This window comes from Halomonas sp. Mc5H-6, assembly GCF_024124705.1.
In the GTDB taxonomy this organism is placed as follows: domain Bacteria; phylum Pseudomonadota; class Gammaproteobacteria; order Pseudomonadales; family Halomonadaceae; genus Vreelandella; species Vreelandella subterranea.
Genome location: NZ_JAMXSI010000017.1, coordinates 1 through 57168, shown reverse-complemented (window position 1 = coordinate 57168; position 57168 = coordinate 1). Strand labels below are relative to the sequence as shown.

The window sequence follows — 57168 nt, the reverse complement described above, 5'->3', positions numbered from 1 at the left end:
CCTTGCCGAACTCAGCAGTGAAACCGCTTCGCGCCGATGGTAGTGTGGGGTCTCCCCATGCGAGAGTAGGTCATCGTCAGGCACCTATACCGCAGAAAACCCAGCCAACCGGCTGGGTTTTTTGTTTGCGTGGAAGAAAAGCCGCTATTAAAAAGGCGGCTTGCGCCGCCCTTGAAAAGCGATGCTAGTCATTAACCGCAGATCACTTCCAGCGCTTCAATCAAGCTGTCCATCTCGTCATCGGTGCCGATGGTGATGCGCAGGAAGTTGTTGAGTTCCAGGGTATTGAAGTGACGGACCAGGATGCCGCGTTCACGTAAGCCAGCAAATATCTGAGCCCCTTCATAATCAGGGTGCTGGGCAAGCACAAAGTTAGCCTTGGAGGGCAATACCTCAAATCCCAGCGCTTCAAGGCGCTGACGGGTACGCTCACGGGTGGTAATCACATGCTCGCGACAGGCTTCAAAATGCTCGACGTCTTTCAGTGCGGCAATGCCCACCAGGCTTGCCAGGCTATCCACGGGATAAGAGTTAAAGGAGTCCTTTACCCGCAGCAGGCCATCAATCAATTCCTCCGAACCCACTGCATAGCCCAAGCGCAGACCTGCCAGGCTGCGGGATTTGGAGAATGTCCCCGTAACGAGCAGGTTGGGGTAGCGGTCAATCAACGCTACAGCGCTCTCAGCGCCGAAGTCGACATACGCCTCATCCACAAGCACCACACGATCTGTGACGCGTGTGAGCAGCGACTCAATCGCCTCTAGCGAGTGCGCATGGCCGGTCGGTGCATTCGGGTTGGCAAAGATAACGCCGCTTCGGCTAGTTTCCGCCGTAAGCGCATCAATATCGACTTCCCACTGCTTGTTGAGCGGGTGCTTACGCAACCCAACGCCATAAAGATTGGCGTAAACGGGATAGAAGCTGTAGGTAATCGAGGGAACGTCTAGCGGCGCGCCATGGCGGAAAAATGCCTGAAAGGCAAGGGCGAGCACTTCATCGGACCCATTGCCGACAAACACCTGGCTACTGGCTACCTGAAACGTCTCCGCGAGCGCTCCACGCAGCGCTGAAGAGGTGGGGTCCGGGTAGAGGCGTAGGTGGTCGATCGCGTAATCACGCAGTGCTTCGCCGACGCCAGGGGCAGGCGGGTAAGGGTTTTCATTGGTATTGAGCTTTACAAGCTGCTCGCGTGGCTGCTCACCGGGCACGTATGGCGTAAGTTCGCGAACGGCCGGACTCCAGTATTGGCTCATGGGGGTAACCTGATTATCCTTGCAAGATAGCCCATGGTCGCTTGAAGGCTATCTTAGCGCAAGCATTCAGCTCACAGGGGTGGGCGTTGCACCTTGTAGGCGTTATGCTGTCACAAGTGCGCGTAACAAAGAAAATGCCCAACACGATAAGGAGAGACCCAATGCAACTCAGGAGTTTGCTAGCCGGTTCGGCTATGTTGGCACTTCTAGCTGGCTGCGCGAGCGGCCCAATGGAACAGCCGCAAGAAGAGGAAGCGACCGCACAGACAAGCTATCAGGGCTCACTGCCTTGCCGCAACTGCGACGGTATCGATCTGGATGTCACCATGATGGGGGAAGAAACGAGTGCTGCCGAAGAGCGCACCTTCACGCTGAACGCCTCTTATCGCAACCATCCGCAAAATCCGCCGGATGAAAACTATGAAGGTAATTGGGAAGTTCTCAGTGGAACACCATCGAATCCCGATGCCACTGTTTACGAGCTGACGCCGAATGGCGATGGCCAGATCTATTACTTTTTACGCATCGATGAAAGCACCTTGGAGCTGATCGACCCCGAGCGTCGTCGCTTTGAAAACGGTGAAACGCTGCAGCTTACCCGCCAGTAACGGCACATGTTGCACATGTAAAGGCGGCCACTGGCCGCCTTTTGTGTATGTAATGAATGAAATGGAGGCTCACTGCGGTGGCAAAAGCCAAAAGCGCTTTCGTTTGCACCGAATGCGGTGCGGAATACCGAAAATGGCAGGGGCAATGTTCCAGTTGCCAGGAATGGAACACGTTAAGCGAGGTGCGCCTGGCCAGCGCCCGCCCCGGGAGTGGAACTGCTGGTTCTGGGCGGGCAGGCTATGCGGGGGATCACTCTCGACAGATTGTAGACCTTGGCCAGGTTGATCTCAGCGAAGTGCCGCGACTCACGTCGACCTTTGCCGAATTTGACCGCGTGCTGGGCGGTGGGTTGGTGCCAGGCTCTGCGGTGCTATTGGGCGGTAACCCGGGAGCTGGCAAGTCGACGCTATTGCTGCAAACCGCCTGCAAGCTGGCCCAGCAACGGCGCATCGTGTACGTGACAGGTGAGGAGTCGCTTTCCCAGGTGGCCATGCGTGCCCATCGGCTGCAGCTACCCACACAAGGCTTGAAGATGCTGGCGGAAACCAGTGTGGAGACCATTCTGGCGGTAGCCGAACGGGAAAATCCCGAGATTCTGGTGATCGATTCGATTCAAACCATGCACCTTGAGGATATCGCCTCGGCACCGGGCGGGGTTGCCCAGGTACGTGAGTCGGCCGCGGCTCTCACGCGTTTTGCCAAGCAAACGAATACCGTTCTGCTATTGGTGGGGCATGTCACCAAAGATGGCACACTGGCAGGGCCGAAAGTACTTGAGCATATGATTGATGCCTCGCTGTTACTTGAGGGTGGGGCCGACTCCCGTTTTCGTACCCTGCGCGGCCAGAAAAACCGCTTTGGCGCTGTCAACGAACTGGGCGTGTTCGCCATGCTCGAGCAGGGCTTGAAAGAGGTCAAAAATCCCAGTGCGATTTTCTTGTCCCGGCAGGAAGAACAAGCGCCGGGCAGCCTGGTGATGGTGGTCTGGGAAGGCACGCGACCTATATTGGTAGAAGTGCAGGCGCTGGTGGATGAGTCGGCGTTGGGTAATCCACGGCGGGTGGCGGTGGGCGTGGATCAGAACCGCCTCGCCATGTTACTGGCCGTTCTTAACCGCCATGGCGGTTTGTTTACCGGCGACCAGGACGTGTTTTTAAACGTTGTGGGGGGCGTCAAGGTACTCGAAACCAGCGCGGACCTGGCCGTACTTTTGGCGGTCGTTTCCAGCCTGCAGAACCGTGCGCTTCCCCGCGAGTTGGTGGTGTTTGGTGAGGTCGGCCTGTCGGGCGAAATACGCCCGGTGCCGAGCGGTCAGGAGCGGATTACCGAAGCGGCCAAACATGGCTTTCAGCGTGCCATCGTGCCACGTGCCAACGCCCCGAAACAGCCGCCAAAGGGGATGGAAGTCATCGCCGTGGATAAATTGAGCGATGCGCTCGATGCCCTCTAACAAGGTGCGGTTGGGGTACACTTAGATGATATCAATGAGCCAAGGAGAGACACCATGAGTTCCATCCGATTAACGCAATACAGTCATGGTGCTGGCTGTGGCTGCAAAATTGCGCCCGATGTCTTGGATCATATTCTTGCCAAGGCAGGCCCCGCGGCCAAGAATAAACGACTGATCGTCGGTAATCAGGGGCGTGAAGACGCGGCTGTTTATGACCTGGGTGACGGCCGCGGCATGATTGCCACCACGGATTTCTTTATGCCCATCGTCGACGACCCGTTTGATTTTGGGCGTATTGCCGCCACCAATGCGATCAGCGACGTCTACGCCATGGGCGGCACGCCGGTCATGGCGTTGGGGATTCTGGGCTGGCCGCTGGATAAATTAAGTGCCGACGTCGCCGGTGATGTGGTGGCCGGTGCCCAGGCCGTCTGTCGTGAACTCGGCGTTTCTCTGGCGGGAGGCCACTCCATCGACGCGCCCGAGCCGATATTTGGGCTGTCGGTGAATGGCTTGGTAGAGCTCGATAAATTGAAGCTTAATTCCCATGCCAAGCCCGGTGACCTGCTGTTCCTTACCAAGCCGATTGGTATTGGCATGCTCACGACGGCGGAAAAACGTGGCCTGCTAGCCGCGGGCCATCATGGGTTGGCACGCGAAACCATGCTGCAATCGAACCGTATCGGGGTGCCGCTTGCTGAGATAAAAGGCGTGAATGCCATGACGGATGTCACCGGCTTCGGCTTGGCTGGCCATTTGTCCGAGATGTGTCGAGCCAGTGATGTCATGGCGCAGATTGATTTTCGTCGCTTGCCGCGACTGGCTGAAGCGGAGAGCTATCGTCGGCAAGGGGCAGTGCCTGGTGGCACGCAACGCAATCGCGATGCGCTGGGCAGTGCGCTCCCCGATATGGATGAAGCCCACTGGCAATGGCTGTGTGATCCACAAACGTCAGGTGGCTTGCTGCTGGCGGTCGATCCGGCGTGGGAAGACGATGTCGAGCGCATTGGACGTACTTTCGGACTGACGCTGCAACCGTTTGGGAAGCTCAAAAAGCCCCAGGGTGAGTCGCTGATTGAGGTTATCGGGTGATATTGCCAACCGTGTATGCCGATCCTCAGCTTATTCGCCAGGGCCACCCATTGATTGATGTGCGTGCGCCTGTCGAGTTTGCCAAGGGGGCCTTGCCCGGGGCTGTCAACTTGCCACTGATGGACGATGAGGAACGCCGCCGCGTCGGCATTGCGTACAAGGAACAGGGTCAGCAGGCGGCGATTGCGCTGGGCAACGAGCTGGTCAGCGGGGCCGTCAAGGAGGCCCGTATGGCAGCTTGGCGGGATTATTTGACCCCCCACCCCGAAGCCGTGATTTACTGCTTCCGAGGGGGATTGCGCTCGCAAATTGTCCAGCAGTGGCTTGCCGAGTCAGGTGTGGTCAGACCACGTATCGAGGGGGGCTGGAAAGCGCTGCGCCAACGCCTGCTCGCTCATATAGACGGGGCGGCTCAACAGCCACTGCTGGTGGTGGGCGGTTTGACGGGCTGCGCTAAAACGGTGCTGATCAATCGTTTAGCCAATGGCGTTGACCTGGAAGGCTTTGCCAAGCACAAAGGCTCCGCCTTTGGTCGTTCGCCTGAGCCACCGCCTTGCCAGATCGACTTTGAGCACCGGTTGTCAAAGCGTTTGCTTGAACTACCAGGTCCTTTGGTGGTTGAAGACGAGTCTCGGCAAATAGGTGAGGTGAACGTGCCATTAAGCTTTTGGGGGGCCATGGAACGCGCGCCTCGCTTGCGCGTCGAGATGCCGCTGGACTGGCGTCTGGAGCAGCTGCGGCGCGACTATATCCTCGATCTCGAGCACGCCTATCAGCTCCGTTACGGGCCTGAAGAAGGCTGGCAACGGATGTGTCAGCAGCTGAGTAACGCCTTGCTGCGCTTGAAGAAGCGGCTGGGCAGCTCGAGGTTGCAGCGGCTGCAGCGGTTGCAAGAATTGGCCTTTGCGGCGCATGAGCAGGGCAATACACAAGCACACGAAGCCTGGCTGGCCCCGCTGCTCACGGAATATTACGACCCCATGTATCGCTATCATCTGGAACGCCAGCGTGACGCTGGCGTACCTGAATACCACGTGGGGGACTGGGAAAGCTGCCTGGCGGCGGCCCGCCAATGGAGCCGCGATCAAACAGTGACTCGCTAAGCGGTAGCGGTGGCTAGAGCGATGCCGGGCGAAGCCACTGACTCAGCAAGCGGTCAAGCAGTGCCGCCAAGGCATCAAAGCGCTTGGGGCTCTGGCGTATATCCGCCTCGGTCTGCAGGAAATCGCGGCGTTCTGCCTCGAGAGAATGACGCGCCAATAACGGCTCGATGCTTTGTTGGGTGACTTCAAGGTGGCATAGCAGCCCGACCACGCGGCCTGCGTCCCAGCTGAAACCCTGAAGCGGTGCCGCTTCGCTTCCCCCGCAGGGTAAGGCATCGTCGGGCAGACTGAAGACATAGCGATGCCACATGAAGGCATCGAACTGTTCGGGCAGGTCGATGGGACTTTCCGGTGCCAGGTGGATGGTGTGCCAGCCTGTTTCGGGGTAGGTGCCGAGGGCGACCACGCTGCCGAGCGCGTCGGCGATCCATAGCGCTCCCAGGCCAATGCCCAGTAATGGCTTCTGGCCATCCAGATAGCGATTGATCAGCTTGTTTTCGGCCTTGAACCAGGCCGGTGGCTGTTCGATGAAGCGGTCTGGCCCATCCAGTACGATAAGGGCGTCACTATCGCTGACGCTGGGGGTTAATTCCTGGTCATAAAGATGAAAAATGGTAAAGCTGTGCCCCATACTGGTTAGCCAGTCGGTTAATCGGGCGGGTCCATGGTCTGGGCCGTGCTGTAGCAGATGAATATGCATGGTAATCTCCTCGCCGGCCTTGCGGCAATTTGCCGATAGAGGCTGCCGACACGATGGCGACGATAACGTATTGTCCGATGTTCACCAATAACTTGAGTCACTCAATCCAGGAATAGCGTATGGCGTCCACCAATCCCCCGGGATTCTATCAACGGCTACAGCAGTTGCCGCTAGCCGCTCAGCAAGCGTTCATGGCCGCACTCTGCGAGCGACTACTGCCCAACTATGCGCTTTATGAACAGACCACCGGGCATGGCGACGGGCATACGCTGCGGGCGGTGCTCAACCTGGTCTGGGAGCGCCTCAGCGTGCCCGGCGCGAGCATCGATTTTGCCCGCCAGGCAGAAAAACTGGCCGAATGCGAGCCGCCCGAAGGCGACGAAAGCTTTGGCGCACGTCGTGCTCTGGATGCGGTCGTGTCGATATCGGCATTGCTGGATACGCTGCAGGGCGAGTCGCCGGAGGCCGTGCTGGATGTCAGCCGCACTTCCCGTGCCGGGGTACGCGCCTTTATCGAGCTGACCGAAGGCGAAGAAGACGCCAACGCGCTGGCGCTCCTCATCCGTGACCATCCGTTGACGGAAGACGAGAATAACTTTCAGGACGCTGTTTTAGAAGAAGTATCGCAGCCGCTGACCAAGGATACCCTGAAAGGCATTCGCCAGCTTGGTCGTAATGGCGGCGTCAGTAACCTGGGCTTATCGCTGGACGAAGCATAACGGCAGGCTGCTGCCGGAAAGGTCGACGGCTGTGAGCGGTTCACAAACGCATGTCGATACCGCGTTCGGCCATGTAACGCTTCGCTTCAGGAATGGTGTATTCACCGAAGTGGAAGATGCTGGCGGCCAAGACGGCGTCAGCACCGCCTTTCAGTACCCCGTCGACGAGATGGTCCAGATTGCCCACTCCCCCCGAGGCAATCACCGGCACGCTGACCGCTTCTGAGATCGCGTGGGTCACCCCCAGGTCAAAGCCTGACTTGGTGCCGTCGCGGTCCATGCTGGTGAGGAGTAGCTCGCCTGCACCGAGGTCCACCATCTTTTTTGCCCACTCGATGGCATCCAGCCCTGTCGGGCGGCGTCCGCCGTGGGTGAAAATCTCCCAGCGTGGCGGTTCACCCTCGCCGGATACCTTCTTGGCATCAATGGCCACCACAATGCATTGGCTGCCGAAGCGCTCAGCCGCCTCAAAGACGAAATCGGGGTTGGTGACCGCTGCCGTGTTGATGGAGACTTTATCGGCGCCGGCATTCAGCATGGTGCGAATGTCGTCGCAGCTGCGGATACCGCCGCCCACGGTAAGCGGAATAAACACCTCGCCCGCAATACGCTCCACCATATCAACCGTGGTGGCGCGGTCTTCATGGCTCGCGGTGATATCCAGAAAGGTGATCTCATCGGCGCCCTGCTGGTTGTAGCGCTTGGCGATTTCCACCGGGTCACCGGCATCGCGGATACCCACGAAATTGACGCCTTTGACCACCCTGCCTGCATCGACATCCAGGCAGGGAATAATGCGTTTGGCGAGACTCATTTACGGCCTCCCGTCAGTTGATCGCTCAGGCGCTGGGCATCGGCAAGGTCCAGGCTGCCTTCATAAATAGCACGCCCGGTGATGGCGCCCAGGATACCGCTGTCAGCGACCTTGCAAAGGGCGTTGATATCGTCAAGGTTAGTCACTCCGCCCGAGGCGATGACAGGCAGGCCGCCTTCACGGGCAAGCTCCGCGGTCGCCTCGATATTGACGCCTTGCATCATGCCGTCACGGGCGATGTCGGTGTAAACAATGCTCGAAACACCGTCGTCGGCGAAGCGTTTGGCCAGATCGGTGGCCTTGAGCGTGGAGACCTCTGCCCAGCCGTCGGTGGCCACAAAACCTTCCTTGGCATCGAGTCCGACAATGATATGGCCGGGGAAAGCGCGGCACATATCAGTGACGAAATCCGGCTCTTTCACCGCTTTGGTGCCGATGATGACATAGGAAACGCCTGCCTCGAGGTAGTGCTCGATGGTCTCGGCCGAGCGGATGCCGCCGCCAATCTGAATGGGAAGGTCCGGGTAAGCCCGGGCAATGGCTGTCACCGCGTCGCCATTGACCGGCTTGCCTTCGAAAGCACCATTCAAATCCACTAGATGCAGGCGGCGCGCGCCCGCTTCCACCCAACGGGCTGCCATGGCAACGGGGTCATCGCCATAGGAGGTGGCGTCGTCCATTCGGCCTTGCTTCAAACGGACACACTGGCCGTCTTTGAGATCAATCGCGGGAATTACCAACATAACCAAACCTCTCAGGGCGTCCAGGTGACAAAGTTTTCCAGCAGGCGTAGACCCGCGCGGGCACTTTTCTCGGGGTGAAACTGCACGGCAAAGGTGCTGTCGCGGCCGATGGCGACATGGGCATTCACACTGCCATAGTCCGTTGTACCGAATACGTGAGCGTCATCCGCCGCTTCCACATAGTAGCTATGCACAAAGTAGAAATGTTCATGCTGCTCGATGCCTTCCCATAGCGGGTGCGGCTGACGCTGGTGTAACAAGTTCCAGCCCATATGCGGTACTTTCAAGCGCTGGTCGTGCTGGTCGCGCATGGTGGCGGGAAAACGCTTCACGTTGCCAGGGAAAAAGCCCAGACAGTCAACGCCGCCGTTTTCATCACTGCGTTCCAACAGCATCTGCTGCCCCACGCAGATACCCAGAAGCGGCTTGGCCTGGCGGGTGAGGATGTCGTCGACCAATCCGCGCAGTTCAGTCCGTTCCAGTTCGCCCACGCAATCGCGGATTGCCCCCTGGCCGGGCAACACCAGCCGGGTGGCCCCTAAAATACGTCGCGGGTCACGGGTAATGACCACGTTTTCATGGGTAACATGCTCGAGTGCCTTGGCGACCGAGTGCAGATTACCCATGCCATAGTCGATGACAGCGATGGTCATTAAGCGCTCCTTATAAGCTTCCCTTGGTCGAGGGCATTTGCCCCGCCATGCGCGGATCTTCGCTAACCGCCATGCGCAGTGCCCGGCCGAAGGCTTTGAAAATGGTCTCGACCTGATGGTGAGCGTTCAGGCCCTTCAGGTTGTCGATGTGCAACGTAACACGCGCATGATTGACGAAGCCTTGGAAAAACTCGGCCACCAGTTGGGTTTCGAAGCGACCGATGGTGTCGCGTGTAAAGTCGGCATTCATATATAGGCCGGGGCGGCCCGAGAAATCCACCACGACACGGGATAGTGCTTCATCCAGCGGGACATAGGCATGACCGTAGCGATAAATGCCGCGCTTGTCGCCCACGGCATCGGCAAATGCCTGGCCAAGCGTGATGCCCAAGTCCTCGACGGTGTGATGGTCATCGATGTGCAGGTCGCCCTTGGCATTGATGTCGAGGTCTATCATGCCATGCCGGGCTATCTGGTCGAGCATGTGATCGAGAAACGGTACGCCGGACTGGCCAGCCAGACGACCTTCACCGTCAAGGTTGACGCTGACGCTGATCTGCGTTTCGTTGGTGTCACGGCTTACCGTGGCGATTCGCGCTGACATCATGCAACTCCTGCGCTATTGCGCACTCTAGAAGAAAGCCGATGGCCCAAGTGAACATACCACCGAGCGAGAAGGATAAAGCCTTCTGCAAAGCGGCCATTATAGTGAATCGGTGCCCCCATCCGCTACAATGCTTAAAAGGTAACCGCCTTCCATTGTGAAGAAAAAGCAGCCTTGCTGCGTTGGTGAAGAGGAATGTTCCATGCCGGTGACACTGCACTACGTCGACCAGGCCCGATGGCAAGCCGATGAGCAAGTGCGCCTTGACTTGGTGCGCATCTATTATGATGCGCCAAAGGATCGAATGCCCACCCAAACCGTCGAGCCTTTTATCGAGCAGCATTTGCAGCAACACTTTTTCGGCTGCGCCCATTTCAATGACCGCTTGTTGGGGGCCGTCGCAATCAAACAGGCGGAAGACGGCGCCTGGTGGCTATCGGACTTGTGTGTTCGCAAGACAACCCGGCGCCGGGGCGTGGGGTCCCGTTTGATGGCGTTGCTCGGTGAAAAAGCCAAGCAGGATGGGCGTGTCTTGCGCATCGCCACGTCGTCGCTACCGTTGGCAGACCGCGTCTTGTTGTCAAAGCTGGGGTACCGGCCCGTCGCAAACGCTGAAAAGCCGTCTTTAGAGACCCCGGTGACCAGTGATTTTGTTGAATTAGACCCTCGTTGAATTCAACCCACAAGGAAAGGGTAATGAGACAATTATTACGTATTGTACTCGCTGCAATCGGTATTTTGGCGATTGTGGCCGTTGCGGCTGTCGTGTACGTCACGACATTTTTAGATCCAGAGGATTTTAAGCCTCGCCTCACTGCCGTGGTCGAAGAACAAACAGGGCTGAACCTGGACCTGGATGGACCGATTAACTGGTCGTTTTATCCGCGTATTGGCGTCAGCGTAGAGACAGCTAATGCAAGGCTTCCCAGTCAGGATGAGGAAGACACGGCATTTGCGGCGGTCGACCGTGCCGAGGTCAGCGTCGCGTTTGCGCCCTTGTTACGCGGTGAAATTGCCGTTGATGGCCTGACCCTGAACGGCGTGCGTTTAAACCTGCAGCGTAATGCCGACGGCGAGGGCAACTGGGAGCCGCTCCTGGACAGGCTTGTAGAGCAAAGTGAAGAAGCCGAAACCGTGCTGGCACCCGCGAGTGCGGGGCCCAACGTGGATGCTGGCAGCCTGGAAGTCGTGCTGAGTATTGCCAATGTCAATATTAGCGATGCCAATATTCGTTTCCGGGATGAGCAGTCCCAGGCGCTGTGGCATGTACAGGACCTGAATGTCTCCGGCAGTAACGTCAATCCCGTTCGTGCCTTTCCGCTTAAAGCCATGTTCACCTTGACCAAGCACAATAACCTGGACGCTGAGGCATTGGAGAGAGCGCCCAATATATCAAGCGATATCGGCCTGGAAACCCGCATGCAGCTTGGCTTGTCCGAGCAGAGGTTCGTGCTGGAAAACACCCAGCTTAGTACGCGTACACGGTTTGAGGCGGAAGGCGAACCGCAACAGCTGGACCTATCAGCGGCCGAAGCCACTGTCCGGCTCGCTGAACAGCAACTGAGCATTCGCGATGGAAAGCTGGAAACCACACTTCGCCATCCGGAAAACTGGGAAGGTGGGCTGGCGCTGGCGCTTGCGTTTGGTCTGGAAGGCGACTGGCAGGCGCAAACCGCCCGGTTAAAAGAACTACAGCTGACCGGACCTGATAACCTGCGCGTTAGCGGTCACCTTAATGTGGCGAAATTTCGCGATGCGCCGGAATACCAGGGGCAGTTAACCGTCGCGCCCTTAACCTTGCGCCCGTGGTTGGCTCGGGCGGGGGTGGCGCTTGAGACGGCCAGTGAAGCGGCACTCAGCGATGTTGCCATGACCAGCCCCATTGAAGGGGATTTGCAGAAAATATCGTTTCCCAGCCTCTCGCTGGTAGTGGATGACAGTACTTTTACTGGCAATATCGCGTCGCGACTGGACGGGTCGCGTGTCGAGTTCGATCTGCAAGGTGACGCGCTCAACCTGGACCTTTATCTGCCGCGCCAAGAAGCCGAACAGCAAGCGAGCCTGGGGGTTATCAAGGCCGCTGTTGCCGACGGCTCGGCTGAGCTTCTGCCTCAGGCATGGCTCGCGTCGTCAAGCGTGAATGGCAACCTAAGTATCGAGTCGCTGGAGCTTGCGGGCATGGCGTTCAGCGATACGCATCTCCAGTTGCAGGGCGATCAAGGCCTGCATCGGCTAAGCAATTTTGAAGCAGACTTTTACGAAGGCGAGTTGACCGCTAACGGGCGCATAGACGCCAGAGCGGAGGAACTGCAGTGGGCGCTCTCGCCCACGATACAGAATGTTCAGGTAGCGCCGCTTATCGAAACGCTCAGCGAGGGTGAAGAGGCCTCTCCGCTGAGGGGGCGACTTAATATGAGTGGTGATCTCACCTCGCGCGGTAATCAACGCGAGGCATTGCTGCGCCACCTGAATGGCGACCTGGAGGCCCGGTTAACGGAGGGCGCCATTCTTGACATCAATGTCTCTCAAGAGATGTGCGAGCTTGCGGCCCAGTTGGAGGGCGAAGAAGTCCAGCGTGACTGGTCAAGCGATACCGCCTTCGAAGAGTTTGCCGCCACGCTGCAGATTCGAGACGGCGTGGTGCAAAGCGACGATTTGCTGATTACCGTGCCGGGGATCGACGTAAAGGGCCAGGGCGAATACGACCTCACCAGCCAACGGTTTGATACCCAGGCCAATGCCAGGCTCGTGGATACCGCCGATGCCGCGTGCGATGTCAATCCTCGTCTTGAAGCGTTACCGTTGCCATTGCGTTGCGAGGGCCATATCAGCGATGCCCGGGGCGAGTGGTGCCGTTTTGATCGTGATGCCTTTCAGGGCGCTGTAGTCGAGCTCATTCAGAAAGAAGCCGGCGGGCAGGTAAGCAAAGCCCTTGAGGAGCGCCTGGGCGAATCCCTTGATTCACTTGACGAGCGTCTCGGTGAGGGCAGTGGTAATGCATTGCGTGAGGGGTTGCAGCGTTTATTTGATTAGTTGCCACCAGCCCGAACAGCGCCGGTGTTGAATCGGCGCTGTTTTTTTATATTAGCGCAATGCTTGATTAAGGAGTTTGCATGACGGACATGCCCGCGCCGCGGCTGGCCGCTGAGGTGTTTCAACAGCGCTTGCTGGACTGGTTTGATCGCTACGGTCGCCATGATCTGCCCTGGCAGTCGCCGAGAAGTGCCTATCGTGTCTGGGTCTCGGAAATCATGCTGCAACAGACCCAGGTAGCCACGGTCATTGCCTATTTCGAGCGCTTTATGGCGCGTTTTCCGACGTTGGAGGCGCTGGCCAAGGCCCCGCAGGACGAAGTGCTTCACTTATGGACCGGGCTTGGTTATTACGCCCGAGCGCGTAACCTGCATAAAGCCGCGCAAGTGGCGCTTGAGGATCACAATGGGGAGCTACCCACCGACAGCGTCGAGACGCTCATGGCGTTACCCGGCATCGGCCGCTCGACGGCGGGAGCGATTATCGCCCAGAGCACCGGGCGGCATGCTGCTATTCTGGATGGCAACGTCAAACGTTCGCTGACACGCTTGCATGCGGTAGCGGGCTGGCCGGGTAAGCCTGCCATAGAGCGCAAGTTGTGGGCACTTGCTGACTACTACACGCCCGACTCGCGCGTGGCGGATTACACCCAGGCCATGATGGATTTTGGCGCCACGCTATGTAAACGCAGCGCACCGCTTTGCGGGCATTGTCCTTTCAATGATGTGTGCCTGGCCTACGCGCGAGGCGAGACAAAGCGCTATCCCGAATCCAAGCCCAAGAAACCCTTGCCCACTCGGGAAACCATCATGTTGATGTTGTACGACCCTGACGGGCGGGTGTGGCTTGAACAACGCCCAGCAAGTGGGCTTTGGGGTGGGCTTTGGAGCCTGCCGCAGTTTGACAGCCAAAGCCAACTGGCCTCATGGTTGGATGACCATGTGCTGGCGCCTGAGCGTTTGCCGCCGTTGGCCCGTTTTCAGCACACCTTCAGCCATTTTCGCCTGGCGATTACCCCGCAGCCAGTCAGTTGCGATAGGCTGAAGGGCGTGCGCGAAGGAGGCGTCTGGTACGATCCCAGCCAACCCGCTGAGCTCGGCCTGGCCGCCCCCGTAAAGTCGCTGATCAATCAACTTACCCCTTTCACACTGACGTCGACGCCAGGACATGCGTGACCCTGAGTAACCGCCAGACCTAGGAGCTATCCCCATGCAGCAGACCGTATTTTGCCGCAAGTATCAACAAGAGCTGGAAGCCCTGCCGTTTCCCCCCCTGCCGGGCAAACAGGGCCAGGAAATCCAGGCAACCGTTTCCAAGCAGGCCTGGGAAGACTGGCAGGCTTTGCAAACGCGCTTGATCAATGAAAAGCACCTCAACATGCTAGACCCCGACGCACGCACCTACCTGATGGAGCAGATGCAGCGCTTTTTCGACAATCAGGAAACCGACCAGGCCGAAGGTTACGTGCCACCGTCGCAAGCCACGTAACTTGCCGACAAAACGGAAAGTTTTACAAAGGAGTTGACGGAAAGCCGAGATTCTTGTTTAATACGCACCGTTGGCAGCGGCCAGATAGCTCAGTCGGTAGAGCAGGGGATTGAAAATCCCCGTGTCGGCGGTTCGATTCCGTCTCTGGCCACCACACTGCTGGGGTATAGCCAAGTGGTAAGGCACCGGTTTTTGGTATCGGCATTCCCAGGTTCGAATCCTGGTACCCCAGCCATTGCTGACATTACGTGTAGCCGACATAGCTCAGTTGGTAGAGCAACTGACTTGTAATCAGTAGGTCCCGGGTTCGACTCCTGGTGTCGGCACCACTGAAAGTGGTTTTAAAAAGCACGTTAAAGAATCTTAAAAAGCCGCCTCCTCTAGGGCGGCTTTTTTGTGTGTCTACAAAATGTCCACTGCTGTAGGACATTGCCAACGGGGTGGCTTGGCGGCTTATTTCATCCGCCCGTTGGTGTGATCAATACCCCGTCATCTCCAGATAGCCAACCCCGATCTTTTCCTGCGTTTCTGCCTGGCGAACCACGACATCGCCTTCCCAGTAGGGTACCGAAGTGGGCATCCAGCGATTTGGGTGGCGTGCTTCGACGGTAAGCTGCAGGTCGGTGTCGGGCAGCGTCAGCGACCAGCGTGTGGGGATATCTCGGTTGGCGACGGTCTGCGTTGCCAACGGCGTCAGCGTGACGCGGTCGGCGCCGATGAGCTGGGTCTGCCCATCCGCCGAGATTAAATGAGCAAAGACATAGTCGCCCCCGGCTTCGCCGCCGCCTCTTAACCGGTAGGCCATCAGCTTGCGCCCATCGTCCAGATGCAGCGAAAACCAGTCCCAGCCGGTCTGTTCCGGGGTGAGCAGTTGGCTGCTCCATTCGCGGTCCAGCCAGCCTTGGCCGCTGACCTCGCGGGTTTCACCGTTCAGCGTGACACGGCCGGTGATGCTTAGGAACGGCTGGCTGTAGTAGCGCGATCCCTGACCCTCGACGGTTTTCGCATTAAACCCATTCTCTCCGTGCCAGATCAATGGGCCTTGAGCGCTGAGGTTAAGCGTGTAACCAGAACGCTCAGCACCCTCACCGCTGTAGGCCTGTAGGGTAAAATCCTCAAAGTTGGCGTCTGGCGGGCTTTCGAGTGACCAGTCATCAATCCAGGCCTGAAACGGCGCCGCTTCGACGCCCGCTTGCCCATTGGCGTGTTCACTGTGGCTACGCGCAAAGCGTTCGGCGGCCACATGTGTTTCTCCCCGAGAAATCCCCAGGTGCGCCATCCACACCTGGTCCACTGCCCATGGCGACGGCGCAGGGCGCTCGTCAGGGGGTGTCAGCGCCTGGCGAAACAGCGTCCATTGAAGACCGAGCGGCTGGCCCTGGTCGTCTTCAAGGTTGGCGGTCAGGTACCACCACTCGATGCGGTAGTCGGGGTGCGCCCCGTGATCCCGGGGGAAACTCAATGGCGTGGATGCATCCGCCTGAGCAAATTCCTCCGCGTTTGCCCCCAGCCCGGCAAACCCTTGGGGGGCCGAATCGGAAGGGGATTTCTGGCAGCCGATGAGGATTGCACATGCCATCGCCACGAGCGCAGTCGATAACCGGGAATAATTCATGTGGCCCCCTGGTTGAGCATCGCCTGGGGAGAGGTCCGCCACAGCTGAAGCGATGGCAGGGCGGCGGCAGTCACCGCCACGCCCAGCGCGGTGGCCAGGGTGATGAGTATATCCCAGGGGAAAAGGTAGAGCGGTAGCCGCCAGCCAAACGCAGCAACGTTGATGATGGCCACGAGCGTCCAGGTAATGGCAATGCCCAGCGGGATCGCGACTACTCCGGTTAACAATGCCAGCCCGCCGAGTTGAAAGAGCGGCATTAGGGTCAGCGTTTTACGCGGCACGCCAAGTGCCCATAGCGACGCCAGCTGGCGCTGTCGATCTCGCGCCTGGGCCAGTAGTGTCGCCAGCAGCGCTAATGCCGCGACGCCCAGTGTAAGGCCGTTCAAAGCACGGGTGATGGTAAAGGTGCGCTCGAAAATTTGCGTCGCCAGCCGTTTGATTTCCTGTTGATCGACCATCGCCTCCGGGGATACATCAAAACTATTCGCCAGTGCCTCACGTAAGGCCTGATGGTCAGCGCTGTCGTTTACTACCAGGCCTATTGAGGCAACCTCGCCGCCGAAGCGCTGAATAAGCACTTCTGTGGGTACCAGGATCTGCTGACGTGGGTTGCCGTAGTCAGGGTAAACCGCAGCAATCTCAAATGGTCTCGTCCCTTGGGGGGTATCCAGCGTTACTTCGTCACCTGGTGCAAGCTGCTGTGCCACGGCCATCTGCTCGTTGATAAACACGCTGTTCGCCGATAGCGACGCCCAGGCAGCGGACCTTCCTGAGATGGTATCAAGCAGCGGCCAGCGGTCGGTGATGGTGGCTGCCGGGGTGATGCCGAACAGCGCAATGCGCTCGCGGGCCCCCTGTTCCTGCGTATCGTCCACTGCCAGCAGGTCGACGCTGCCACGGGCGGTAGGCAGTGTTTCGGCAACGTCAGGCCGCGCATCGAGCCAATCCAGCATGGGGGCCAAGGTCGACGGCGAGGCATTGATATATAACGGGGCGGCCAGCCGCTGGTCCAGCCAGTCCAGGAAGGTAAGGCGAAAGCCACCGACCATGCTGCTGACGCCCAGGTTGGTGGCCAGCGCAATTAGCAGCGCCATCATGGCCAGGGAAAGGCGCGGCAGCTGTAGCTGAATATCGGCGACCGCCCAGTGGGCAAGCGGGTGACGGCGGAGCCACCGCTGCAGCAGGTGGAGCACCCCATTTATCAGCGGCGGCAGGCATAGCGCGCTGCTCAACAGTAGCGCGGCAACAAACCCAAAGCTGACCAGGACACCCTGGCCGGGCGGTAGTAGGCCAAGCCACAGTGCTAATCCCAGAGCGAGAAAGGCCACCCCGGCGGCACCAAGCGTCATGCGCTTTAGCTGGCGCTGGTAGGCTAGCCGCCATGCCTGGGACTGGCCCAGGGCCAGCACGTTGAGGCGAGCGGCCCGCCAGAGGACACCGCTACCCGCCAGCAGCAGGCCGCCGAAGGTAATCGCCAGACTGCCTACCCAGTAGTGCCATGGCAGTACCAGGCTTCGATTGACGTCGGCCTGATAAAGCGACGACAGCGTCGTGGCCACGTCAGGGAGTAGCTGGCCCGCCAGCCAGATGCCGCTGGCCAGCCCAAGCGCGGCGCCCAGCACGCCGAGTATCAGCAACTCGAGCAGCATGGCCATAACGAGTGTGGCGGCGGGGACGCCCAGGGCGCGCAGCGTTCTTAGCGTTGTCAGGCGCTGTTCCATGGCAAGCCCCAGTGCGGCCTGGACGATAAACAGGCCGACCACTAACGACAGCAGCGCCAGGGCGGTGAGGTTGAGGAGGAAGCTCTCGGTAAGCTGCTCAGGCGATGCCAGCGTCGCGGCCCGGGTAAGCCGGTAGCCTTCGGGCGCTGTTGATAGCGCACCCGGGGCGGTGACCAACTGGCTCAAGGTGTTATCGCGATCCAGCAACCGGGCGGCTGCGGCGATGTCCATCACCAGGGTATTCGGTGGGAGGTCGGCGCGCAGTGCCAGCGGGGGTAGGCGCTGGCTACTATTTCTTCCGGCACTATCTCCAGTGCTATTTCCAGGACTATCTCCAGCGTCATCTACAGAACTCTTTCCAGTACTGTCTCCCGTATTATCGACAGCAGGTGTCATGCCTGGCGCCTGCTGACGCGAAAGCCCCAGCAAGTCGAGCGTGTCGGGTGCGAGCCGGGTTTGCCAGGGCGGCGTGATAAAGGCTGTCAACGCGGTACCGTTGGTGCCCAGCGTGTTGCTGCTTGGCAAGGTGAGCGGGTCAATGCCGACGATGGTCAGGCGTTCCCCATCGATTTCCAGGGTGCCTTCCAGCATCGGCGAGACGGGCAGGCCGGCTCGCCGGAGGCTCAGGTAGTCCTCGCGGGTGAGCGGCTGGCCATCGCGCCGCGCCAGCTCGTCAACGTTGGCACTGAACAGCGCATTGGCACGGGCGTAGCTGTCCTTGGCGGTCGCGTTGACGGCTTGCACGCTGCTCCACAGGGCGCTTGCCACCCAAAGTCCAAGCAGCAGCATGGCAAGTTGGCCGGGATGGCGGCGATAGTGGCTCAGCAGGGTGAGCAGTACGCGAAGCATCATGGGGCATTATCCTTCAAGCGGCCCATATGCAGGCGCACCAGGCGACTCAGCGGTGCCGCCACGCGGGCGCTGTGGGTCACCATCAACAAGGCACAACGCGTCTCTTTTACCAGGTCGAGCAATAACATGAGGACGGTATCAGCGCTGTGCTCGTCAAGGTTGCCGGTGGGCTCATCCGCGAGCAACAGCCGGGGGCGAGCGGCCAGCGCGCGACCAATCGCCAGGCGCTGTTGTTGCCCACCCGACAGCTGCTCGGGGTAGTAGGCCTCGCGACCGGAAAGCCCTAGACGCGCCATCAGGTGGGCGGTCCATTCGGCGTCCTCGCGGCCCGCCAGTCGGGCCTGAAGTCGCAGGTTATCGATGACGTTCAGGCTGGGCACCAGATGGAACTGCTGAAAGACAAGTCCGAGATGCTCACGGCGAAGTCTGGCGCGTGCGGGTTCGTCCAGGGTAGAAAGCTCGTGACCGTCAATACTGATAAGGCCCTGATCGGGCAGATCAAGGCCTGCTGCCAGATGCAGAAGCGTCGATTTGCCACTGCCCGACTCGCCCATCAAGGCCAGGCTCTCGCCCTGGTCAAGCGCCAGGTCGATACCGTTGAGTACCGGGAGCTCTCCCTGCGGCGTGCTGAATGTTTTGTGAAGTTGCTGCAGGATCAGCATGAGACCTCCGGTGCTCAATAAAGTGTTTGATCATAAAGTATACAGGGGTTCTACAGGTGATTTTTATGGTGATGTTCTGTACTGGTATGGGTGGGCGTCGGCTTGAATCGGGTTAAACAGGCCATATAGAATTCATGAGCCCTTCTGTGCTTGCTTGCTCTAAAAGTGAATTTTTTTCACGTAACCCATGTTATGAACGGAGCGGGCATGCCTTGCAGGGGGACTGAGATTGTCTACCTTGTGCACTGCAAGATGATTGTTCTGAGAATGATCTGAAATTTAATCATACAAGGAGTGGATTAGATGACAGTCAGCAATACACCTCTCAATGTTTTAAAAACGCAGAAGCAGTACAGCGAAATGGCGGATGTACCGTCGGCGCAGCTTTCGATGGTCAAGGATCCTTATCCGTCGCGGTTGTCGGAAGCGCCTGCATCACTCTGGCAGCCGCGCCAGGAAGATGTTGTCAAAGGTCGTCACCTGACAGGTCCGCTTAGCCAGGCGCAACTCGACGAGTTCGAGCGTAAAGGGTTTCTGTTCATTCCCAACCTGATTTCCGGTTCAGAGCTCGATGAGCTGCGTCGGGAAATGCGGACGCTCATGAACAATGAAGACTATCGTGACAAGCCTTTCAGCATTACCGAGCCGGAAAGCCAGGAAATTCGTTCGTTGTTTGCCGTGCATCTTCTCTCGCAGCGCATGGATGAGCTCGCCCAGGATGAGCGCCTGGCGGGCGCCGCGCGGCAACTTATCGGCGCTGACCCCTATGTGCATCAGTCGCGCATCAATTATAAGCCGGGGTTTGCCGGTAAGGGTTTCAACTGGCACTCCGACTTTGAAACCTGGCACGCTGAAGACGGTATGCCCAACATGCATGCCGTGAGTGCCTCACTGATTCTGACAGAAAACCACGAATTTAACGGCCCCTTGATGTTGATCCCCGGGTCGCACAAGAAATTCGTGCCGTGCCTGGGGGAAACGCCAGGAGACAACTACAAAAGCTCGCTTAAAATGCAGGAAATCGGTGTGCCAAGTAAAGAAGCGCTGACGGAGCTGGTGGCCGAGCATGGCATCGAGGCGCCCAAGGGGCAGGCAGGCGGCCTGTTGCTGTTCGACTGCAACACGCTGCATGCCTCGAATGCCAACCTGTCGCCGGACCCCCGCAGCAACGTTTTTTTCGTGTTCAACCGCCCCGATAACCGTTGCCGCGAGCCTTATGCGGCGCCAGCGCAGCGTCCGAGCTTTCTTGCTCATCAACCTGACGACGACGCCCAGTCGTTAATAGAGGCAACCCGGTAACGACTCAGGTGTGGAACAATCGCATGGGTGGGGTAGACTGGTGCGCTTGCTACTATGTGTGCATCATAAGGAGTCACCCCATCATGCGTTTTGTTCCTCAATTTACCGATGGTCAAGCGTTTCCCTACGAGTTGGGCAAGGTTGTGTGTGTCGGGCGCAACTATGCTGACCACGCTAAAGAGTTGGATAATCCGGTTCCCAGCCAGCCACTGCTGTTCATTAAGCCGTCGACCAGCGTCGTGGATCTCCAGCAGCCGTTGTCACCGCCCTTCCATCGTGGTGAGATTCACTACGAGGTGGAACTGGCGCTTCTAGTCGGCAAGACCATCAGCGATGCGACGCCGGATGAAGCCAGCGCGGCGATTACCGGGCTGGGGCTGGCGCTTGATTTAACGCTGCGCGATATTCAAACCGAACTGAAAGAGAAAGGTCATCCCTGGGAGATTGCCAAGGGATTTGACGGTGCCTGCCCGCTATCCCCGTTTTTGCCGTTAAGCCGCGTGCCGAACTGGAACGCGCTGGCCTTCAAGCTGGAAATTGACGGCGAAGAACGCCAGCACGGTGAAGGGGCCGACATGATTTTCACCATCCCCACTCTGGTCGCGGAGATGAGCCGTCACTTCACCCTGGAAGCCGGTGATGTCATTTTGACGGGAACGCCTGCGGGGGTGGGCGAGCTGCCACGGGGCGCCAAGCTGCGCATGACGTTGACCGGTGGTTTGGACATTACCACCAGCGTGGTTGAGTGAGCCGTCGCCGCAAACGGCCACCGAGTCTGTCGGTGGCCGTTGCTTTGTAAAGACGGTAAGTCAGGGCTACTCCAGGTAGGTGTAGCCTTCCAATCCGTCGCTCAGGCTGGCGGCAAAGCGTGCCTGCTCACGGTCGGAAAAACCACTGGCCGCCAGCTGTTCGGTGAGTTTTTGCTTCAGGACCCGGGCATCGAAGTTCACGTAGGCGAGCACCTCGGCCACCGTATCCCCCGCCTGGGCATTGGAAAGCTGCCACTCACCTTCGGGGCCCAGAGCCGCATCCACCGAGTCGGTATCGCCGAACAGGTTGTGCAAATCGCCGAGAATTTCCTGGTAAGCGCCCACCAGGAAAAAGCCCAGCCAGCGCTCATCCTCGGTTTCCCACTCAGGAATCGGCAAGGTGCTTTCAACGCCTTGGCCATCCACGTAGCTATCGATGCGGCCATCGGAGTCGCAGGTGATGTCCTGAATAATCGCTCGACGCGTTGGGGGTTGATCCAGCCCGCTTAACGGCAGTACCGGGAAAATCTGTTCGATGCCCCAGACGTCGGGTACTGACTGGAACAGCGAGAAGTTGACGAAGAGTTTATCGGCCAGCTTCTCCGCGAGCTCATCCAGGATGTCGCGATGCGCCCGGTTGCGGGTATCCAGTTGGCCGCGCAGTCTCGCGCATGCGGCCATATACAGGCGCTCACCTTCGGCGCGGGCGTTGATATCACTGAGCCCCAGCACGAAGCGGTCCTGTAATTCGCTGACTGCCTGGAGCAAATCATGCCACGCTTCGACCAGCACGCGAGGCTCTTGAGGGTCTGCCAACTGCTCAAAGACCCGCCATAGCGCGGCCACTTGCAGGTCATCCTGTTGGGAACGCTCGGGCGGCGTGTCATCGATGCGTTCGTCGCCAATCACGTTGGTAATCAGTACGGCATGATGGGCGGTCAGTGCCCGGCCGGACTCGCTGATCAGGTGCGGCTGAGGCAGGTTGGCGTCCTGGCACAGTTGGGCAAAGGCGCTGACCACGTTGCGGGCATACTCACGCATTGAATAGTTGGCGGAACAGTCGCTGCGGGAGCGAGTGCCTTCATAGTCGATGCCCAGGCCACCGCCCACATCGACGGTATCAATCGGGGCGCCCAGGGTCATCAGGTTTTGATAGAAGCGTGCGCACTCCCGAAGGCCGCGCTGAATATCGCGGATATTGGCAATCTGCGAACCCAGGTGGAAGTGCACAAGCTGCAGGCTATTCAGGGCATCCTGGGCGCGCAGTGTTTCCACGACGGTCAGGATCTGGCTGGCGGTGAGACCAAACTTGGATTTTTCACCGCCGGTATTTTGCCATTTGCCTTTGCCGACGGAGGCAAGCCGGGCACGCAGGCCGATACGCGGTGTCACGTCCAGCTCACGAGCCTCTTCAAGAATGACATCGAGCTCCGAGAGTTTTTCTACCACCAGGTAAACCCGATGGCCGAGCTTCTCGCCCAACAGTGCCAGGCGGATGTACTCACGATCTTTATAGCCGTTGCAAACGATCAGCGAAGAGCCACCTTCTGAGAGGGCAAGCACCGCCAGCAGCTCGGGCTTGCTGCCGGCTTCCAGACCGACACGGCCACGGCCCCGTTCGGCGGTGGCCAGAATTTCTTCCACCACGCGCCGCTGCTGGTTGACCTTGATGGGGTAAACCGCCGTGTAGCCGCCCTGGTAGTCAAGGTCGTGCATGGCAGCGTCAAAGGCGCCGCATAGCTGTTCGACGCGGTCATGCAGAATATCGCTAAAGCGTACCAGTACCGGCAGGCGTAATCCGGTTTTCTGGAGTTGGCGTACAAGGCCACTCAGCGGGAGTGCTGGCCCCTCGGTATCGTTGCCTAAAGGGCGCACCAATGCCTGGCCCTGGTCATCCACGTCGAAGTAACCACTCCCCCACTGGTCAATGTTCCAGGTGCGACGAGCGCGTTGGGCTGAACGGTTGGTGGACGCTTCGCTCATGAAGATGCCTCGGGCAGTGGTAATGCACCATGGGTGATGCGCGCTTTCAGGATAGTGCGGAAACGGTCGGGGTCGTGGGGGGTCAAGTCGTGGGCGGGCGGGTCCACGTAAACCACCAGCAGGCGCGAGAGCCAGTAACGCAGCGCCGTCATGCGCAGCATGGTCGGCCATAGCGCTTGCTCATCTGCCGTTAACGAACGGCGGGCCTGATACGCGCTCAGGATGGTCGCATAGCGTTCGCCGTTCAAGGTACCGTCCTCGTTGGAAGCCCAGTCGTTAATCACAATGGCAAGGTCGAACAGCAGATCACCGGTGCAGCCATTGTAAAAGTCGATAATGCCGCCAAGCTCATCGCCTTCAAACAGCGTGTTGTCGCGGAACAGGTCGCCATGAAGCGCGCCCTGGGGCAACTCATCGTGTTGGGCGAAGGCACTTTCGAAGTCATCGACCTCGTCTTTCATCAGCGTCTGGTCGTCTGGGCTCAGGTAAGTCAGCACCCTGTGATGCATGACATGAAGCCAATGCAGGTCCCGCGGGTTAGGACGGTGGCCGGGGAAGCGCTTTGACACAACGTGCATTCGACCAAGGGTATTACCCAAAGCTTGGCACTGGGCCAGGTTGGGCGCCTCTGGATGACGCCCTGGTAAACGCGGAAACAGCAGCGCGGGCTTGCCGGCCAGGCTGTGCAGTGCGATGCCTTCGCGATCATGAACGGTGCCGGGAACCGGCAGGCGGTGTTCATCCAGGTAGTCCAATAACTCGACAAAAAACGGCAGCTCGGCATGCTCGCCCTGTTCGAACAGGGTCAATACCAGCTCGCGGCGGTCGGTGGTCACAAAAAAGGTCGAATTTTCCGTCCCCGCTGTCACGCCCTTTAGCGACAAGAAATTACCGACATCAAATTTTTCTAAAAACGTAGCGACCTGTGCGTCGCTAAGCGGAGTGAATACAGCCATGAGAATCTCGCCCAGGTTGCTAAGCCCATTATTGTAGCGGCTTGATGCGTCAGTTGGCAGCATTGTGTCATCTTGAATAACGTTATCGGGCCACCTTGGGTCTGCAGTGTGGCCGCTGAACGCGTATCATGAAGCAGACATCTTACTGTTTGCCAACAATGGAATTTGGTTATGGCCCGTGCTCCGATCGTGCTTGTCGATGGCTCCTCGTACCTGTATCGCGCGTTTCATGCGCTGCCGCCGCTAACCACCTCCAACGGCCAGCCTACGGGCGCCGTGAAGGGGGTGCTGAACATGCTCAAGCGGCTGATAAAAGATTATCCCGAAAGCCCCATGGCCGTCGTGTTTGACGCGCCGGGCAAGACCTTTCGCGATGACCTGTACAGCGACTACAAGGCCCATCGCCCGCCGATGCCCGACGACCTGCGCAGCCAGGTCAAGCCACTGCACGAGTGCGTGAAAGCCCTTGGTCTGCCGCTGCTGTGTATTGAAGGCGTTGAAGCCGACGACGTGATTGGCACCCTGGCCCACCATGCCACCCAGGCGGGGCGCGACGCGGTGATCTCTACTGGCGACAAGGACATGGCGCAACTGGTCAATGCCCACATCACGCTGGTCAACACCATGAAGGATGAGACCCTGGATGAAGCGGGCGTTGAGCAGAAATTTGGCCTGCCGCCCGCCTTGGTCATCGATTTTCTCGCCTTGATGGGCGACAAGGTCGATAACATTCCCGGCGTGCCCGGGGTCGGGGAAAAAACCGCCATAGGATTGCTGCAGGGCATGGGGGGTGGGCTGGATACCATCTATTCGGATCTGGATCGGGTAAAAACGCTGTCATTCCGTGGGGCCAAGACGTTGCCCAAGAAGCTTGAGGAACACCGCGAGCAGGCGTTTTTGTCTTACCAGCTCGCCACCATCAAGGTCGACTGCGACCTGCCGGTGGGGCTGGATGACCTGGATATTGCCCACCCCGACCGGGAAGCGCTGGTAGCGCTCTACAAGGAGATGGAGTTCAAGCAGTGGCTGAACGAGCTGCTGGAAGGCAAGGACGAAGGCGTTGACGACGTGAAGGGTGGCGAGCCCGCACCGGCTAATGCGGCTGATGATAGCGTTGCCACTCCCAGCGAGCGCCACGACCACGTGATTGTCGAGCAGAGTGAGTTTGATGCCTGGTTAGAACGCCTCAACAAAGCGGAGCGTTTCTGCTTCGACCTGGAAACCACCAGCCTCAACTACATGGATGCCGAAATCGTTGGCATTGGGCTGGCGCTGGAAGCGGGGGAAGCCGCCTATATTCCGGTGGCCCATGACTACCTGGATGCCCCGGCGCAGCTTGACCGCAAAGCGGTATTGTCTGCGCTGAAACCGTTGCTGGAAGACGTCCAGAAAACCAAGATTGGCCAGAACCTCAAGTACGATATTTCCGTGCTGGCCAACTATGATATTGACGTGGCGGGGCCGCTGGCCGACACCATGCTGGCCTCCTACGTGTTGAACTCCACCGCTACCCGCCACGACATGGACTCCCTGGCGCTGAAGTATCTGGGTGAAAGCACCATTTCGTTTGAAGACATCGCTGGTAAAGGCGCCAAACAGCTGACCTTCAATCAGGTCGCTCTTGAGCAGGCGGCCCCATACGCCTGTGAAGACGTGGATATTACCCTACGGTTACAGGAAACCCTGCGCCCCCAGGTAGAACGCGAAGGCCGCCTCGCCGAGGTGCTGGATCATCTGGAGCTGCCGTTGATCAGCGTGCTGTCCCGCATCGAGCGCAATGGTGTGGCGTTGGATGCTGAACGCCTTCATGCGCATAGCCAGCAGCTGGAATCGCGTATTCGCGAGCTGGAAAGCCAGGCGTATGAGCTGGCGGGACGCGAGTTCAACCTGGGGTCACCCAAGCAACTGGGGCAGATCCTGTTCGAAGAACAGAAAATCCCGGTGATCAAGAAAACCCCCAAGGGCGCGCCCTCTACGGCCGAAGCCGTGCTTGAGGAACTGGCGCTGGATTACCCGTTGCCGAAGGTCATTATGCAACATCGGGGGCTGGCCAAGTTGAAGTCCACCTACACCGACAAGCTGCCGCGTCTTTTGAACAAAGCCACCGGGCGTGTACACACCAGCTACCACCAGGCGGTGACGGCCACTGGGCGGCTGTCGTCGTCCGACCCCAACCTGCAGAACATCCCCATCCGCACCGAAGAAGGGCGCAAGATCCGCCAGGCGTTCGTGGCTCGCCCCGGCTACCGTATTGTGGCGGCCGACTACTCGCAGATCGAGCTGCGCATCATGGCCCACCTGTCGGAAGATAAAGGCCTGCTGGCAGCGTTTGCGGAAGGCCGCGATATTCACACTTCCACGGCCGCAGAGGTGTTTGGCACGTCGCTTGAGAAAGTCTCCGGCGATCAGCGGCGTAGCGCCAAGGCGATCAACTTCGGCTTGATCTACGGCATGAGCGCCTGGGGCCTGTCACGCCAGCTGCATATCGAGCGTAATCAGGCGCAGACCTATATCGATCGCTACTTCGACCGTTACCCAGGGGTAGCGCGTTACATGGACCGTATTCGCAGCCAGGCGGCGGAGGACGGCTATGTGGAGACCGTAAGAGGGCGCCGCCTTTACTTACCGGAAATTCACTCGCAAAACCGCAACCGCCGTCAGGGTGCAGAGCGTACCGCGATCAACGCGCCCATGCAGGGCACCGCGGCGGATATCATCAAGCAGGCGATGATCGATGTGGATGCCTGGCTGGCAGAGGGCGAGTTTGATGCGCTAATGGTCATGCAGGTGCATGACGAACTGGTGTTTGAAGTCGCCGAGTCTCAGGTAGAGAGCTTTATCAAGCAGGTGCAGCAGCGTATGCAGGGTGCCGCGCAGTTGAGCGTGCCGTTGATTGTGGAAGCGGAAAGCGGTGACAACTGGGATGAGGCTCATTGAAGCGGGTGAGCTATCGATATGAACCCATGCGCGGCCTTCAAAGGCGACGCATGGTGAAGGGATTAACTCTCGATGGGGGCGCGCCAGTCGTCAGACCCTGATGTGCCCGCGACAGTATGCTCCCAATCAATCTTGCGGTAAGACAGGGATACGTCCATCAACTGAGTAAACTCAGACTTGGTGACGTCCTGGGCGTGCGGCATGCGCAGGTTGATATCCACGATGGTGGCGTCGGTTAGCGACGTGGTGAAGAAATGCTCCTGCTTACCCTCTACCGACGTGCGGTACCACTTGAGCTCGACGTTGGGCAGCATTTCACCGGATGCCAGCGCGTTGTACATCAATGGAACGGCCTTGTTCAGCGCTACGGTAAACACAAAGGGTTTGTGGGCGCGCTGACCGGAAGGCTGGCCAGACTGTGGGTCGGTGGGAACCGTTACCACATGCTTGAATTCCTGCACCAGCATTTCATCTTCGTGACCTTCGACATAGATGTTGCCGACCGAGTCGGGAGTGAATGCGCCTGCCGTAATGTTGCCCTGAGACTGCCCTTCGATGCTGATATAACATGGGGTTGGCATAAGTCTGCTCCTTGACGGAATAAGTAAAAGAAAAACACCCAGTGTGGGCGCTTTAAGACAGCAACTATCATGCCTAAAATAAATTTTATTTTTATTTCAATAATTTAATTTTGTTATCGCATTTTGTTAATTTTAATTAGGCAATTATTTGCCTGGTTTTAAGCAAGTCTTTGCTCCTTGTGGCGGTATCTTGCCCGGTCTTTTATTGGTGTTTTTTATTGTATTGTTTTTCTTTGATTAGCGATCAGATTGGTCTTTACGCAATAAAAGATAAGTGGGTTTGTAGGAAAAAGCGGTCCATTTTTATAAGAGATTGACCATTCATATGTAAGATATTTCTTACATGGGATTTTTGGGCTTTGTTTTTCTGAAGTGAAATGGAAGTCAAAAGCGCCGAAATTCAGGAAAAGCTCCAAAGTCTTGTAAGCCAGCTGGATGGAAGTGGCTCGTCGTTGCTCAATGTCCGGGTTGGCGGCTATTGGTCAAGTCCGCTAAATTCCCGGGATTAATAACCATTCACAGTTGTAGGAAGCCTTTTGTTAGGCTCCGGGGCAGAGCGAACCACCATGGCTAAACAAGGCACTGTTGCGCCCAAAGAGCGCATCAATATCAAGTATGTACCGGCGACTGGTGACCAGCAGGCGGAGACTGAGTTGCCGCTCAAGCTGCTGGTTGTGGGCGATTTTAAGGGCAAAGAGGAAGAGGCGCCGATAGAAGAGCGGCAAGCCGTTTCCGTTGATAAAAACAACTTTCAGTCGGTCATGCGCGAGGCAGGTCTAACCCTGCAGGCGTCGGTGCCTAACCGCCTCGCTGACGACAGCGAAGAGTCGGGCGACATGGCGGTGGATCTGTCCTTCAAATCGCTCAGCGATTTCTCACCTGATTCGGTTGCCAAGCAAGTGCCAGAGTTGCGCCAGTTGGTCGAGTTGCGCGAAGCCCTGGTGGCTCTGAAAGGGCCGCTGGGCAATGTTCCTGCCTTCCGTGATCGTCTGCAGAAGTTGTTGGAAAGCGATGAGGCTCGACAGCAGTTGCTGGATGAGCTGGCGTTGCTGGATACCCAGGGCAAAGGCGAGTAACGCTTAGTCAGATAGATCTTTAAAGCGTGCGTTTCAGCGAATTCGGGGCGGAATGATGAGTAAAACAGCAAAGCAGCAGACTACGGCGGCAGAGACAGAATCAGAGGATGTTTCGCTGCTCGATCAGGTAATGGCCCAGACCCGCATGGCACCAGCCGATGAAGGGTATGACGTCGCCAAACAGGGTGTGGCAGCGTTTATTTCTGAGTTGCTTAAAGGCAGTGAAGCAACGCCTAGTGTCAATAAGTCGCTGGTCGATAACATGATCGTTGAGCTGGATCGCAAGATCAGCCATCAAGTCGATGAGATTTTGCATGAGCCGGGATTTCAGGAGCTCGAGTCAGCCTGGCGAGGTCTGAAGCTTCTCGTCGACCGCACCGATTTTCGTGAGAATATTAAGCTCGATGTGCTGCATGCCACCAAGCAAGAGCTGCTGGAAGACTTCGAGTTCGCGCCGGAAATCAGTCAGAGCGGCCTCTATCATCATGTTTATAATGCGGGTTATGGTCAGTTTGGTGGCGAGCCGGTAGCCGGAATAATCGGTCATTACGATTTTTCGCCTTCCACTCCTGACATGAAGTTGCTGCAGCATACCGCCGCGGTGGGCGCCATGGCGCACGCCCCCTTTATGTCATCGGTAGCGCCGTCGTTCTTCGGTATCGAGAGCTTCGAAGAGCTGCCCAACATCAAGGATTTCAAGGCGATTTTCGAAGGCCCCAAATACGCACGATGGCGCAGTCTGCGCGAGTCAGAAGACGCGCGTTATCTCGGGCTGACGGCGCCGCGCTTCCTGCTGCGCACGCCCTACGATCCGGTCGAAAATCCCGTCAAGACGTTCAACTACCGGGAAACGGTCAGCGAAGACCACGAGCATTATTTATGGGGCAACACCGCCTACCTGCTCGCCGAACGTCTGACGGACAGCTTCGCTAAATACCGCTGGTGCCCCAATATCATCGGCCCGCAAAGCGGTGGTGCGGTCGAAAACCTGCCCGTTCACACCTATGAAGCCTTTGGTCAGCTACAGGCCAAAATTCCCACCGAAGTGCTGATTACGGATCGTCGCGAATTTGAAATGGCCGAAGAGGGCTTCATTTCGCTGACCATGCGTAAAGGCAGCGACAACGCGGCCTTCTTTTCGGCCAACTCGGTGCAAAAGCCCAAGGTGTTTCCCAACACGGCCGAAGGCAAGGCGGCGGAAACCAACTTCAAGCTGGGCACCCAACTGCCTTACATGTTCATCATCAATCGCTTGGCGCACTACGTGAAAGTGCTCCAGCGCGAGCAGATCGGCTCCTGGAAAGAGCGTCAGGATCTTGAGCGTGAGCTCAACACCTGGATTCGCCAATACGTCGCTGACCAAGAGAACCCGCCTGCCGATGTGCGTAGTCGGCGCCCACTCCGTGCGGCTTCTATTCAGGTGTCGGATGTAGAGGGCGATCCGGGCTGGTATCAGGTCTCAATGGCGGTTAGGCCGCATTTTAAATACATGGGAGCTAACTTCGAGCTATCACTCGTCGGGCGTCTCGACAAGGAATAATAGGGACGGCAGGTCGATGGCAGCTAACAGCAACGGGCTATTAGGCACTCGCTTGTTCGAGCGTCTGGCTGCACCTCATCAACCGGTGAGTTACGAAGAAGACGGTCGGCTTGAAGAGGTCGTTGAGTCCATCAAGCGCCATCTGGTGGAATTGCTGAACAGTCATCCGGGGAATTGCGCCTGCGCGCCAGAATTGGGGTTGCTGGATTTTAACGATGCCACGATCGGCGTACTCGACCTGGAGCTCAGCATCCAGCAGGCGATCCGGCAATGCATTGAGCACTTCGAACCGCGGGTAAAACGCGTGGATGTTGAGGCTTTGCCCAGTGCAGGCGATCCATTGCAACTGCGTTTTCAAGTCCATGCCACTGTTGCGCTTGGGAAAGCGAGTGCCCATACCACCATCGACCTGTTGCTTAACAACAAGCGTTATCAGTGTCTCAACTGATGGGCTGAGGGGCACGCATGCTCAATCGCTATTATCGAGATGAACTCAACTTTCTGAAGCGTCAGGGGCGGGAGTTTGCACAAGCAAACCCAGGCCTAAGCCGCTTCCTGTCTGAACGTAGTACCGACCCGGACGTCGAGCGCCTGCTGGAAGGGTTTGCCTTTTTAACCGGTCGTATGCGGGAGAAAGTGGAAGACGAGTTTCCTGAGCTCACTCATTCGCTTATCAGCATGCTGTGGCCGAACTATCTGCGGCCCGTGCCCAGCATGACGGTCGTGCAATTTACCCCAGCGTGGCATGCGTTAAGCCATCAGCAGCCCGTTGCAAGAGGTACGTCGCTTGCCAGCACGCCCGTGGAAAATACCGCCTGTTTATTCCGCACCTGTCACGACGTAACGCTATACCCGCTAGCTCATAGTGGTGTGAGCGCACGGCATACTCGTGAAGCCTCAGTGGTCGAGCTGGCGATGGATGTGCACAGCGACCAGCCGATGGACGCCATGGGGATTGAGTCGTTGCGGCTGCATCTAGGCGGCGATGCCTATACGGCAAGGACGTTGTACCTATGGCTTAACCATTACCTGACACGCGTCGAGTTGGACGTTGATGGCTGGCAGCAATCCCTGCCCGCCGATGCACTTCAAGCAGTCGGTTTTGAGCGTGATCAGGCGCTATTGCCCTACCCCCGTAATGTGCATCAGGGCTATCGGATTTTGCAGGAGTACCTTTGCTTTCCCGAAGCGTTTCACTTCTTCGATGTCACAAGGCTGAACCAGTACTTACCGCCAAGGCCCGCGGAAAGGGTCACGTTACGTTTTGAGTTTTCGCGCACCCTGCCGACGGATGTACGGGTTCAGGATGAACACCTGGCGCTTTATTGCACACCGGCGATTAACTTGTTCAGCCACGATGCCGAGCCGATCGATCTGAGTGGTGAGCGTAGCGAGTATCGTCTGCGTCCAAGCACACGCTCACCGTCGCATTACGAGGTGTTCAGTGTGGACAATGTTCACGGTTGGGTAGGTCGGGCAGGCCAACAGGGTGAGCCCCGGCGCTACGTGCCCTTTGAAAGTTTTCAACATCAAATAGAGCGCGACCGGGGGCGCGAAGCCCTCTATTACCGTTTACGAGTGCGTGACAGCCTGCGTAGCGATGGCTTTGACCACGATATCGCTTTTATTCGGGGCGACGAGCAGGCACACCTTGAAAGCCGTGAAACGATCTCATTGCAGTTGACTTGCAGCAATCGTGAACTGCCAGAGCAACTGACGGTGGGCGATGTTTGCGTGCCGACTGAGAGCAGTCCTGCCTATGCCGATTTTCGCAATATCACCCGTCCGACGCCTGTGTTGCGACCCGCACTGGATGATGGACTGCTCTGGATGCTGATCTCCAATCTGTCGCTCAACTACCTCTCGTTACTGGAGCGTGATGCCCTGTGTTCGGTGCTGCGAGCGTATGACTTTCGCGCGCTTGTCGATCGTCAAGCAGAGCGCATTGCCCAAAAAAGATGGGCAGGCATCGTTGATATCGAAACGCAGTCGGTTGATCGGCTGCGCAAAGGGATGCCCATACGTGGCCTTCGCTCAGTGATGACCTTGGATCAGGACGCCTTTGGTGATGAAGGCAGTTTGTACCTGTTTGGCAGTGTGCTGGCGCGGTTTTTCTCTCTTTACGCCAGTATCAACTCTTTTCATGAGTTGCATGTTGTTAATCGACATAACCAAGAGCGCTACACATGGAGTTTACAGGCGGGGCAGCAGCCCCTGATGTAGCGCTAGCGCCTCTCATTAAGGAGGCGAGACGTTACGAGTTTTTCCAGCTGGTTGAGCTCCTGCACCGTCATCATGGCGATGATTTAGAGCAGGGGCCTGGCGGTAGCGTGCCTTCACGGCAGCGCGTGCGCTTCAAGGCATCGGCTTCATTGGGTTTCCCCGGTAGCGATGTGCTGAATCTGGCGATGAACGAAAGTGGCCAGTACGAGATGAAGGTCAGCTTTCTGGGGCTGCAGGGCGCCCAGTCGCCGCTCCCAAGCTATTACCTTGAAGCGCTGGCCCATGAGTCAGCACACCAGGAAGGGGCAGCGGGCGATTTCCTGGATTTTTTTAATCATCGCCTGCTAACCCTGATGCACCGCAATTGGCGCAAATACCGCCACTACGTGCGTTACCAGGATGATGCCAAGGATGGGTTTTCAGCGGCGATTTTTGCGTTGGTGGGGCTGGCCGACGGTGATCTACGCGGCGAGACACCGATCAACTGGAGCAAGATGCTGGCCTACGCAGGTCTGCTGGCAGGCCGCTCGCGTTCTCCCGACGTGGTATGCGGCATTGTCGGTCACTGTTTTGACCTGGATCAGGTAGAGGTTGATGAATGGGTGTTGCGTTGGGTCGACATACCCCCCGATCAAAGAAGCCGCGCGGGCCTTGCTGGTATGACCTTGGGCGAGAACGTGGTGGCCGGGGAGCGTGTTGCCGACGTCAAGGGCAAATTCGCGCTGTGCTTACGGGGCTTGAGCCTATCTCGTTTTAGAGACTTTTTGCCCGACGGTGAGGAGCACCATCCTTTGAAAACGCTGGTGAGTTTTGTACTGCGTGAGCCGCTGGCCTATGACCTTGAACTTGAGCTGTTGCCCAGCGCTGTCAAACCCATGCGTCTGGGGGATGGTGGTTCGTGCCAGCTTGGCTGGACCACCTTTGTCGACCCAGAGAGCGGTGATAACCCTAGTCGTCGCCGCGTGCGCATCCAAATGACGAGTTAAGCCATGAATGCCATTCAGACCGATGCCATCACCCTGGTGGTCATCAACAGTGAAGCGCTCGAAGGGCGCTCGACCAGCAGCTTCGTCTTCCGTGGCGGCGGTGGCACCTTGGGCAGCGGCGCGCACGATAACTGGCTGCTGCAAGACCATAGAGGGCGTATTCGGCCAGGTCATGCTGACATTACCAGAATTGACGGGAAGTTTTGCCTCATCGATAGCAGTGGGCAAACCTTCATCAACCGCTCGACCTTGCCTTTGGGGCGTGGACGGAAGGTGGCGCTGCGTGACGGAGACGAGCTGTTGATCGGTGAGTACCGCTTGAAAGTGCATCTTGGCGATCGTCAGTCCTGGCAGCCTGGTGCGCACTCCCTCGCTACTCTGGTTGATGAGGAGCACGAAGACGTCACCGTTCACGGACATGCGTCGCCGGTGGGGAGCCACGGTCCCAGTCGTGAGCAACCGCAGCGCCAAGATCCTATCGAAGCGCTGGGCGGCGTCATTCCCGGGTCGTTGCAGCACGACCCGATGGTGGCGTTGGAAGACGATGTTCCCAGACCGGCCATGTTGGAGTCGGTCGATACCCTGCCTGTTTCTCAGCGCCATGAATATCAGCAATGGGCTCAGCAAGAACGCCGTCGCGAGGCGGTGAGCCTGCCAGACATACCCTCAATTAACGGCCAAAAAACACACAGGAGCAATGACATGGATGAGCGGCAATTAGACGACCTGGAACGCTCGGTGGGTGAGCAATTGGAAGACCGTTGGCAAAAGCCAACGTCGCGCTCGCTAAGCCATGTTGGTGCTGACCCATTACTGCGGGGATTGGGGATTGACCTGCCTTTTCGGGACAGTGAAGAGCAACAAGCTTTCCTGGAAGAAGCGGGCCAAACCCTGCGTGCCGCCATCGACGGACTGCGGGTATTACAGCAGACCCAAAATGACAGTAAGTACCCGCTACGTGATCGGCGCCTGCAACCGATCGAAGACAATCCGCTGCGCCTGGGACAGTCTTTTGAGGAGACGGCTGAAACCATGCTGTCAGCGTCCCGCAGTCCAGTGCACCTCTCGGCACCGGAAGCCGTGGCCGAGAGTTTGCGTCACCAAGGCCAGCACCAAGCGGCGGTCGAAGACGCCATTGGCCACGCATTGAGCGCCATTCTGGACGCCTTTTCCCCCGAGGCGCTGCTTAAACGCTTTCATGCCTATCGCGGCGCCGGAAATCGTATCGATAACGAAAGTGGCTGGGCGTGGGAAATGTATGACCACTATTACCGTGAACTGAATTCTGACCGGCAGCAGGGGTTTCAAAAGCTGTTTTGGGAGGTGTTTGAGCAAGCCTACGACCAGTCTGTGCGTCGCCAGCAGCGGGAGGACGCATGACTGCGCCAGGTATCGCAAGGCTTGTCGGACTGCTCTGTCTCACCTTGCTGCTGACAAGCTGCGCGTCGACTCGGGAAGCCACCAGTAAAGCCTGGCAGGTCATGAAGGACCCCGACATCCCGGTGGGTTATCCCGGCGATCAGCCTACCAAGGTTGACCTCAGCATGCTGGCGGAACCCGACGTGAACCCTAACGTGGAAGGCGAGGGGACACCGCTTCGCTTCCAAGTCCTGCAGTTGAAAGATGATTCAATGCTAATGGCCGCGGATTTAGGTCAGTTGGAAAACGACCTGGAAGACACCCTGGGCACGAATTACCTGGCCCACGATGACTTTACGTTGCTGCCGGAGCAATGGAAGTTCTACGCGCCCTTTGAGGTTGATGAAAACACTCGCTATATCGGGCTGATTGCGTATTACGCCTCCCCCAATGAGGCGGAATGGAAGAAGGTCGTCAAGGTGAAAAGCCGTGGCGAACACTATCACCTGCTGGTTCACCTCCGTGACAGCGAAGTTGAGTTAAGGAAGGAGGGGTAATGGCCAGCCGGAATCGTGTGGTTTGGAGCGAGGGCTTATTCATTAAGCCTCAGCACTTCCAGCAACAGCAGCGCAGCCTGGAAGGGGTGTTGGATACGCGCTTAAAGGGGGTAAGCCATTATTTATACGGCTTCCTCTCGCTGGAACTCAATAATGAATTCCTCAGTTTTGGCCGCATCGCCATCAGTCGGGCAAGTGGCGTCATGCCCGACGGCGTGGCGTTTCATCTGCCAGGCGATGACGTTGAGCCTGCGCCGCTGGAAATCAGCGATGCCAGTATTACCAATCAGATTGTGTACCTTGGCCTGCCGCTGGCAACCGATGGCATCGGCGAAGTGCGTTGGCCTGAAGACAACTTGCCGGCGCGCTACCGGTTATTGTCGCGCAGCGTGCGTGATCTGCATTCGCAGGAGGGCGTGTCCACCGATATCAATGTCGCTCGGGTGTCGCCCCGCTTGCTACTCGAACGCGATGACCGCAGCGGCTACGCCTGCCTCGCCGTTGCGCGCATTGTTGAGCGTCGCCCTGACGGCAGCCTGGTACTTGATGAGCAGTTCTTGCCAACCCTGCTCAACGTGCAAGCGGCACCTGGGTTGCAGCGCTTTGTGGGCGAAATGGCCGGGTTGATGCGCGAACGCGCGCGTAACATTGCCCAGCGCCTGTCCACGCCGCATCAGGCAGGCGTCGCTGATGTCTCCGATTTTATGTTGCTGCAACTGCTTAACCGCGCCCAGCCGCGTTTTCAGCACCTCGCTCGGTTGGGTCAACTGCACCCTGAGCGACTTTACGACACCATGCATGAAGTGGCCTGTGAACTCGTCACCTTTACTGACGAATCACGGCTGCCCCCAGAGTGTCCTGCCTACGACCACGATCACCCCGAAGGGGCCTTTCATCCGTTGATGAAAATGCTTCGCCAGGCGCTGTCGACGGTGCTCGAACCTCGTGCCGTGGCTATCCAGCTGCAGACACGACGCTATGGCCTGCTAGTGGCACCGCTGTCTGACCTGAGCCTGATCGAATCTGCGGAGTTCATTCTCGCCGTGCGCGCCGACATGCCCAATGAACGGCTACGCAAGCTGTTTTTACAGCAAACCAAGGTGGCGAGCGTCGAGCGAATCCGCGATCTCATCAGCCTTCAGCTACCCGGCATTCCGCTTGAGCCGTTACCGGTGGCTCCCCGCGAACTGCCCTATCACGCTGGCTATAGCTATTTCCAGCTCGACCGTCAAAGCGAGGCGTGGGGCATGCTCAACGGTGCCAGCGGCTTCGCTTTTCACGTCGCCGGTGAATTTCCAGGGCTGGAAATGCAGTTCTGGGCTATCAGGAGTTAAACCATGCAGCAGCTTGCCACCGATTCGCACAGCTTGAGCCATTCCCAGGCACCTAATGACAGCGTGCGTCATGAGGATCTAATTAACGAGCGTGGTTTGGAGCATTTGATTCATAGCCACGCCGAGCAGCTGGATGCTGATGAGGATTATTGGTTCCGCCTGCGCGGCCATAACCTGAATCCATTGGTTGATGCGGCCAGCAGCCTGCTGGGCATGGTGGTCAGGGTGCGGCAACTGGATCAGGCGGGCGATATTGAGCGCCTTTACCGTCAGGTTGTCGATGAAATCGCTGCGATTGAAATCGAGCTGACCGAGCAGGGCTATGACCGTGCCACGCTTCTCGCCTATCGCTATGTGCTGTGTTCATTTATCGACGAGGCCGTGATGGGCATGCCCTGGGGGCGGCAAAGTAAATGGGCCGAACACTCGCTGTTGACCCGTTTTCATAACGAAACCTGGGGCGGCGAAAAAGTGTTTTCGATTCTTGCCCGCCTCCAGCAAGAACCCCAACGCTACCGAGATATGCTGGCGTTCATTTACCTTTGCCTGTGCCTGGGGTTCGAAGGTCGTTACCGGGTGATGTCTCACGGTCGCGAGGAGTATGAGCAAGTTGTCAGGGCCTTGGGTGACCAGTTAAACAGCCTGGAGGAACCAGGTGAAGAAGCGTTAACCCACCCCCTCGATAATGTCGTGCAGGGGCATCAACGCCGTTCTACCCATTTCCCTACCTGGGGCATCTTTGCGCTGTTTGGTATCGCCATGGTCGGCGTTTATTGGGGCTTTTCCTGGTCGCTGGACCAACAGGCGGCACAAATTACCTCGCTACTTAATCAACTTTACCGTTAGGAGAAACCATGCTCAGGGTAGAGCTACCAGCGCTGATTGGCCGTCTTAATACGATTGCTCGCCAAGGCCTAGAGCAGGCCGCGTTACTGTGCGCGCAACAGCAGGCGCCCGAGGTGACGGTGGGGCATTTGTTGCAAGCCATGCTGGATCAGCCGCTGTGCGATGTCCGCGCCATATGTGAACACCTGGATATGGATATTGCACCGTTACGCGCGCAGTTGGCGGAAGAAACACGCCCGCCCCGCGAGGTAGAGGTGGCGACGCCGAGCTTTTCACCGCTTTTGGTCGAGCTGCTTCAAGATGCCTGGTTACTTGCTTCCACCGAGTATCAGCACCCAACCCTGCGAAGCGGCGCTGTATTTACCGCACTGCTGCATAACCCGGAACGCTATCTGGGGGCAGGTGTGGTAAGGCTGCTGGCCGACATCAATCGGGAAAGCCTGCGCCGACATTTGGATCCGATAACCGCGCATTCAGCCGAGGCTCCCCAGGACGAGGTAACGGGGCACCCACGCCAAGTGCCCGCTGATACTGACGACAGTGCGCTGGCCCGTTTTGCCACGTCGCTCACCGAGCAGGCGCGTCAAGGCACGCTCGACCCTGTATTGGGACGCGACCCTGAGATCGACCAGATGCTCGATATCCTTGGGCGTCGACGCAAAAACAATCCCATCGTGATTGGCGATGCCGGGGTCGGCAAAAGTGCTGTCGTTGAAGGTCTCGCGTCGCGCATTGTGGCCGGTCAGGTGCCTGCGGCGCTTGCCGATGTCGAGCTGCTTGCGCTGGACCTTGGGGCCCTGCAAGCCGGGGCGGCTGTCAAAGGTGAGTTTGAGAAACGACTTAAAGCCGTTATTGATGAGGTCAAGAACGCACCGCGTCCGACACTGTTGTTTATTGATGAAGCGCATACTCTGATTGGCGCTGGTAACCAGGAAGGCGGGGGGGATGCGGCCAATTTGCTCAAGCCCGCACTGGCGCGAGGGGAGCTGCGCACCATCGCCGCCACTACTTGGCGGGAGTACAAGAAATACTTTGAAAAAGACCCGGCGCTCTCGCGGCGCTTTCAACCTGTCACGCTGTCTGAGCCCAGTATTGATCAAGCCCTGGTAATCCTGCGGGGCTTACGGGATGTCTATGAACAGGCCCACGGCGTCCTGATTGGCGACAGTGGCCTAAGAGCGGCAGCGGCGCTGTCCGCCCGCTACCTGGCCGGTCGGCAATTGCCGGATAAGGCGATCGACGTGCTGGATACTGCCTGCACGCGACTGGCACAAACGCTTGATACACCGCCGCGAAAACTCAGCCATCTACAAAGCGAGCATACCGCGGCGCTGCGCGAACGCGACCAGCTTGCTCGTGAAACGCTACTGGGTCGAGACGTCGACGTAGCGCGTCGTCAGGAACTCGACGAGCGTTTAGCCAAGCTTGACGATGAACTGGCGACGCTGGAAGCGGCCTGGGGCGAGCAGCGTGAATGTGTCGATGCCATCGTCGCCTTGCACCGCCAACTACTCGATGACGACAGCCATGCCGAAGACCCGCTTTCTTCTTCCTTGCATGCCGAACTGGCGGCGCGTGAACAGCAGCTAGCCGACCTGCAGCAGACCTTTACCCTGGTCAATCCAAGCGTTGAAGAAGCGCAAATTGCCCAGGTGATTGGCGACTGGACCGGCGTGCCGGTTGAGCGGATGACCAGCGATGAATTAACGCGGTTGACAGCGTTACCTGCCTATCTGAGTGACATGATTCAGGGACAAGAGGCTGCCATTGAGCGCATCCACCGTCATCTACTGACCGCGCGTGCCGATCTGCGTCGCCCTGGTCGGCCGCTGGGTGCCTTCCTGCTCGTTGGCCCCAGTGGGGTAGGCAAGACCGAAACCGTGGTACAGATCGCCGACCAGTTGTATGGCGGTCGCCAATTTCTTACCACGATCAACATGTCCGAGTATCAGGAGAAGCACACCGTATCCCGCCTTATCGGCTCGCCGCCCGGTTATGTCGGTTTTGGTGAAGGTGGGCTACTGACAGAGGCGATTCGTCAGCGCCCTTATTCGGTCGTTCTGCTGGACGAAGTGGAAAAAGCCCACCCCGATGTGCTGAATCTGTTTTACCAGGCGTTTGATAAAGGCGAGCTGGCGGATGGGGAAGGCCGACTGATCGACTGCAAGAACGTGCTTTTCTTCCTCACCTCCAACCTGGGTTATGAAACCATTGTCACTCACCGTTACAACCCCGCGGCACTCGACGATGCGCTCTATCCGCAGTTGGCCGACTTCTTCAAGCCGGCTCTGCTGGCACGTATGGAAGTGGTGACTTACTTACCGCTAGAGGGCGATACCCTCCGCGCTATCGTCAATGCCAAGCTTGCCACCCTGGCGGCGCGCATCCGCGAACGCCACCGTCAGGCAGATGTGGTACTGGATGACGCGCTGGTCGAGGCGATCTGCGCCCGGGCAACGCGTAGTGAAAATGGCGCGCGCATGCTGGAGTCGGTGATCGACGGCGAGTTGCTACCGCCGCTCTCCCGTGCACTGCTTGAGCGGATGGCGCGTCGTGAAAGCGTGGCCAGCGTTGTGTTGGGGGTCGATCCTGACCACGGCAGCTTTACTGCGGAGGTCGCCTGACACCATGACGTCTGCTGCCGATGCCACATCCTCTGCCAAGAGCGCGTTATCAGCTGAACTGGCGGCTATGCCATTGGCATTGATGCTGGTGGAAAGTCGCTCAACGTCGATGTTGCGCCAGCGAGCAGCCCAACTGCTGCAAGACCACCTGGGGCTGGCATCGGCCGAATGCCTGTATATCGATGGCAGCGGCCGCTGGCTGGGGCGAGATGGCGACGACGGGCAGTTTGATTGCAGCGATTTCAAGCACCCCTATGCCCACGTCATTCGCAGCGGCAAAGCATTGACCCTGAGCGTCGCCGATGCACGCACGCGCCTGGATGATGCCACTTTCCAGCAACAGGTGGCCGCACTTGGCGCAGGCTCGTACCTGCACATCCGCCCCTTGCGGGCGGCCGACAACGACCCCATCTGGCTGGGAGTGATGGTGTTGGTAGGTACCCAGGCAAGGCTAAGCAGCCTGACGGCAGACCCCGGCATGGTGGCGTTTGATGCCTTGCTGTGCCGTGTATGGGCCCGATTGGCCCGGGAGCAGGGGGAGCGTCAGCGCTCCCGCCTGCTGCAAGATTCGCTTGCCAAGCTCAACGATGGTGCCCGTCGCCAGGCACTGGCCGACCAGCTCGCCGACGACCTGCTGGGTCAGTCGTCAGCCATGCAAGCACTGCGTCGGCATGTGGTGCGTGCGGCCGAAACAAATCTGGCAGTCCTCCTCCAGGGTGAAACCGGCACGGGCAAGGACCGGGTGGCACGGGCTATCCATCAGCTTTCAGGACGGGCAAAAGGTCCCTTCATGGCGATTAACTGTGCCGCCATTCCCGAAGCGCTGCTTGAGTCGGAGCTTTTTGGCCATGCCAAGGGAGCTTTTTCCGGGGCCGACCAGGCCCGCGAAGGACTCATCAGCCAAGCGGACGGGGGCACGTTATTTCTTGATGAAATCGGTGATATGCCGTTAGCCCTGCAAGCGAAACTGTTGCGTGTGCTGGAAAGTGGCCGCTACCGACCGCTCGGGGCCAGTGAAGAACGCTGCGCGAATTTGCGCCTGGTGGCGGCTACGCATCAACCGCTACGTGAACAGATTCGTGAGCGGCGGTTCCGCGCAGACCTTTACTACCGGTTAGGCCAGTTCCCCCTTGCATTGCCACCACTTTGTGAACGGCGCGACGATATTGCCACGTTAGCCCAGTCCTTTATTCGCGACTTTTGTGAACGCGAAGCACGTGACGAAATGGGTATTACCCCCGCCGCACTGCGCCTGCTGTATCGCCGCGATTACCCGGGCAACGTTCGCGAACTAAAAAACGTGATCGATTATGCCTGCGCCATGACGCCTCAGGGCGCTGATATCGACGCTTACCTGTTGCCGGGTGAGCAAAGCGATCAAGCCTCATCGGAGGTGACGGAAGACGCTGGATTCGCACTACCCGATGACATTGATGACCTGCGCCAGGCCCTGCGCGATGTCGAGTCCGCCATTATTCGCCAACGTTTGCGGCGGTTCGGGGGCAATCGTGCCCAGGTAGCAGAAAGCCTCGGTTTACCCAAGCGAACCCTGGCCCATAAATGCCAGCTATTAGAACTGGATACCAAATGAACACGATGTTGTTAAACCGCCACGTCTTAGCCGGTGGTTTGCTGGTGCTATTAACGCTATTAAGCCACCCCTCTCGCGCAGAAGGTCGCACAGCGTTGCTGGAAAAGGCCCAGGCATGTGCCGAGGAATCCTCTCGTTTAGAGCGCCTGAACTGCTACGACGCGCTGTTTAAAACGCCAACGCCAAGCGGTGACACCAGTGAGCTGCCCGCGTTATGGCACGCCATTGAACGCCAGGAGGCGGCGCGCGCCGGCGACGACATGGGGTTGACCGTACGCGAAATGGGTAGCGACGTGCTGATCAGTGTGCCCGCATTAGGCACGACACCACCCAGGCCCGTCATGGTGATGGCCTGTGAAAATCTGATTACCCGGTTTCAACTGCATATGCCGGTAGCCATTGATAGTGCCCGAGTGACGCTTGAGCTTAGCGGTCATGGAGGCGTCATTGAGCAGCAGTGGCGGGTTCGTGACGGCGGGCAGGTGGTTAGCGGCGGCCGCGGTTTACCAGCCATCGATACCCTTCGCCAATTACTTGGTGCTGAGGAACTGACATTACGCAGTGATGAGAGTGCCTTGGACGGGCTGCGCTTTGATGTATCAGGCCTTCGTGAGGATATTCAACCACTGCGCGATGCGTGTCGCTGGTAAAGGAGTCATCCAATGCGCATCACCGTTGAAGATCATCTAACGCCCGTATTGGCTCCGCTGGACGTTAACGATGAGGGGTACCCCGTCGGCGAGCCGCTGGAAGACACCCATGACTACCTAGCGCTTGATGAAGAAATGATGAAGGTAGGCTCGTTACAGCATGCCCACGTTGACTGGGATACCGCTGAAACGCTGGCCATACGAATGCTGAGCGGCAAAGGCAAGGATCTAAAGGTGTTGGGGCACTTAGTGCATTGCCTGCAGCAGGGCGGGAATGGCGTGCGTTTTGCGCTTTCGCTGCGTCTGCTTGCCCGCAGCGTTGGCCAGCCCTGGTGGCCACAGGCTTACCCGTTTACGGGCAGCCGGGGTGCCAAGCTACGTAACCGTTTATTTCAGCAGTTTATCCAGCGCAGCGTGAAGTTGGTGTCGAGTCTCGATTTTCACAACGCAGAGGATGAATTCGAGGCCTGCCAGGCATCGCTTGAAGAACTCCAGCAGCAAGCAGAAGCGAACGCGTTGCCTGGGCAGAACCTGGATGAGCTGAGCCGACAATTGCTTGCCCAGCGGCCGACAGCATCAACGTCCGCTGCCGAGACAACATCGTCGAACAACACGGTGACAGACCAGCCTGACGGGGGTAAACAGGCGGCGGCAACAACGCAGACCTCTTCAGCCAAGGCGCCTGAGCTGCGCATGGAAGCCGGAAACGAGCGCTCGAATCGTCAAAGCTTGCTGAAGATGGCCGATTTCCTGCTCGAACAAACCCCCGGTGAGCCTTTGGCCTATCGGCTGCGTCGTTTCGCGATCTGGGGCGCGATTCAGGCACTTCCCAATGCCAGGGAGGACGGTAAAACCGAACTGGCGCCTGTTTCAGCCGACCGGGTTGCCGATTACCGCGAAGCGATTGCACGGGGAAGCGATCACGATCTGTGGGAGCGCATCGAGAACAGTCTGACGTTAAGCCCTTATTGGCTGGAAGGCCATCGCCTGAGTGCGGGGGTTGCGAAACAGTTAGGACACCCCCGCTGCGCCGAGGCGATTCGCGAGGAAGCCCAACGCTTTGTGGAGCGGTTATCGGGTATCGACGCCCTGGCCTTTAATAACGGGGTGGCGTTTATCGATGATGAAACAAAACGGTGGTTGTTCAGCGGCTCGCAGGGGGCGGGAGCACCGAGCGACGGTGGGGAAGCTTGGCAGGCAGGCTTGCAAGAGGCTCGCGATGCCATGGCGGATGGCAATGTCGGGGCCGCGTTAAAGGTGCTTGATCAAGGATTGAGTCGTGCCCGCTCGCCACGCGATAGCGCCTATTGGCGTTTGGCAAGCGCGGATTTGTTACATGAAGCGGGACTGGAAAGTCTGGCTCAGCAGCACTACCGAACGCTCTACCAAACAGTCACGGCGCTGGCGCTAGAGCAGTGGGAGCCGACATTGGTCTCGCGGCTGGAAGCCGCACTCAATGCGTCGCACTGACAGTATCGTTAATACAAGGGACGAGGGATAAAGGCTAATGTGGTCAACGTTAAAATCAAAGCTGGGCCGCTGGGTGCCGGGTCTATCGAGAGCACAGACAGCGCACAATAGCGCCAAGGCCAAGAGCAACAAGGTAAAAGGGCTGTTACGGCTTTCAACGCTGCTTTGGGCGCTGCTGGTGGTGGCGTTATTGATTGCTATTTGGTGGTTGGGGCCGCGCTGGGAGGTCTTCGGCGTGACGCCCTTGGCCCCGCTGACCAACCGCTTGCTGGCGACGTTGGCCATCGTCACCGTGGTCGTCGTGATCTGGGGAGTTCGGCTTGCACGGCGGTTACGTTCATTGAACGACGAGCGTGAACAGGAAGAGGCTCGCCAACAAGACCCGGTGATGTCCCAGGTCGAGCGTCAGGAAACGGCACTCAACAACGTCTTGAGTGAAATTACCGCCAGCCTTGGTGGTGGCGACAGTAGCCGATACCGCTTGCCCTGGTACCTGGTCATGGGGGTGGAAAACGCCGGCAAAACCAGCCTTATCAACCGCTCTGGCCAGAACTTTGCGTTGACCCATGTGATGAAAGCCTCTGGTCAAAACACCAAACAAGGGCATCTTGGCTTTGACTGGTGGATCGGTGACCAAGCCGTACTGATCGATCCTGACGGTGAGTTGCTCACCCAGGGCGCGATGGAAGGCGGCGAGCCCCAAGCGCTTCAGAGTCGGTTGTGGGACCACTTTGTGGAGTGGTTGGAACGCAATCGTGCCCAGCGGCCACTCGATGGTGTTGTCCTGGTGCTCGACCTCGCTCGTTTAAGCCATGCCCAGGTCGCCGTGCGCAAGGCCTATGCGGCACTGTTGCGCACCCGGTTGCGTGAGCTCATGGAGCGTCACGGCACGCGACTGCCGGTGTATGTCACCTTCAGCAAAATGGATTTGCTGCATGGTTTTGACGACTTCTTCCGGCATTACTCCCGCGCAGCACGCAAAGCTCCGCTTGGTTTTACGTTTACCCCTGCCTCCATGGAAACCCAAGGGAAGTGGGAAGCCGAATTCGAAGCCGAGTACGACGAAATGCTGGCGCGTCTGAACAAGCAACTTCCCGCCATGCTGTCGGAATGCCGAGACCGGGAAGAGCGCGAGTCCGTATTTCGTTTCGTGCGTCAACTCGCCGGGCTGCGCGATGTGCTGCTGGGCTTTTTGACCGAGTCGCTTTCCAGCGATCGTTTCTCAACGGCCGCCATGGTGCGCGGTACCTACTTCACCTCGGTCTATCAGCAGGGTGTGCCCGAAGACCCCTTCGTGGGTGCCGCTGCCCGCCGCTATGGCATGGATGAAAGCGTTCAGCCCGCACACCGGGCGACGCGCAGCGCTCTCTATTTCACCGAGGAGCTGTTCGAAAATATCATTTATCCCGAAGCGGGGCTGGCGGGCGACAATGCCCGTGTGACCCGGCGGCGGCGCCGCACACGCAATATCAGCCTGGCGGCCTGCCTGATCATGGGCGTCGTTCTGGTAGGTGGCTGGACGCATTTTTATCAGAAAAACAGCGTCTCCTTATCTGCCGTGGAAGCCCGTGCCGAAACCTTTCTGGCCACTGATCCTGACGCTTTTAGAAGTGATGACCCTACCGGTTATGAGCTGCTGGAGCCGCTTGATCGTTTACGCAGCGCGCTGGAAACCTTCGATGAATACCGCACCCACATCCCGTATCTGGCAGATATGGGGCTATATCAGGGGCATGTCATCGGTGCTCAGGTAGAGCGTGCCTACGTGGCAATGCTTGAGCATCAATTTCTGCCCGCATTGATGATCGGCATCATGGATGATATGAACCGCGCCGAGGCGGGCAGCAATGAAAAACTCGCCCTGCTGCGTGTGCTACGCATGATGTCCGACGCCAGTGGTCGTCAGCCGGACCGGGTGATGCGTTTCATGGCGCGGCGCTGGCAAGGGGACTTCCCTCAGCAGGGCGCGATCCAGGAGCGCCTCCTGGATCACCTTGACTTCGCCATGGCCCATACCGACCTGGAAGGGCATATCGCGGATGGCAGCCAGCGAGCCAAGCAGGCGATGGAGCCACTCAGGGGCAGCCTGGTCGCCGCCCAGGAGGAACTGTCACGCCAGCCGATCGATGAGCGCGTGTATGAGGCATTGAAAACAGCGGGAAGTCAAGAAGGTGACCCCTTGGATCTACGGCGGCGTGTGGGCACGCTGTTTGATACCGTTTTCATGGCTCGCAACGACAACCCGGACCATGTGACGCTACCGTATTTGCTCACGCGTGAGGGTTTTGAGAACTACTTTTTACAAGAGTTGGAGCATGCGACTGAGTTAGCGCTCATCGATGCGTGGACGCTGGGTCAGCGCGACGACATCAACTTCAGCGACGCTGATAAACAGCAGTTGAAAACCGCCCTTCGTGAGCACTATGTCAGTGACTATCATGTCAGTTGGCGTGATGCCCTGCGCGATACCCAACTGGTTCCCCTGCCGGATATTCATCAAGCCATTGTGGTGGCCGATGCCCTGGTGGGTGCCAAGCGTCCACTGGATCGCTTGCTGTCGGCCGTTGAGCACAACACAAGCCTTTATCCAGAGCTTCCAGAAGGCGATGAAAAAGCGCGTGAGGCATTAAGGCACTCCCCGCGCTATGAACTCGCTGCCCAGATTGAACAGCCTTTCACACCCATCAATCAACTCAGCGAAGCCCGCGATGATAATCCGTCTTCACTAGAGGAAATCAAGACGGCGGTCACTGAGCTACGCGACTATCTGCTCGATATTGAAGAATCAGGTGACGCCGGTCGTGCTGCCTTTGTGAACGTGCGTGATCGTCTATCGCTGCGGGGTGATGACCCCATCAATAACCTGGAAAAAATAGCCGAAAACACGCCTCAGCCGGTGGGTGGCATGCTGCAGGATTTGGCCGACCAAAGCTGGCAGCTATTGATGGCCAGCGCCACTCGCCACCTAGAGCGCCAATGGCTGGATGATGTCGTGGCACCCTACCAGGAGCGGCTGGCCGGGCGTTATCCCCTGGCACCCAATGCAAGCCGGGACGTGTCGCTGAGCGATTTCGAGGACTTCTTTGCGCCCGACGGCACCTTGGATGCGTTCTATCAAGATAACCTCAAGCCTTTCATTGAGGGCGCCCCCGAGCATCTAGTGGATGCCCAGGGTAATTCGATACTGCGTGACAGCGTGCATAGCGCGGTCGACCAGGCCGAGCAGATTCGTCGTGCTTACTTCAGCCGGGATGGTGCCCTGGACGTTGAGTTTGCCCTCGAACCCATCAGCCTGAGCCCCGATAAACGCCGAAGCGTGATCAGCGTGGATGGCCAACTGATCGAGTATGCCCATAGCCCCAGCCAGCGCGTGTCGATGGTATGGCCCAACTCGCTGCGGGGTGGAACGGAGAGCCGTGTCACGATGGTGCCCAGCGAGGTCAACCGCTCGCCCCGCAGCATGACACGGGATGGCGCCTGGGCATGGTTCCGCCTGCTGGAACAGGCCGATATCACCAATGTTGGCGAGCGAGAGCTGGAACTGCGCTTCAACGTTGACGGCGGCACGATGCGCTATCGCCTGTTTGCCAACGGAGCGCCCAATCCCTTTACGCGCTCACAGGTGACAGGCTTCCAACTGCCGTCAGCACTCTACGCGGAGCGAGATAACGATGCTTAAGCAACTTAAGCAGCTGTTTACCTCGGGTAATGCCCGGCCCGCTTCGCACCCTACGCGGCAGAGTGTGAAGCAGGCCCGCCCGTTAGAAGCGGCGCGCGATGAGGATATCGATAAGTTTCTCGAAGCGGTCTACCAGGCAGATGCCAAGGGGCATTCGCCCTGGGTACTGCGTGATAACAGCGTGCTTGAAACATTGCGCCGCGCACTGGAATTCACCGTTCACCGTGGCCTATGGCTCCAGCAAGTAGAGGGCCAAGTGGTGCATTGGCAAGGGCGCCTGCTAGCACTGCATCTTGGCGAGGGCCCCCCGCTGGGTATGGTGCTTGCCTGTCGGCCCGATGATGAATCTGCTTGGCAACTGCGGTTTTTCTACATCAGCCAGGAATGGAAAGGCAGTGGCCATGGCACGCGGCTATTGAGGGCCGTACGCCGCAGCTTGAATGGCGTACCGCTGCAAACACGCCTGCCGGTGTCTTGCCACTCGGCCATCGATAGTCTCGAGGCAGCGGGGTTCAGCCGCCAATACGTAGATGCCTTCGACGTCGCCAGCTATGAAGCGCCTGCCATGTGGGATGAATGAGCGGGATTAATGAGCAGGGCGACCAAGCACGAATAAGCAGGATTGCAAAAGGAGTAGCGCAATGGGCCAGAAATTTGTACTCGTCGGTGACATGGGGACCGACCACGATGGCTTTCCACCGACGCCGGTCACTGCAGGCAGTGGCACGGTGATGATGGACGGCAAACCAGTTGCCCGCGTGGGTGATCCCCTGGCACCGCATGACAAACCCGACCATCCGCCGCACCCGCGGGCCATCGCACAGGGTTCAAGCACTATTTTAATCGATGGCAAACCGGCTGCGCTGACAGGCCACGGGGTGGATTGCGGCGGCGTGGTGATTGGCTCTGGCTCAGGGGAGGGCAGTTGACATGACAAGCACAGGCTTGCAGTTCACCCTGACGCTCCCCGGCGTTGACGACATCGCGGTGATCGATTTCACCCACCGCGAAGCGCTCTCCCAGCCTTTCGAACTGGCCCTCAACCTGGCCGGCCGCGACGGCAGCCTGGATGCTGCCGAGCTTCTGGATCGCGAAGCGTCACTGACCATCTGGCAGGACGGCGAACCGCTGCGCCGGGTGCATGGGATTATCGCTGAATTTGGCCGGGGCGACCGCGGCCACCGGCGTACCTTCTACTCCCTGGTACTGCGCCCGGCACTGTGGCGGCTATCGCTGCGCCAGAACTCGCGCATCTTCCAGAAAGTGGATCCGCTTACCATCATCAATACCCTCTGCGATGAGCGAGGCATTCGCGACGTGGCCTTTGCAGTCACCCGCGAGCTCCCCGAGCGCGAGTACTGCGTGCAATATCGCGAGACCGACCTCGCCTTTATCGAGCGCCTGGCCGCCGAAGAGGGGCTGTTTTACTTCCATGACTTTGAGAACAGTGACGGCGGCACTCACCGACTGGTGTTTGCCGACGACCCGCAGGTGCTCACTAGCCTAGGCGAGCGCAGCTATCACAGCCGCGCAGGCGGTACCGCACCCACTCGCCATGTGCGCAAACTCAGCCATACCGCCCGGGTGGCGAGTTCGTTCGCCACGCTGAAAGACTACAGCTTTAAAAATCCCGCCTATGCGCAGCTCCACGACCATCTGGGCCGCGACGTCGAGCAGCATGGCCAGCAAGTGGACTACGAACACTACGACTACCCCGGCCGCTACAAGCAGGACGCCTCCGGCGAGCCCTTTACCCGTATTCGCCTGGAACAGCTACGCCGCGAGGCGATCACTGCCAGCGCCGAAAGCGACCTGCCGGAACTCGCCCCCGGCCTGCGCTTCACCCTGACCGACCACGACACCGACAGCCTCAACCGTGACTGGCAGGCGATTAGTGTTCTTCACCACGGCGAACAGCCCCAGGCGCTGGAAGAAGACGGTATCACCCAATCAGACAGTGCCGGGATGACCCGCTACCATAACCAGGTCACGCTGATTCCCGGCGACGCCCCCTGGCGCGCTACGCCCAACCCCAAACCCCGCGTGGATGGTCCCCAGGTCGCCTTTGTGGTCGGCCCGCAAGGCGAAGAGATCCACTGCGACGAGCACGGTCGGGTCAAGGTCCAGTTCCCCTGGGACCGCTACGCCGAACCCAATGAGACGGCCAGCTGCTGGGTGCGGGTCGCCCAGGGCTGGGCAGGCGGCGGTTACGGCAGCATCGCCATTCCCCGCATCGGCCACGAGGTCATCGTATCGTTCCTTGAGGGCGACCCCGACCAGCCGCTGGTGACCGGGCGCACCTACCACGCCGTCAATACCGCGCCTTACCCGCTACCAGAACATAAGACCCGCACGGTGCTGCGCACCCAAAGCCACAAGGCCGAGGGCTTCAACGAACTGCGCTTTGAAGACGAAGCGGGCGAAGAGCAAATCTGGCTCCACGCCCAGAAAGACCTGGAGCTGTTAACGCTCAACGACCGCACCGAAGAGATCCGCCGCGACAGCCACCTCAAGGTGCACAACGACCGCATCAGTGAGATCGATAACGACGATCACCACACGGTGCACAACAATCGCCACACGAAGGTAGACGGCGACGACCACCTGATGGTCGACGGCACCCGCCACGAAAAGGTCGGCCGAGCGCAGCTGCTGGAAGCCGGGCAGGAAGTGCACCACAAAGCGGGCATGAAGGTCGTGATCGAAGCCGGTGCAGAAATCACCCTCAAGGCTGGCGGCAGCTTTCTGAAAATCGACCCCAGCGGCGTCACCATTGTAGGTCCGCAGGTCAAGATCAACTCCGGGGGGAGCCCCGGCTCGGGTAGCGGGCAGGCCGCGCAGCCACCGCAGTTGCCGGAGGAGGTGGAAGCACCGCCTAAATTTACGCCGGTAAAAGCACCGCAACAGGCGGCACTCTTGCAACAACAGGCCCTATGCCCCGTCTGTGAGGCAGCAAGTGAATGAATAGCTGGCCGCTAAGCGCTGGTTTGCAGGGTGGTACATGGTACTGGCCTGTAGACCGGCGGGTATATCTACTCATGGACGGCGTACGCATTGAGCAACTGGCGAGGCGGCTTTATGAGTGGTCGTCGGATCATCAACTTGATGCCGACCTGCTATACGCAGGCACGCCGTTGGCGGATGTTAGCGATGTTTCCCCATGGCTTATCGCGTTGCCGGATACTCACCATCCCGTCTTGCAGGCCTTTTTAGCCCAAGGCGTGCATGCAGAGTGGGGCTACCTTATTGAAAGCCATGCATCGCTTGAAGATGTTGGCAATCATCTACGCCACATGTTGCAAGTTCGTCATCCGTCCGGTGTCGCCATGTGGCTGCGTTTAGCCGACCCTGCCGTGATCGCAGCGCTTTTGCCCGACCAAAGCGCTCCGGCCATGGTGCCGTGGGGGCCTATTGAAGGCCTGGTGCGCCCGGATGCGATAGCCAAGGAATGGGTGAAAAGTACCCCCCAGAGTGCCGCCGAATCCCCCATCGCGATTCCCTCGAATGGCTATTTGCTCAATGAGACGCAGGTTAGCCGCTTGCAGGCATGCGATAAACGCCGTGACTTGCGTACGTTGCTGCATTTTGTTGAGCAGCACTGCCCCGAGTGGCGGCTACCGGTAGAGCAACGGGAACGATACGACCTGCTGGCAGCGCTGACGCAATCTGCACGTGGGTATGGCTTTACCAATCCGCGCCAGTGGGGGCTGCTGTGCACGCTCTTTTCGCGCGAGCGTTGTACTAGCTGGTCAGCATTAAGCGAGCAGGTTCCCGAGCTGCACGCTTGCTTAACGACTACAGAAGCGTCGCCCTCTGAACGGCTTAAAACCGCCTTTACCATTTCTTCTTACTCTGAGACGACATAGGGAGTTTGTCATATGTCTGCGTTTGAGCGCCCCACTGATGACCGGGACGACAGTGCACTTGCCGCCCAGGAACTCCCATGCCGTGATAGCGAAGAAGGCGCTACCTGCCCTCTGCTTCAAGGCAAAGTTCAACTGCTGCCGCTACGTTATGGGCTGGTTGAGGAGCTCGAACCGGGATGCCCCACGCCCTATGCCCTGAGCGCCCGGCCGCTGGGCCTTCGCCTGCTGCGCAATGGCTATCTCTATATACTCGATGGGGAGACGAATGAACTCGCCGAGTACGAGTTTCGTGATCAGGGGGACACGATCAAAGGTGGCAAGCTCAACTACGAAACGGACCGTACGCTCTACGTCTGTTTTTCAGAGGTCGAATGGACAGACGCCAAGCGCGCCCAGGTAGTAGAAAGTGAAGAGGATCGCGATGCCTTCATGCAGGCGGTGAATCTTGAAGGAGCCAACCCTGTTTCCGGCGGTGGAGAGCACTTGATCACGACAGCCCAGGCAGAAGAGTGGGTAGCCGAGTTTGCAGAGGAAGCCGCGCTAGAGGTGCCAGAAGAAGGCTATGAACACGAAAGCGAAGCCTATCACTGGGAAAACGACCACTACTACCACAAAACGCGGCTCGGCAAGTTGCTTAAGCAACACAAGGTTGAGGATCGCGACGAGTGTCTCTGCCTTATCGTACGCGATGATCTTGGCGTGATGCGTGATTTGGCGCAGTTTCAGGATAACGTGGTGGGGTGGATAGAGCAGTGGGCCACTGAGAACGAGGGGCGTACCGAGCGGGATTACATGCTGGCCTGCTATATAGAGTCGCTCTCCCAACTGAACGAAGCTTCGTTAGGTGACATGCGCCAAGTGTCTGATGATCCAGCCGTTCAGGCAATGTTGGACGAAGTGGCCGCGATGGAGCAGCCACGGAAAAGTGAGGTTCGCCAGGAGCTGCTTGATTTTCTCAATCAGGACAGTAATACCGGTAGGTTGCCACAGCCCTACGACCCGGACTTACCTCAGGATCTGAAAGAGCGCCTTGACGAAATCCGTAGCGACGCGGACCGTACTAATCCGCGTACAATCGTCGATCAATTAAATAGCGAAGTGCATGGCTACTACCTCGAAGAGAGTCTTGGCGAGAGCTTAGGGAGCGACTTTCTAGACCGCCATGGCGAGGCGTTGCTCTCGATGAAGCAGGGGCACAACGAGCGGCTCAAGGCCCTGCTAAAAGGCAGTAAAATCGGAGAGCGGGGCATTAATGACCTGATTGAACGGAAGGCCATGGATGACTTTCTCGCCAAGCAGCGCCCCCGGTTGCAGCGCTGGAATACCTTGCTCGATGCTATCTCTGATGATCGCGCCGATATGCTGTGCAATACACGCTTCCATAACGCTGCTTGGTATTTTGATGCCCAGGTTGACGACCAAGTACTTGAAGGCTTCAAGGCCCAGTACGGTTGCTTGAAAGACATCTGCCGCAACGATGAGGTAACGGAGCGGATAGCCGATTGGTTGGAGGGCGCCCCGTACTACGATAGACCGCTGTTCCATACGCTGGCGCTTGCTGATCAGAATGATTTCATCGGCCAGTATTCTACCATTGCTAATGCTGGCTACAGCACCTTGCTCAAGCTGGATGATTTACGCAGTAAGCTTACGTCACTTGAGTCGGGGCAGTTACCCGCAGTTGATACACTGCCCGAGAATACTCAGGTTATTGCCGATAGTGCCCATCAGACCTTGGGGCCCGCTATATCGCGGGGAATCGCCCACGTTATGGATGAGTTTCATCAGAGTATCGACCGTCAGTCGATGCCTGATATTGAGGAGCTGTTCCGTCGCCTGCCCAAGACGTTACCTGCGAGAATTCTTGATGCGGCCCAGCGTACGGGTGCCAGTTTTGTGGTGGCGTCTCGTCAGGAGCTAGAGAGTTTCCGTCGCACCATGCAGCGTGTCTTGGCGCTGCGTGAGGAGCTCGACACTACCCGTAGACGCCGCAATAAAGTGAAAGCAACCGCCGGGCACCGCTCCCCAGAGGCTCAACGCCTGCTTGATGAATTCAAGCGCCTTCGCCAGGAACTACAAACGGTGCATGAACCCGCTCTCGCGCGAGCTCTCAGCCCGATTGAAGAACTCCCCGAGGACAGCGTTCGTATCTCGGGTGCGGCTCCCGGTCGTGCTGGCCTGACCTTAGTACTACCCGCAGCCCAGCAGACCGAGGTAGGCGGGCTGATTCGCAATTTACGCCAAGGTGTTGCAGCAGCGCCTAGGGTAAATCTGGCTGGGGATGGGCTGGGGCTTTTGGTATTTGTGGCTCAGCTTTCTACGTTTAGCCAAGCCCTGAAAGATTTGTGGAGACAGGTAAGTACAGGACAAAACCTCGAAGTGTTAGCTTTTGTTAATAGCCTGTCTTCGACTGGAAGTGCAGGTTTTCTCGCAGCGCAAGGAATAATGGATACTGCTCTTAGTACTCGATCAAAAGTGCTTGCCAATGCCTTGAATGTACCCGGCGCTCAAAGTGTGAGTGCTTCTCTTGGTAGACTGCATGTTTTTCTTGGTGGTTTTACGTATTTATTTGGTTCTTTTGCTGCTTACGCAAGTCTTGCTAATCGTTATGGGACGTGGCAAGAGGCCGTACGTAGTGGTAACCGTAGCGCTCAGAGTGCTGCCATGGCGAGTGCGATAGGTGCGGGTGGTATGTTGGGGGCTAATGCTTATGGGCTAGCCAACACCCTGCATACAGGCTTTTCGGTAGCGTTCCGGGGTGTTGAATGGGCCGCTGCCGGCACTCGCCTGGGAGCGGTATTTTGGCGTTTTAATCTCGCCGGAGGCTTGTTTAGCGTGCTCGAGTTAGGCGGCAGCTGGCTTTATAACCACTATAGCATCAGCCGCCATGACGAATGGCTACTGTCCACGCCCTGGAGCCAGGATGCCTCTAAGGCCGGCAATGATACGCTTGAAGCGTATCAGGCACGGTTACAAGAGATTGCCCAGGCGCCTAAAGTCAATGTCAGTATTGAAGAAGCTGACAACTGGTGGCGGAGGCAAATAAGCGGGCCAGAATCGGTCGATTTTAAACTCGCCTTGCCCATCAGCCTGCAGGATCTCACGGCACCGTTTGGCGGCAAAGCGCCGGTGCGTCTTTCTTTGGGCGGCTACCAGGTGCAGCCTGAAGATGGTGGGCGAGATTATCGGCCTGAGCGCTGGGTGACGGCTACCGATAAGATCGTGGAAAGCTTGACGCTTGCGGATAAAGCGCCGCTTACGTTCGCCCTGCCTCGACCCGAGCCGCTAAGCTCGGTATCTGCGCGCCCCTCCCACACTGTTTTTGCCGTTCGGTTGGAAGTGCTGGGAAATGATGGTCAGTATCAGGCCAACGATCACCATATTTACGTATCGCTCTCGGGCGGGGAGGGGGATTACACGCCATCGGACGTTGCTATTCGTGGCGAGGAAGCCTCCTGGCAATACATTGACTCCCTTCTTTTTACTTGATTTAAGGCTCCACTATGTCGGCCAAGCAAAATCCAACGCCGCGTCCGGATATCTTGCGGCCTCACCGGGCTGGAGATGTTGAGTCCTTTCCAGGTGGCAAAGTGATTTACCTATCGCCAACCCCCTTGCCAACGAAATCAGCACCCTTAGATTTCAACCAAGCGATTGGGGAAGTGAACGATGCCTATTTGGATTTCGGCGGCAGTCTTCCCACGCCTTTTACTTGGCAGTTTACGTTAGGCATACCTTTTATAGGGTTTTTAATGCTAGCTTTTCTTCTTCCTTTGATCGGGGGGGGGGCAATTGGAATATATGGAAAAGATGTTGATGCATTTTTTCTGGTTACTGGGCTCGTATTTGATGAGGTTTTTACCCAAGCCCTAGTGATCTGTACTTTAGCATTAATATTAGCCCTACTAATCAAAGCCCACTACCACTTCAAGTTCCGTGAGGCTGTCCCCACCCGCTTCCACCGCCAGCGTCGCGAGGTGGCCTTTGCGCCGGGTGACGGAAAACCGCCTATCATCGTGCCCTGGGAGAGCGTGGCAGCCTGGGTGACCCAGGCGCAGGGTATGACGCAATACGGTGTGCAGCGCCAGTATGGCTTAGGGATAGGCTTTATCGAGCCTGAAACAGGGCAGCAGCACTTTCTTGAATTATCACAGCCGGGTATGCCATTGGCGTTGGGGCTTTGGGAAGCGGTGCGGGCTTACATGGAGTACGAAGTCAACACCCGCGAGGAACTCCAAGACCCGCACGGGCTGCATCGCCCCGGCGATCCGCCCTACGAGGGTGTGCATACCTTCCACAATGCCCGGCGTCGATTGCACCGCCGCTACCGCGAGGGCGAAATAGGCCTGTTCAAGGTCACGATGTGGTACCTGTGGCACATTCTCGACCTATGGACGATTCCCTTCCATCTTGCCGAATGGGAAATCCGCGCCATCCAAAAAGCCGGTCAGAAGACGCTACCAGCCATTCTTGATGAGTGGTCGCAACCTCTTCCTGAAGAACAGTGGGCCAAGCCTAGCGAAGAGCTTATGCGCCTATCAAAAGAAGTCAGACAGCGCCACGCGCAACAGCCAAACCGGCCGATCACAGCCATTTTCGCCGAGGTCTATGGCGAGGAGGCGTCACTTTCGGCCTGAGGCAACGAGAGTAAGTACGCAGCCAGCGTTTTTAATGGTATTCATCAATAATCTAGTATTGGAGAGTAAAGAAGTGACCGAAAAAGCAGTAGGCGCAAAATAAGAGAATGCTTTAATTGAAAACATTGATTTTGAGTGCCCCTCATGCGCCTCTTGCTTCTCCGAAGAGTCGCAATGGATTACTGGTCTTTTACAAGCCCAGACGGCCACTTGCCCGCATTGTAAAAGCGAGCTGTTGATCGGAACCGAGGATAAAGAGCGCCTAGCGAGCATGATGAAGAAAAAAGAGCAATTCGGGAAGGCGATGTTTGTCTTTATGCTGCCCTACACAATAGGGGGACTAATCGCCTCTCTCTACTTTGGCGGGCTGGGTTTTATTCTTTATATGCCCGTCGGGCTCGGGGTTTTCGGTTTATTGAAAGCATTCGTTGATAATCAGGTTGATCTAACGATTAGTCTAAACCAAACCGTATAACCGGAATGCCGACGATTAAATCGAAAGTTGGCGTACGCTACTATTAGCTAAACGATGCCTGTATTGCTCCCCAAATCGGTATTGATTCTAAAGTGATTGAATATAACCCGAATGTTTAACACCAACCCCACAGAAGCGCTTCCCCCCATGCGCGCGGGTGAACGGGAAAGCCGTGCCGGGGGGGAGCAGTACTGCCTCAGCTCCTTGCCGTTACCGGTAAATAGTGAGTACGCCGTGGATGTGGCCCATATCGATGTGCACCACGATGAGGTCATCATGGATATTCGCCAGGGTGCCAGCCCGGATAGCATGATGACGGCGGGGCATATGCTGAGCGTGGGCGTCACCGCCATAATGATAATTTTTCTTATCATATGGGTGGGCATCGGTGGGTTCCCTCCCGATCCCCAGTTTGCAGCCGCATGGGGAGGGGGGCTTTATGCAGGATTTCTATTTGTATTTACACTGGCAATTCTCTGGCTCAATACGTTAATCAAGCGAATGCCCCCCATTGTAGTGGTCAACTAATCCCGGACAGTATTTTAAGTTTTTCTTCTGCAACCATGGGTGGCATGCCGTCATTGAATGTATGGGGGCGCCGCCGGTTATAATAGCCCATTAGGTAGTCGCCAATATCTT

The 57168-nt window shown here is 58.0% G+C and carries 46 protein-coding genes and 3 tRNA genes; 37 read left to right on the top strand and 12 right to left on the bottom strand.

Annotated features, from left to right (window positions below; genetic code table 11):
• Positions 1-191: 191 nt before the first annotated feature.
• Positions 192-1253 (bottom strand): histidinol-phosphate transaminase, encoded by a 1062-nt coding sequence (gene hisC, locus NH395_RS17190; RefSeq protein WP_253026584.1) that lies wholly within the window; start codon positions 1251-1253, stop codon positions 192-194.
• A gap of 161 nt (positions 1254-1414) precedes the next feature.
• On the opposite strand from hisC, the gene NH395_RS17185 reads away from it, so the two are divergent.
• The 4 genes from NH395_RS17185 to mnmH all read left to right on the top strand — a co-directional run bounded on the left by NH395_RS17185 (position 1415) and on the right by mnmH (position 5507).
• Positions 1415-1861: a copper resistance protein NlpE N-terminal domain-containing protein gene (locus NH395_RS17185; RefSeq protein WP_066319824.1), complete on the top strand. Its 447-nt coding sequence runs from the start codon at positions 1415-1417 to the stop codon at positions 1859-1861.
• Positions 1862-1938: 77 nt separating this feature from the next.
• On the top strand, positions 1939-3312 hold the full coding sequence (radA, locus tag NH395_RS17180) for a DNA repair protein RadA (RefSeq protein ID WP_253026582.1): 1374 nt from the start codon (positions 1939-1941) through the stop codon (positions 3310-3312).
• Between the two features lie 54 nt (positions 3313-3366).
• A complete protein-coding gene (gene selD, locus NH395_RS17175; protein WP_092827781.1) occupies positions 3367-4404 on the top strand; it encodes a selenide, water dikinase SelD in 1038 nt (345 codons plus the stop codon).
• Complete coding sequence (gene mnmH / locus NH395_RS17170) at positions 4401-5507, top strand: tRNA 2-selenouridine(34) synthase MnmH (RefSeq protein ID WP_253026580.1); 1107 nt, start codon at positions 4401-4403, stop codon at positions 5505-5507. The genes selD and mnmH overlap by 4 nt, the downstream gene beginning before the upstream one ends.
• Positions 5508-5520: 13 nt before the next feature.
• On the opposite strand, the gene NH395_RS17165 is transcribed toward mnmH, so the two are convergent.
• A complete protein-coding gene (locus tag NH395_RS17165; RefSeq protein ID WP_092827777.1) occupies positions 5521-6207 on the bottom strand; it encodes a type 1 glutamine amidotransferase in 687 nt (228 codons plus the stop codon).
• Between the two features lie 119 nt (positions 6208-6326).
• Here NH395_RS17165 and NH395_RS17160 point away from each other — a divergent pair, with 119 nt between their 5' ends.
• On the top strand, positions 6327-6926 hold the full coding sequence (locus tag NH395_RS17160; RefSeq protein ID WP_253026578.1) for a YjaG family protein: 600 nt from the start codon (positions 6327-6329) through the stop codon (positions 6924-6926).
• Between the two features lie 40 nt (positions 6927-6966).
• On the opposite strand, the gene hisF is transcribed toward NH395_RS17160, so the two are convergent.
• From hisF to hisB, 4 genes are read right to left on the bottom strand one after another with little or no spacing between them, the layout of a single operon-like run.
• Positions 6967-7740, bottom strand: coding sequence for an imidazole glycerol phosphate synthase subunit HisF (hisF, locus tag NH395_RS17155; RefSeq protein ID WP_066319838.1), 774 nt, complete (start codon positions 7738-7740; stop codon positions 6967-6969).
• Complete coding sequence (gene hisA, locus NH395_RS17150; RefSeq protein WP_186254637.1) at positions 7737-8483, bottom strand: 1-(5-phosphoribosyl)-5-[(5-phosphoribosylamino)methylideneamino]imidazole-4-carboxamide isomerase; 747 nt, start codon at positions 8481-8483, stop codon at positions 7737-7739. Before hisA ends, hisF begins: the two co-directional genes overlap by 4 nt.
• Before the next feature lie 11 nt (positions 8484-8494).
• Positions 8495-9136 (bottom strand): imidazole glycerol phosphate synthase subunit HisH, encoded by a 642-nt coding sequence (hisH, locus tag NH395_RS17145; protein ID WP_066319841.1) that lies wholly within the window; start codon positions 9134-9136, stop codon positions 8495-8497.
• Positions 9137-9146: 10 nt separating this feature from the next.
• Positions 9147-9740, bottom strand: coding sequence for an imidazoleglycerol-phosphate dehydratase HisB (gene hisB, locus NH395_RS17140; RefSeq protein ID WP_253026586.1), 594 nt, complete (start codon positions 9738-9740; stop codon positions 9147-9149).
• A gap of 202 nt (positions 9741-9942) precedes the next feature.
• Here hisB and NH395_RS17135 point away from each other — a divergent pair, with 202 nt between their 5' ends.
• The 7 genes from NH395_RS17135 to NH395_RS17105 all read left to right on the top strand — a co-directional run bounded on the left by NH395_RS17135 (position 9943) and on the right by NH395_RS17105 (position 14590).
• Complete coding sequence (locus NH395_RS17135) at positions 9943-10413, top strand: acetyl-CoA sensor PanZ family protein (protein ID WP_253026576.1); 471 nt, start codon at positions 9943-9945, stop codon at positions 10411-10413.
• A gap of 23 nt (positions 10414-10436) precedes the next feature.
• The gene (locus NH395_RS17130; protein ID WP_253026574.1) at positions 10437-12773 is read left to right on the top strand and encodes an AsmA family protein; all 2337 of its coding nucleotides are present in this window, start codon (positions 10437-10439) and stop codon (positions 12771-12773) included.
• An 80-nt stretch (positions 12774-12853) separates the two neighbouring features.
• Positions 12854-13948 carry an A/G-specific adenine glycosylase gene (mutY, locus tag NH395_RS17125; protein WP_253026573.1) on the top strand — a complete coding sequence of 365 codons (1095 nt, stop codon included), beginning with the start codon at positions 12854-12856 and terminating at the stop codon, positions 13946-13948.
• Positions 13949-13982: 34 nt separating this feature from the next.
• Positions 13983-14261, top strand: coding sequence for an oxidative damage protection protein (locus NH395_RS17120; RefSeq protein WP_253026571.1), 279 nt, complete (start codon positions 13983-13985; stop codon positions 14259-14261).
• Between the two features lie 78 nt (positions 14262-14339).
• Positions 14340-14415: transfer RNA gene (locus NH395_RS17115), tRNA-Phe, on the top strand.
• A gap of 6 nt (positions 14416-14421) precedes the next feature.
• A tRNA-Gln gene (locus NH395_RS17110) sits at positions 14422-14496 on the top strand.
• Positions 14497-14514: 18 nt separating this feature from the next.
• Positions 14515-14590: transfer RNA gene (locus NH395_RS17105), tRNA-Thr, on the top strand.
• 149 nt (positions 14591-14739) lie between these two features.
• On the opposite strand, the gene NH395_RS17100 is transcribed toward NH395_RS17105, so the two are convergent.
• From NH395_RS17100 to NH395_RS17090, 3 genes are read right to left on the bottom strand one after another with little or no spacing between them, the layout of a single operon-like run.
• A complete protein-coding gene (locus NH395_RS17100; protein ID WP_253026569.1) occupies positions 14740-15876 on the bottom strand; it encodes a lipocalin-like domain-containing protein in 1137 nt (378 codons plus the stop codon).
• Positions 15873-18449, bottom strand: a complete 2577-nt coding sequence (locus NH395_RS17095) for an ABC transporter permease (protein ID WP_253026567.1) — start codon at positions 18447-18449, stop codon at positions 15873-15875. Before NH395_RS17095 ends, NH395_RS17100 begins: the two co-directional genes overlap by 4 nt.
• Positions 18446-19111 (bottom strand): ABC transporter ATP-binding protein, encoded by a 666-nt coding sequence (locus NH395_RS17090; RefSeq protein WP_253026565.1) that lies wholly within the window; start codon positions 19109-19111, stop codon positions 18446-18448. Before NH395_RS17090 ends, NH395_RS17095 begins: the two co-directional genes overlap by 4 nt.
• A 303-nt stretch (positions 19112-19414) precedes the next feature.
• Between NH395_RS17090 and thpD the strand changes: the two genes are divergently transcribed.
• Complete coding sequence (gene thpD / locus NH395_RS17085) at positions 19415-20410, top strand: ectoine hydroxylase (RefSeq protein ID WP_253026563.1); 996 nt, start codon at positions 19415-19417, stop codon at positions 20408-20410.
• A gap of 83 nt (positions 20411-20493) precedes the next feature.
• A complete protein-coding gene (locus NH395_RS17080) occupies positions 20494-21159 on the top strand; it encodes a fumarylacetoacetate hydrolase family protein (protein WP_253026561.1) in 666 nt (221 codons plus the stop codon).
• Between the two features lie 66 nt (positions 21160-21225).
• Here the strand turns inward: NH395_RS17080 and speA are convergent, their stop codons facing one another.
• Together speA and NH395_RS17070 are read right to left on the bottom strand one after the other, a co-directional pair.
• Positions 21226-23142, bottom strand: a complete 1917-nt coding sequence (gene speA / locus NH395_RS17075; protein WP_253026559.1) for a biosynthetic arginine decarboxylase — start codon at positions 23140-23142, stop codon at positions 21226-21228.
• Positions 23139-24098 carry a homoserine kinase gene (locus tag NH395_RS17070; protein ID WP_253026557.1) on the bottom strand — a complete coding sequence of 320 codons (960 nt, stop codon included), beginning with the start codon at positions 24096-24098 and terminating at the stop codon, positions 23139-23141. The genes speA and NH395_RS17070 overlap by 4 nt, the downstream gene beginning before the upstream one ends.
• A gap of 171 nt (positions 24099-24269) precedes the next feature.
• Between NH395_RS17070 and polA the strand changes: the two genes are divergently transcribed.
• On the top strand, positions 24270-27035 hold the full coding sequence (polA, locus tag NH395_RS17065; protein ID WP_253026556.1) for a DNA polymerase I: 2766 nt from the start codon (positions 24270-24272) through the stop codon (positions 27033-27035).
• Between the two features lie 62 nt (positions 27036-27097).
• Here the strand turns inward: polA and NH395_RS17060 are convergent, their stop codons facing one another.
• Positions 27098-27616 (bottom strand): Hcp family type VI secretion system effector, encoded by a 519-nt coding sequence (locus NH395_RS17060; RefSeq protein WP_066319883.1) that lies wholly within the window; start codon positions 27614-27616, stop codon positions 27098-27100.
• Between the two features lie 566 nt (positions 27617-28182).
• Between NH395_RS17060 and tssB the strand changes: the two genes are divergently transcribed.
• The 22 genes from tssB to NH395_RS16950 all read left to right on the top strand — a co-directional run bounded on the left by tssB (position 28183) and on the right by NH395_RS16950 (position 57057).
• On the top strand, positions 28183-28692 hold the full coding sequence (tssB, locus tag NH395_RS17055) for a type VI secretion system contractile sheath small subunit (RefSeq protein ID WP_066319911.1): 510 nt from the start codon (positions 28183-28185) through the stop codon (positions 28690-28692).
• A 55-nt stretch (positions 28693-28747) separates the two neighbouring features.
• Positions 28748-30232, top strand: a complete 1485-nt coding sequence (tssC, locus tag NH395_RS17050) for a type VI secretion system contractile sheath large subunit (RefSeq protein ID WP_253026555.1) — start codon at positions 28748-28750, stop codon at positions 30230-30232.
• Between the two features lie 16 nt (positions 30233-30248).
• Positions 30249-30680: a type VI secretion system baseplate subunit TssE gene (tssE, locus tag NH395_RS17045; protein ID WP_253026554.1), complete on the top strand. Its 432-nt coding sequence runs from the start codon at positions 30249-30251 to the stop codon at positions 30678-30680.
• Between the two features lie 17 nt (positions 30681-30697).
• A complete protein-coding gene (gene tssF / locus NH395_RS17040; protein WP_253026553.1) occupies positions 30698-32455 on the top strand; it encodes a type VI secretion system baseplate subunit TssF in 1758 nt (585 codons plus the stop codon).
• Positions 32419-33441 carry a type VI secretion system baseplate subunit TssG gene (gene tssG, locus NH395_RS17035; protein WP_066319914.1) on the top strand — a complete coding sequence of 341 codons (1023 nt, stop codon included), beginning with the start codon at positions 32419-32421 and terminating at the stop codon, positions 33439-33441. The genes tssF and tssG overlap by 37 nt, the downstream gene beginning before the upstream one ends.
• A 3-nt stretch (positions 33442-33444) precedes the next feature.
• A complete protein-coding gene (gene tagH / locus NH395_RS17030) occupies positions 33445-34821 on the top strand; it encodes a type VI secretion system-associated FHA domain protein TagH (protein WP_253026552.1) in 1377 nt (458 codons plus the stop codon).
• On the top strand, positions 34818-35357 hold the full coding sequence (tssJ, locus tag NH395_RS17025; protein WP_253026551.1) for a type VI secretion system lipoprotein TssJ: 540 nt from the start codon (positions 34818-34820) through the stop codon (positions 35355-35357). The genes tagH and tssJ overlap by 4 nt, the downstream gene beginning before the upstream one ends.
• Positions 35357-36691, top strand: a complete 1335-nt coding sequence (tssK, locus tag NH395_RS17020) for a type VI secretion system baseplate subunit TssK (protein WP_253026550.1) — start codon at positions 35357-35359, stop codon at positions 36689-36691. The genes tssJ and tssK overlap by 1 nt, the downstream gene beginning before the upstream one ends.
• A 3-nt stretch (positions 36692-36694) precedes the next feature.
• Positions 36695-37537 carry a type IVB secretion system protein IcmH/DotU gene (gene icmH, locus NH395_RS17015; RefSeq protein WP_253026549.1) on the top strand — a complete coding sequence of 281 codons (843 nt, stop codon included), beginning with the start codon at positions 36695-36697 and terminating at the stop codon, positions 37535-37537.
• 8 nt (positions 37538-37545) lie between these two features.
• Entirely contained in the window at positions 37546-40161 is a 2616-nt protein-coding gene (gene tssH, locus NH395_RS17010; protein WP_253026548.1) for a type VI secretion system ATPase TssH, read from the top strand.
• Positions 40162-40165: 4 nt separating this feature from the next.
• Complete coding sequence (locus tag NH395_RS17005; RefSeq protein WP_253026547.1) at positions 40166-41752, top strand: sigma-54 dependent transcriptional regulator; 1587 nt, start codon at positions 40166-40168, stop codon at positions 41750-41752.
• Positions 41749-42402 (top strand): type VI secretion system-associated protein VasI, encoded by a 654-nt coding sequence (vasI, locus tag NH395_RS17000; RefSeq protein ID WP_253026545.1) that lies wholly within the window; start codon positions 41749-41751, stop codon positions 42400-42402. The genes NH395_RS17005 and vasI overlap by 4 nt, the downstream gene beginning before the upstream one ends.
• 12 nt (positions 42403-42414) lie before the next feature.
• Positions 42415-43872, top strand: coding sequence for a type VI secretion system protein TssA (tssA, locus tag NH395_RS16995; RefSeq protein WP_253026543.1), 1458 nt, complete (start codon positions 42415-42417; stop codon positions 43870-43872).
• A 37-nt stretch (positions 43873-43909) separates the two neighbouring features.
• Positions 43910-47551: a type VI secretion system membrane subunit TssM gene (gene tssM, locus NH395_RS16990; protein ID WP_253026541.1), complete on the top strand. Its 3642-nt coding sequence runs from the start codon at positions 43910-43912 to the stop codon at positions 47549-47551.
• Positions 47544-48131 (top strand): GNAT family N-acetyltransferase, encoded by a 588-nt coding sequence (locus NH395_RS16985; protein WP_253026539.1) that lies wholly within the window; start codon positions 47544-47546, stop codon positions 48129-48131. The genes tssM and NH395_RS16985 overlap by 8 nt, the downstream gene beginning before the upstream one ends.
• Before the next feature lie 61 nt (positions 48132-48192).
• Positions 48193-48480 carry a type VI secretion system PAAR protein gene (locus tag NH395_RS16980; RefSeq protein ID WP_253026537.1) on the top strand — a complete coding sequence of 96 codons (288 nt, stop codon included), beginning with the start codon at positions 48193-48195 and terminating at the stop codon, positions 48478-48480.
• Between the two features lies 1 nt (position 48481).
• Positions 48482-50515, top strand: a complete 2034-nt coding sequence (gene tssI, locus NH395_RS16975; RefSeq protein ID WP_253026535.1) for a type VI secretion system tip protein TssI/VgrG — start codon at positions 48482-48484, stop codon at positions 50513-50515.
• Complete coding sequence (locus NH395_RS16970) at positions 50512-51417, top strand: DUF4123 domain-containing protein (RefSeq protein ID WP_253026533.1); 906 nt, start codon at positions 50512-50514, stop codon at positions 51415-51417. The genes tssI and NH395_RS16970 overlap by 4 nt, the downstream gene beginning before the upstream one ends.
• Positions 51418-51429: 12 nt before the next feature.
• Positions 51430-54906: a toxin VasX gene (locus NH395_RS16965; RefSeq protein ID WP_253026531.1), complete on the top strand. Its 3477-nt coding sequence runs from the start codon at positions 51430-51432 to the stop codon at positions 54904-54906.
• 14 nt (positions 54907-54920) lie between these two features.
• The gene (locus NH395_RS16960; protein WP_253026529.1) at positions 54921-56054 is read left to right on the top strand and encodes a hypothetical protein; all 1134 of its coding nucleotides are present in this window, start codon (positions 54921-54923) and stop codon (positions 56052-56054) included.
• Positions 56055-56325: 271 nt separating this feature from the next.
• Positions 56326-56529 carry a hypothetical protein gene (locus NH395_RS16955; protein ID WP_253026527.1) on the top strand — a complete coding sequence of 68 codons (204 nt, stop codon included), beginning with the start codon at positions 56326-56328 and terminating at the stop codon, positions 56527-56529.
• Between the two features lie 111 nt (positions 56530-56640).
• On the top strand, positions 56641-57057 hold the full coding sequence (locus NH395_RS16950; protein ID WP_253026525.1) for a hypothetical protein: 417 nt from the start codon (positions 56641-56643) through the stop codon (positions 57055-57057).
• The last annotated feature ends 111 nt before the right edge of the window (positions 57058-57168 follow it).

Excerpts from the sequence above, each read along its gene's own strand:
- NH395_RS16960 (WP_253026529.1), top strand. The coding sequence starts at position 54,921 with ATGTCGGCCAAGCAAAATCCAACGCCGCGTCCGGATATCTTGCGGCCT.
- NH395_RS17090 (WP_253026565.1), bottom strand. The coding sequence starts at position 19,111 with ATGCTGATCCTGCAGCAACTTCACAAAACATTCAGCACGCCGCAGGGA.
- tssJ (WP_253026551.1), top strand. The coding sequence starts at position 34,818 with ATGACTGCGCCAGGTATCGCAAGGCTTGTCGGACTGCTCTGTCTCACC.
- NH395_RS16970 (WP_253026533.1), top strand. The coding sequence starts at position 50,512 with ATGAATAGCTGGCCGCTAAGCGCTGGTTTGCAGGGTGGTACATGGTAC.
- NH395_RS17185 (WP_066319824.1), top strand. The coding sequence starts at position 1,415 with ATGCAACTCAGGAGTTTGCTAGCCGGTTCGGCTATGTTGGCACTTCTA.
- hisA (WP_186254637.1), bottom strand. The coding sequence starts at position 8,483 with ATGTTGGTAATTCCCGCGATTGATCTCAAAGACGGCCAGTGTGTCCGT.
- thpD (WP_253026563.1), top strand. The coding sequence starts at position 19,415 with ATGACAGTCAGCAATACACCTCTCAATGTTTTAAAAACGCAGAAGCAG.
- hisH (WP_066319841.1), bottom strand. The coding sequence starts at position 9,136 with ATGACCATCGCTGTCATCGACTATGGCATGGGTAATCTGCACTCGGTC.
- speA (WP_253026559.1), bottom strand. The coding sequence starts at position 23,142 with ATGAGCGAAGCGTCCACCAACCGTTCAGCCCAACGCGCTCGTCGCACC.
- hisF (WP_066319838.1), bottom strand. The coding sequence starts at position 7,740 with ATGAGTCTCGCCAAACGCATTATTCCCTGCCTGGATGTCGATGCAGGC.
- hisB (WP_253026586.1), bottom strand. The coding sequence starts at position 9,740 with ATGTCAGCGCGAATCGCCACGGTAAGCCGTGACACCAACGAAACGCAG.
- tssG (WP_066319914.1), top strand. The coding sequence starts at position 32,419 with ATGGAGTTTACAGGCGGGGCAGCAGCCCCTGATGTAGCGCTAGCGCCT.
- NH395_RS16950 (WP_253026525.1), top strand. The coding sequence starts at position 56,641 with ATGTTTAACACCAACCCCACAGAAGCGCTTCCCCCCATGCGCGCGGGT.
- icmH (WP_253026549.1), top strand. The coding sequence starts at position 36,695 with ATGCAGCAGCTTGCCACCGATTCGCACAGCTTGAGCCATTCCCAGGCA.
- NH395_RS16965 (WP_253026531.1), top strand. The coding sequence starts at position 51,430 with ATGTCTGCGTTTGAGCGCCCCACTGATGACCGGGACGACAGTGCACTT.
- selD (WP_092827781.1), top strand. The coding sequence starts at position 3,367 with ATGAGTTCCATCCGATTAACGCAATACAGTCATGGTGCTGGCTGTGGC.
- tssM (WP_253026541.1), top strand. The coding sequence starts at position 43,910 with ATGTGGTCAACGTTAAAATCAAAGCTGGGCCGCTGGGTGCCGGGTCTA.
- tssA (WP_253026543.1), top strand. The coding sequence starts at position 42,415 with ATGCGCATCACCGTTGAAGATCATCTAACGCCCGTATTGGCTCCGCTG.
- mutY (WP_253026573.1), top strand. The coding sequence starts at position 12,854 with ATGACGGACATGCCCGCGCCGCGGCTGGCCGCTGAGGTGTTTCAACAG.
- NH395_RS17100 (WP_253026569.1), bottom strand. The coding sequence starts at position 15,876 with ATGAATTATTCCCGGTTATCGACTGCGCTCGTGGCGATGGCATGTGCA.
- tssH (WP_253026548.1), top strand. The coding sequence starts at position 37,546 with ATGCTCAGGGTAGAGCTACCAGCGCTGATTGGCCGTCTTAATACGATT.
- NH395_RS17135 (WP_253026576.1), top strand. The coding sequence starts at position 9,943 with ATGCCGGTGACACTGCACTACGTCGACCAGGCCCGATGGCAAGCCGAT.
- vasI (WP_253026545.1), top strand. The coding sequence starts at position 41,749 with ATGAACACGATGTTGTTAAACCGCCACGTCTTAGCCGGTGGTTTGCTG.
- NH395_RS17070 (WP_253026557.1), bottom strand. The coding sequence starts at position 24,098 with ATGGCTGTATTCACTCCGCTTAGCGACGCACAGGTCGCTACGTTTTTA.
- tssB (WP_066319911.1), top strand. The coding sequence starts at position 28,183 with ATGGCTAAACAAGGCACTGTTGCGCCCAAAGAGCGCATCAATATCAAG.
- NH395_RS17080 (WP_253026561.1), top strand. The coding sequence starts at position 20,494 with ATGCGTTTTGTTCCTCAATTTACCGATGGTCAAGCGTTTCCCTACGAG.
- NH395_RS16980 (WP_253026537.1), top strand. The coding sequence starts at position 48,193 with ATGGGCCAGAAATTTGTACTCGTCGGTGACATGGGGACCGACCACGAT.
- hisC (WP_253026584.1), bottom strand. The coding sequence starts at position 1,253 with ATGAGCCAATACTGGAGTCCGGCCGTTCGCGAACTTACGCCATACGTG.
- NH395_RS17120 (WP_253026571.1), top strand. The coding sequence starts at position 13,983 with ATGCAGCAGACCGTATTTTGCCGCAAGTATCAACAAGAGCTGGAAGCC.
- polA (WP_253026556.1), top strand. The coding sequence starts at position 24,270 with ATGGCCCGTGCTCCGATCGTGCTTGTCGATGGCTCCTCGTACCTGTAT.
- NH395_RS17005 (WP_253026547.1), top strand. The coding sequence starts at position 40,166 with ATGACGTCTGCTGCCGATGCCACATCCTCTGCCAAGAGCGCGTTATCA.
- tssK (WP_253026550.1), top strand. The coding sequence starts at position 35,357 with ATGGCCAGCCGGAATCGTGTGGTTTGGAGCGAGGGCTTATTCATTAAG.
- tssI (WP_253026535.1), top strand. The coding sequence starts at position 48,482 with ATGACAAGCACAGGCTTGCAGTTCACCCTGACGCTCCCCGGCGTTGAC.
- tssE (WP_253026554.1), top strand. The coding sequence starts at position 30,249 with ATGGCAGCTAACAGCAACGGGCTATTAGGCACTCGCTTGTTCGAGCGT.
- NH395_RS17130 (WP_253026574.1), top strand. The coding sequence starts at position 10,437 with ATGAGACAATTATTACGTATTGTACTCGCTGCAATCGGTATTTTGGCG.
- NH395_RS17060 (WP_066319883.1), bottom strand. The coding sequence starts at position 27,616 with ATGCCAACCCCATGTTATATCAGCATCGAAGGGCAGTCTCAGGGCAAC.
- NH395_RS17165 (WP_092827777.1), bottom strand. The coding sequence starts at position 6,207 with ATGCATATTCATCTGCTACAGCACGGCCCAGACCATGGACCCGCCCGA.
- tssC (WP_253026555.1), top strand. The coding sequence starts at position 28,748 with ATGAGTAAAACAGCAAAGCAGCAGACTACGGCGGCAGAGACAGAATCA.
- tssF (WP_253026553.1), top strand. The coding sequence starts at position 30,698 with ATGCTCAATCGCTATTATCGAGATGAACTCAACTTTCTGAAGCGTCAG.
- NH395_RS16985 (WP_253026539.1), top strand. The coding sequence starts at position 47,544 with ATGCTTAAGCAACTTAAGCAGCTGTTTACCTCGGGTAATGCCCGGCCC.
- NH395_RS16955 (WP_253026527.1), top strand. The coding sequence starts at position 56,326 with ATGATGAAGAAAAAAGAGCAATTCGGGAAGGCGATGTTTGTCTTTATG.
- NH395_RS17095 (WP_253026567.1), bottom strand. The coding sequence starts at position 18,449 with ATGATGCTTCGCGTACTGCTCACCCTGCTGAGCCACTATCGCCGCCAT.
- NH395_RS17160 (WP_253026578.1), top strand. The coding sequence starts at position 6,327 with ATGGCGTCCACCAATCCCCCGGGATTCTATCAACGGCTACAGCAGTTG.
- tagH (WP_253026552.1), top strand. The coding sequence starts at position 33,445 with ATGAATGCCATTCAGACCGATGCCATCACCCTGGTGGTCATCAACAGT.